We start from the raw sequence: 48,792 nt of genomic DNA, 5'->3' as shown, positions 1-48,792 counted from the left end.
TCAACCTGCTCAACAACAGCAATTTTAAAAGACAAAGGATAGTCGCGTTGTGTGCGTTTAAACTCGGCCATTATCACGTTCTCCGGATTTAAGTCGAAAACGTGTCAACGCTATTCAGGACGGGTCACAGCATAAAAAAAGGTCGCCTCGGCGACCTTTTTGCTTTCCGCGTGGCGTGGTTTACATACGTTCGACGGTTTCGATGCCCAGCGTATCCAGACCGGTTTTCAGCGTTTTAGAGGTCAGCAGTGCCAGCTTCAGGCGGCTCTGACGTGCTTCTTCGCTGTCGGCGTTCAGGATCTGGCAGTGCTCGTAGAAGCCGGAGAACAAGCCGGCCAGATCGTACAGGTAGCTGCACATGACGTGAGGCGTGCCTTCACGCGCGACGGTGGTGAGCACCTCTTCGAACTGCAGCAGGCGGGTGGCCAGCGCAATTTCACGCTCTTCGGTCAGCGTCAGCGGCAGCGTCAGGCTGCTTTCGTCGATGCCGGCGCGTTTGAACACCGACGCTACGCGGGTGTAGGCGTATTGCATATAAGGCGCGGTATTGCCTTCAAAGGCCAGCATGTTATCCCAATCGAAGACATAGTCGGTGGTGCGGCTTTTCGACAGATCGGCGTATTTCACCGCGCCGATGCCGACCACGCGGGCCACGGTTTTCATTTCGTCTTCCGGCATGTCCGGGTTTTTGCCGGCGATCAGCTGTTCGGCGCGTTCGATGGCCTCATCCAGCAGATCGGAGAGCTTCACCGTGCCGCCCGCGCGGGTTTTGAACGGCTTGCCGTCTTTGCCCAGCATCATGCCGAACATGTGGTGCTCCAGCGAAACGGACTCCGGCACGTATCCGGCCTTGCGCACGATGGTCCAGGCCTGCATCAGATGCTGATGCTGACGGGAATCGATGTAATACAGGACGCGGTTGGCACCCAGGGTTTCGTAGCGATACTTGGCGCAGGCGATGTCGGTGGTGGTGTAGAGGTAGCCGCCATCCTTTTTCTGGATGATGACGCCCATCGGATCGCCGTCCTTGTTCTGGTATTCGTCGAGGAACACCACGGTGGCGCCTTCGCTTTCCACCGCCAGCCCTTTGGCTTTCAGATCGGCGACGATGCCCGGCAGCATCGCGTTATACAGGCTTTCGCCCATCACGTCGTCTTCGGTCAGCGTGACGTTCAGGCGGTTATAGGTCAGCTGGTTTTGCGCCATGGTGATGTCGACCAGTTTGCGCCACATCTTCAGGCAGTATTGATCGCCCCCCTGCAGCTTCACGACGTAAGCGCGTGCACGCTCGGCGAACGCGGCGTCTTCGTCGTAATGCTTCTTGGCTTCGCGGTAGAACTGTTCCAGATCGGACAGGCCCATATCGCTGGCGTTTTCATTCTGCATTTTTTCCAGGTAGGCAATCAGCATGCCGAACTGGGTGCCCCAGTCGCCGACGTGGTTGGCGCGGATCACTTTATGGCCCAGAAACTCCTGGGTACGCGCCGCGGCGTCGCCGATGATGGTGGAGCGCAGGTGGCCGACGTGCATCTCTTTTGCCACGTTCGGCGCGGAGTAGTCGATAACGATGGTTTGCGGCTCAACCGGCGCGATGCCCAGTTTCGGCGCGTTCAGCACCCGATCGGCCTGGCGGGCGACCCAGTCGCTGTTCAGGAAAATGTTGATAAAGCCGGGGCCGGCGATTTCCACTTTACCGGCGATGTCGCCAAGATCCAGCAGTTGCACCACTTTTTCCGCCAACTGGCGGGGTGGCATGCCCAGCTTTTTGGCAACGGACATCACGCCGTTGGCCTGGTAATCACCAAACTGTGCCTTGGCGGATGGGCGGACCTGCGCTTCGCAATCGGCTGGCGCACCAGCGGCGATCAGCGCCTGGCTGACTTTATCTGAAAGAAGAACCTGAATATTCACCGGGTTACCTTAATGACGAACGAGGGGCTGAAGCCAACCCCTGCGGGATTCAACGGTGGCAGGCGCCGGCGCACGACGGGCGCGGCGATCGCCACAAAACAGCCTGCAATTGTAACCGATCTGGCGGAGTCCGTCAGCAGTTGGCGCGGCTGCAGCGATGAAACATTGTCGAATGCGGCGTGGTTGATCGCCGGCAGGTAAAAAGCAGAATGACCGAAAGAGAATCTACGGCGAAGAGCGTTAGGCGGCTAACGTTTTTTATTGTGACGTCTGGCATCAAGCGTATTGGTACTGCGCGATTTAAAATGACGGTAGATGGCGTATACGGCGATAATTATCAACACCAAGGATATCGTCAGCAATAACATAATGATTGTCTCGAATTTAAATTTCCCCCAAAGTAGCCGAGTTGTCTTGGTGAATCAATTGCTCAGGTGAAAATTAAGATAATCCTTATTCTTTGTTGATTTTTCTGTGTTTACTTGATTGATTTTTAACTGGTTATCATTGTGGTTTTTTACGGGATTGATAACCTGAGGTGGTGAGAAAAACAAAAAATTTCAATCGGTTCAATCGCACGGTGATGAATGGTTTTTTGAAAAATAACGTAAATCATAACGTCATGATGAAAAGGTATAATCGAGTTGAGAAACATCTTGTTTTTATTCGATTGTTGAGTGCGGAATCTGCCGCTTTAATAGATTCCTGGTTTTTTTATTCTTTATCCACGGTCCCATTTATCCTGAGCTGACGCTGAATAACCTCGCAACCCTGGCGAGCGCCGCCCCCAGCGTGTAAATTACGACGTTTCACTTTGCCTTCCGCTGTTTTGAGGTTTCTATGACCACCATGACCTTGCAGGCGATTGCCGAGCTTGACGACCTGGCGCTCGACCTGCCGCGTTTCGAGCAGGCGTTGCAACAATTTGCCGCCAGATTGCGGCTTGATCTGTCCGCGTTTACGGCCGACCACATTTCGCTGCGCTGCCATCAAAATGCCACCGCCGAACGTTGGCGCCAGGGATTGATGCAGTGCGGGGCACTGCTGTCCGAGTCGATGATAAACGGGCGGCCTATTTGTTTGTTCGATTTGTCGCGCCCCCTGGCCGTAGGCCCCTGGCAGATAGACTGCATCGAGCTGCCGTATCCCGGGGAAAAACGCTACCCGCATGAAGGGTGGGAACATGTCGAACTGGTGCTCTGCGGCGATCCGGCGACGCTGCACGCCCGGGCGCTGAGCCACCTGGCCGATGAGGCATTGCTGGCACCAGGCATCAAGCTGAAGCAAAGCTCGCCGAAAGGCGAAGGCGAGCGGTTGCCGAACCCGACGCTGGCCATCACCGACGGAACGGTGACGATCAAGTTTCATCCTTATTCCATCCGGGACATCGTCGCCAGCGAACAAGGCTAGTAGGGTAGCGTGGCGCAGGCACGTGCCATGCGATCGAGCGCTTCATCGAGCAGCGCCCGCCGGCACCCGAAGTTAAGCCTGACAAAGCGCCGATCGCCGAAATCCAGACCGGCGCTTAACCCTACGCCCGCACGTTCGAAGAACTGTTGCGGGTTGTCCACCGGTAAAGCGCTGCAATCGATCCACGCCAGGTAGGTGGCTTCGATCGGCAGCAGCTTCAGCCCCGGCATGGTGTTGATGCGCTCGGTCAGCCGATCGCGATTGGCGCGCAGATAAATCAACTGCTCATCCAGCCAGGGCTGCCCGTGTTGATAGGCTGCCTGCGCCGCCACCAGCGCCAACAGATTAACCTCCGGTACGATGCCGCTACGCGCGCGTTTCAGCCGTTGTCGCAGCGTCTCGTTGGGGACGATCGCCATCGAGGCGCCCAGGCCGGCGAGATTGAACGTTTTTGACGGCGACATCAGCGTCACGCTGCGCTGGGCCGCGTCTTCGTTGAGGGTGGCGAACGGAATATGCCGCGCGCCGGGTTCAAGCAGCAGTTCGCAGTGGATCTCATCCGAACAGACGATCAAATCGTGCTCGCGGGCGAACCGCTGGTGCTGCAACAGTTCGTCTCGGCGATAAACGGTGCCGCCGGGATTCTGCGGGTTGCACAGCAGCAGCAGCTTCTCGTTGCCGCTGAGCGCGCCATGCATCGCGGAAAAGTCCAGCACCCAACGTTGGCCTACCGTCGTTAGCGGCACCGAGAGGTGTTTACGCCCGGCGAATTTGGCCGCTTTGCGAAACGGCGGATAAATCGGGGAAGGGGCCAGCGTACTCTGATGTTCTTCGGTGCAGGCGCGCACGCACAGGTTCAGGCCACACACCAGGCCAGGCAGGAAAATGATCCATTCAGGCTTGATGTGCCAGCCGTAGCGCTCTACCATGCGGCGGGTAAAAACCTCAATAAGATCAGGGGATGGGTGGGTGTAGCCGAATACGCCGTGCGCCACGCGGCGCTGCAAGGCTTCGATCACCGCCGGCGGCGAGGCGAAATCGCTGTCGGCGATCCACAGCGGAATGATGTCGCGATCGCGATATTTATCCCACTTAACGCTGTCACTGTGACTGCGGTCTACCCATTGATCAAAATTGGATGCCATAGTTACAACCCTGAGCCGGTTTATGCCTAAGCATGAGCCTACGTGAGAAATGAAGAAATGAACAATTGCCGCCGTATGTTGGCCGTTATCTGGGGGTGACAATGATCAAACTGGAAGTTTGTTGCTTTAGCGTCGATTGTGCACTGACGGCCGAACGGGCGGGCGCCGATCGCATCGAGTTGTGCGCCAGCCAGAGCGAGGGCGGATTGACGCCGAGTTATGGCACGCTGCGTCTGGCGCGCGAGCGGATCGCGATCCCGGTACATCCTATCGTGCGACCACGCGGTGGCGATTTCTGCTACGGCGCGGTGGATTTCGAGGTGATCAAGCAGGATATCCGCCAGATCCGCGAGATGGGGTTCCCCGGCGTGGTGGTCGGCATGCTGGACGAAGAAGGGCACATCGATCTGCCGCGCATGCGCGAAGTGATGAGTCTGTGTGAGGGGATGGCGGTCACGTTCCATCGCGCGTTCGACATGTGCCAGAACCCGATGGTGGCGCTGGCGCAACTGACCGAGCTGGGCGTGGCGCGCATTTTGACCTCCGGCCAACAGCAGAGTGCCGAACTGGGCCTGCCGCTGCTGCGCGATTTGCGCCAGGCCAGCCAGGGCCCGGTGATCATGGCGGGGGCCGGTGTGCGTCTCAGCAATCTGCACAAGTTTGTCGATATCGGCCTGCACGAACTGCACAGTTCCTCCGGCCATCTGGTGCCGTCGACCATGCGTTACCGCAAGGCGGGCGTCACCATGTGTTCCGACAATGAGTTTGATGAATTTAGTCATTATTGCGTGGATGGCGACATGGTGGAAGCGATGAAAAACGCGCTGGCCTTGGTTGACCCTCTGGCGCAAAGCGCATAAACACGCTGCTAACTGCGGTTGATAACCGGTTTCCGGGCCGTAAGCCCCCTTGGCGTGTCGCTGAGCCTTCGGCGACTCGCAAGTACCAAGCCCCGGCGTTTTGCCGGGGCTTTTTTTGTGCCCCGTAAACTCTCGCCACGCGGTTCCCCTGGCGGCCACACCCCATCTCTTCTTGCGCTCGTCATGCCCTGCTGATAAGTTTGTGAGTTAAAATCCTTTAAATATCATGATATTAAATGATTTTTTATAATGCATTTTCGTGATGAATGAATTGAGCTATTCCACTCAGCGTCGCGTGTGCACTTTATACCTGTTTACCGCCGGTTTTATGGCCGGAATATCACAGCATCATTGAGGAAAGCCGTCGGCGCAGCCGTAGAACGCGCTAACGGCGGATTTAACAAGGAGATAACGATAATGACCCGAACGGCACACTGTTTGACCGCTGCGCTTTTGCTGACGTTGACCCTGACCGGCTGCCAGACCGCCAAGCGACCTGTTTCAACATTAAGTAAGCCGCCCAGCGCGGAAGAAATTGCAGAGCAAGACAAGCGGCAGCGTGAAGCCGAACGCATGCAGCAGTGCCAGCGCGAACTGGACGCCATGCGCGGCATGGATAACGAAAAATACCAAAAATTCAAACGCGAATTCGATACGTTGATGAGCGGCGCAGCGCAGTACGCCGGGGTGCGCCAGCGGGTCAATACGGGCACGCAGGAAACCGTCGACGCGCTGTATCGTTATCGCACCAGCCGTCTGTGCGCAGACATCAGTTCTGCCATGATGACCGGCCTGGCTGAGCGCGGAGAACGCGCCCAATGACTCCTCGTGCGAGAAAGGCATTGCTGGGCCTGATGATATCGCTGGCGTTTGCGCCAGCGATGGCCGTGGCGGATGACGATGTGCCGGCCTTGTTGCAGTTTGCCGAGCGTTATCAGCGGCAGGACGCACCGGCAGCTGATACCGTGGTTACCCCACCCCAGGAAACTAAAAAGCCGGCGTCCCGGCCGGTTCAAACTCGTGAGACGGCCCTCCAGCGGCAGCAGTTGGCGCAGCTGCAAAAGGCGCTGCGCGAGAAAGAGGCGCGATTGGAGCAGCAGCAGTCTGCTATTCAATCGCTGCAGCAGGAACTGACCGCGTTGCGCGTTGCATCGTCGCTGACGGCTGCCGATAAACCGGTGCTGGCACCCGACCTGAGCGCGTTGAGCGACTTCGCCAGCGGCGTGCGGCAGGCGCTGAACCTGACGCCACAGGAGCGGAAGGCTCAGGCGCAGATCGCCGAAGCGCAGGCAGCGTTAGCGCGGCAAAAACAACAAACCGAGGAGCGCGATCGGCGTATCGCCTTGCTGGAACAGCGGCTGGCGGCGTTGCCTGTACAGTCTGATAACGCGCGGCAACAGGCCTGGCAGGAAAAACTGGCGGCGGCGCAGACTGCCAACGACAACGCGCGCCAGCGTTATGAACAGGATAAAAAGCAGGCCGATGCTGAGCTGGAACAGCAGAAGGCCGAAGCTGCCAAGGCGATGGGCGAGCTGCAACAGCAGCTGGCGCAGCGGCAAAAAGAGCGCGATGGCCAACGCCAACAGGCCGAGCAACAGGAGAAAAGCCTGAAGACGGCGCTGGAGCAGCAAAAGACCGAGGCCGCCAAGGCGATGGGCGAGCTGCAACAGCAGCTGGCGCAGCTACAGGAAAAAAACAAGACGCAAACCGAGCAGGCCAAGGCATTGGAGCAGCGGCTGTCTACGGCGCTGGCGGACAGAGCAAAGTCGGCGCAACAGTTGGAAAAAACGACGGCCCAGGCGGGTAAAACCGCCTGGGCATTAGCAGAAGCCAATCAGGCGCAGCAGGCGTTGCAGGATGAGCTGAATGGGCTGAGATCGCGGGCCAAATGGCTGCCGGATGCGCAGACGCTCAAGAACAAACCGGAGCAACAGAGCTATGCTGCCGGTGTCGCCCTGGGGCGCGATATTCAAACCATGCTGGCGGAGCGTAAAAGCTGGGGTATCAATCCCGATAAAACCGTCCTGCTGGCGGGGGTGATCGATACTTTCAACGGCCATTATCAGCTGAGCGATGCGCAGCTGAGCAGCGCACTGGCGGAGTCGGAAAAAGCGGTGAACGATGCCAGAAGCAAAGCCGCGAAGGCGCAAACCAGCAAAGGCGAAGCGTTCGTCGCGGAGTTCAAAAAGAAGAAGGGCACGCAAAAGTCGCCTTCCGGCTTCTGGTATCGCATCGATTATGCGGGTGATGAAGCTATTCCGGAAAACGCGCGGGTGGACATCGTGGTGAAAGAGAGCCTAACCGACGGCAGCGTGATTCAGGATATGGATCGCAGTGGAAAGGTGATGTCACAGGCGCTCTCCGCCTATCCACCGCTGTTCCGCGAGGCGATCGGCCATCTGAAAAATCATGGCTCGCTGACGATGGTGGTGCCGCCGGAGCTGGCGTACGGTGAAGCGGGTTATGCGCCGCAGATCCCGCCGAACGCGACGATGGTGTATGAGCTGCGGATTGCCGATGCCAAAAAGGGGTAAATTCGGGCCGGCGCAGGCCGGCCCGATTGCGAGCGCTAGGGTTTTTTGGCGGTCAGCACGGCACGCAGCGGTGCCGGATAGCCTTCGATCGTTTTGCTGCGATCGTTCGGATCGAGGAATTCGGCCAGTGACTCGCTGGTCATCCAATCGGTGCGGCGCTGCTCATCGAGGCTGGTGACGCACATATCGGCAATCTTCACGTCGACGAAGCCACACTTCTCCAGCCAGCACTTCAGCGCTTCGGCGGAAGGGATGAAATACACGTTGCGCATTTGCGCATAACGATCGCCAGGCACCAGCACCTGATGGCGATCGCCTTCCACCACCAGCGTTTCCAGCACCAGCTCCCCTTCAGGCACCAGTTGATTCTTCAACTGATACAGGTGATCGAGCGGCGAGCGCCGATGGTACAGCACCCCCATCGAGAAGACGGTGTCGAATGCCGCCAAATCCGGCAATTGCTCGATGCCCAGCGGCAGCAGATGGGCGCGTTGATCGCCGCCCAGCAGTTTGCGCACCGCTTCGAACTGGCACAGGAACAGCTGCATCGGATCGATGCCTACGGCGAGGTGTGCGCCGGCGCCGACCATGCGCCACAGGTGATAACCGCTGCCGCAGCCGACGTCGAGAATGGTGCGGCCGGCGAGCGGAGAAATGTGCGGCAGCACGCGATCCCACTTCCAGTCGGAATGCCATTCGGTATCGATATCGATGCCGTACAGCGAGAACGGCCCTTTACGCCAAGGCATCAGGGTGCGCAGCATTTTCTCCATGCCTTCGAGCTGGCCCGGGGACAGCCCCGGTTCCATTTCGGCGCGCACGCCGTGCAGCAGCTCGAGGCGGGTTGGGGTCAGCGTCGGCAAATACTCGACCGAGTTGAACCACTGTTTGAATTTGCCGTGCAGCGATTCTCGCTGCCAGGCGCTGAGCTGCGCGGGCAGGGTATCCAGCCAGTGGCTGAGGGGGCTCTTGGCGATGCGCTGATAGAAGTCGCCGAACTCGATCATTGCGTATCCCCCGCTTTCAGGGCGATCAGCGAACCGAAGTTGAAGCATTGGAACCACACTTCGGCGTGCTCGAACCCGGCTTGATGCAGGCGCGCCTTATGTGCCTCGACCGAGTCGGTCAGCATCACGTTTTCCAGCATGCTGCGCTTTTGGCTGATTTCCAGCTCGCTGTAGCCGTTGGCGCGTTTGAAGTCGTGGTGCATGTTGAACAGCAACTCGCCGACTTCGGTGTCTTCGAAGCTGAACTTCTCCGACAGCACCAGCGCGCCGCCCGGGCGCAGGCCGCGATAGATTTTCTCCAGCAGGCGCAGGCGATCGGCCGGTTCGAGGAACTGCAGCGTAAAGTTCAGCACCACCATCGAGGCGTTCTCGATGTCGATGTCGCGAATGTCGGCCTCGATGACGTCGACCGGCGTATCGGCGCGGAAGGCGTCGATATGGCGACGGCAGCGTTCCACCATCGCCGGCGAGTTGTCGACGGCGACGATATGGCAGCCGGGCACCTTGATATTCCGCCGCATCGACAGCGTTGCCGCGCCCAGCGAACAGCCCAGGTCATACACCCGGCTGTCGGGTTGCACAAACCGTTCGGCCAGCATGCCGATCATCGAGATGATGTTGGAATAGCCGGGAACGGAGCGTTGGATCATGTCGGGAAACACTTCGGCGACGCGTTCGTCGAAGGTCCAGTCGCCCAGTTTGGCGATGGGGGCGGAGAAAAGGGTATCGCGGTTTGGCATAGCGGAAAGTCGGTTCAGAATTCGAAGCTGCGTAGTCTAACAGAAAAGCGTAAAAAAGCGGAGCGGAAGCAGGCGGCGTGGCCGCCTGGATGATAAAGCGGGATCAATGCAGGCTGAAAATCAGATCCCAGGGCAAATAAAAGATATTTGCCAGAACCATCAACAACAAAGAGATATAGGTCGCGGCCATGCCTGAACGGCGCCAGCGAACCTCACGGTTGCGCAAACCGTAGTAATGCACCAGCCGCCCGGCCATCAGCATCAGGCCGCAGAGGTGGATCATCCAGATTTCCGCGCCGTTCATTTCCATGATCACCAGCAATACGGCAGCGATCGGAATGTATTCAACGGCGTTGCCATGCACGCGGATGGCGGTTTGCAATTCGTAGAAACCGCCGTCGCCGTAGGCTACGCGGTACTGCATCCTTAATCTGACTACGTCATAAGAGAGTTTGATCAACAACAATGCGCCGAGCACTACATAAAGCGCGCTTACCATTTTTAACTCCGTTCCCTAACCAAAACTGGCAGCCAGCATCATAGCCGTCATTGTATTCACTGTCGCGGGGAAATATTTGATGTTATTGGTCAGATTAATAGGTCAAAACAGTGCATCCTGCTCCGGCCAGTCCGGCGGCGCAGGTAAATCGGGGATCGCCAGGCGCAACTGCTGCCAAATTTTTTGCGCCTGCTGGGGAGAATCGCCGTTGTCCGGCGTATGAATAAACAGATAAGGCTGATGCTGTTGCTGCCACAGCGGCTTTTTTTGCTGAGCATCGCGCACGGCGGCGGTATGGGGGACGGCGTGATGCACCGGGCGGCTGTCGAGGATCACCCGATTGATGCCGCGCTGGTGCAACCCCTGATTCAGCGCCCGTTCTGCCTCGCCCTTGGCGAAAAACGCCGGGTGACGCACTTCAACGCCGTAGGTGAACTCCTTCGGCAGGCTTTCGAAGAATTGCCACATGTGCGGCAGCTCATCGGGGCCGAAGGCGGCGGGCAATTGCAGCCACAGCTGGCCGATGCGCTGATGCACCGGGCCCAGGCAGTGGTAAAACGCCTGCAGCTCGGTGGCGCAGTTGCGCAGGGCGGCCTTGTGGCTGATGTCCGACGGGAATTTGAAGCAGAAGCGGAAATCGTCGCCGGTCATGTCGCGCCAGCGCTGCACGATTTCCAGCTTCGGCAGCGCGTAGAAGGTGGTGTTGCCTTCCACGCAGTTGAAGTAGCGGCTGTAATCCGCCAAGTCACGCAGCCCGATGCGGTTCCAGGCTGCATGTTGCCATTGCGGCAGTCCGATGTAGATCACGGCGTCGTCTTCCTTTACTTGACTTATCAGGCTACAACTTAACGTTACCGCTCGAGCGCGGCAAGAATTTCACCGGTGTCGCGCACCCGCGCCAGACGCGGGAAGATGTGCTCGAACGCGAAGCGGTGCATTTCCGCGTTCTGAGCGCTGCAGACGTCTTCGGCGATCACCAGTTCATAGCCGTGTTCCCAGGCGGCGCGGGCGGTGGACTCCACGCCGATATTGGTGGAGATGCCGCCCAACACCACGGATTTGATGCCGCGGCGGCGCAGCTGTAAATCCAGATCGGTGCCGTAGAAGGCGCCCCATTGGCGCTTGGTGACCAGAATATCGTTGTCATTGACCGCCAACTGCGCGGGAAACGCCCACCAATTGGCCGGCAAGCCACCGGCGGCCGCGGGAGCCGGCTTGTCCACCGGCTGTTTCAGCGCCTCGGCGAAGGTGTCTGACCAGCCGACGCGTACCAGCAGCACCGGTGCGCCCAGCAGGCGAAAACGGGCGGCCAGCAGGGCGGCGTTCGCCACCACCTGTTCGGCGCTGTGCGGGCCGCCGGCATAGGGCAGAATGCCGTTTTGCAAATCGATCAGCACCAGAGCGGTGGTTTGGGCGTCAAGTTTCAGCATGGATTTCATCTCGTTGCGAAGTGGATAAAAACTGTTCGGTGCGCCAGGCGAGCAGCGTAAGGCGCAAAAACGGGGGAGAATCAGGCTACGTGAAAAAACTGTCGCAGGTTAATGGGAAATTTGTTAATCGATGTGTTGATTCGAACAAAAACGTGCCATTTAGTGCGGTAACAATGCTGTGTTCGCACTTATCGGGCGGATGAATTTCCTTTATAATGACTCCCTTTTTTCAACACTCTTTAATCCAACGACCTATGCCGATTTATGAATATGCATGTGGTGCTTGCAACCATCGATTAGAGAAATTGCAAAAATTTTCCGATGCGCCGCTGGCAGACTGCCCGGCGTGTGGGCAGCCCGCGTTGACCAAGTTGATCTCGTCTTCCGGTTTCCAGCTTAAGGGTACCGGCTGGTATGCGACGGATTTTAAACCGGGTAACAAGTAGAATTTATCAGATAACAGCCGCGCGACAGGGGCGCAGTAGCCCGGCGCGGCATCGGCTGTGTAAAAGGATAGCGTATGCGTACTGAATATTGCGGGCAGTTGAATCTGTCCCACGTGGGCCAGGAAGTCACTCTGTGTGGTTGGGTCAATCGTCGTCGCGATCTCGGCGGCCTGATCTTTATTGATATGCGCGACCGCGAAGGCATCGTGCAGGTGTTCTTCGATCCGGACCAGAAGGTGGCGTTCGACAAGGCCTACGACCTGCGCAATGAGTTCTGCATCCAGATCGTCGGCACCGTGCGTGCGCGTCCGGACAGCCAGATCAATAAAGATATGGCCACCGGCGAAGTGGAAGTGTTCGCGCACGCGCTGGAAATCATCAACCGCTCCGAGCCGCTGCCGCTGGACTCCAACCAAGTCAACAGCGAAGAAGCGCGCCTGAAATACCGCTACCTGGATCTGCGCCGCCCGGAAATGGCCGAGCGTCTGAAGACCCGCGCCAAAATCACCAGCTTCGTGCGCCGTTTCATGGACAGCCACGGTTTCCTCGATATCGAAACGCCGATGCTGACCAAGGCGACGCCGGAAGGCGCCCGCGATTATTTGGTGCCGAGCCGCGTGCACAAGGGCAAATTCTACGCGCTGCCGCAGTCCCCGCAGCTGTTCAAACAGCTGCTGATGATGTCCGGTTTCGATCGTTACTATCAGATCGTCAAATGCTTCCGCGACGAAGACCTGCGTGCGGACCGTCAGCCTGAATTCACCCAGATCGACGTCGAAACCTCCTTCATGACCGCCGATCAGGTGCGTGAAGTGATGGAGAAACTGGCGCGCGAACTGTGGCTGGACGTGAAGGGCGTGGATCTGGGCGATTTCCCGGTCATGACCTTCGCCGAAGCGATGCGTCGCTTTGGCTCTGACAAGCCGGACCTGCGTAACCCGCTGGAACTGGTGGACGTGGCTGACCTGGTCAAAGACGTCGAGTTTAAAGTGTTCTCCGGCCCGGCCAACGACGCCAAAGGCCGCGTGGCGGCGATCCGCGTACCGGGCGGCGCACAGCTGACCCGCAAGCAGATCGATGAGTACGGCGCTTTCGTCAACATCTACGGCGCCAAAGGCCTGGCGTGGCTGAAGGTCAACGACCGCGCCGCCGGCATGGAAGGCGTGCAGAGCCCGATCGCCAAATTCCTCAGCGCGGACGTGCTGGAAGCCATTCTGGCGCGCACCGATGCGCAGACCGGCGATATCCTGTTCTTCGGCGCCGACAGCGTCAAGATTGTCACCGATGCGATGGGCGCGCTGCGTCTGAAACTGGGGCGCGATCTGGCGCTGACCCAACTCGACAGCTGGGCACCGCTGTGGGTGGTTGACTTCCCGATGTTCGAAGAAGACGAAGAGGGCGGCTTGGCGGCCATGCACCACCCGTTCACCTCGCCGCGCGACATGAGCCCGGAAGAGCTGGCGGCAGCGCCGGTCAACGCCATCGCCAACGCCTATGACATGGTGATCAACGGCTACGAAGTGGGCGGCGGTTCGGTGCGTATCCACCGCAGCGAAATGCAGCAGACGGTGTTCAGCATTCTGGGCATTAACGAACACGAACAGCGCGAGAAGTTCGGCTTCCTGCTGGACGCGCTGAAGTACGGTACGCCGCCGCACGCCGGCCTGGCTTTCGGCCTGGATCGTCTGGTGATGCTGTTGACCGGCACCGACAACATCCGCGACGTCATCGCCTTCCCGAAAACCACCGCGGCGGCCTGTCTGATGACCGACGCACCGAGCTTCGCCAACCCGGCGTCGCTGCAGGAGCTGGCGATCAGCGTGGTAAAGAAAGCCGGTGCGGAACAAGAGAGCGAGTGATGAGTTACAAGCGCCCTGAATCTATCCTGGTAGTGATTTACGCGAAATCCAGTGGTCGGGTGCTGATGTTACAGCGGCGCGACGATACCGAGTTCTGGCAGTCGGTCACCGGCAGCCTGGAACAGGATGAGTCGCCGCCGCATGCCGCGCAGCGTGAAGTCATGGAAGAAGTCGGCATCGATATCGAAGCAGAGCACCTGCCGTTGTTCGATTGCCAGCGCTGCGTGGAGTTTGAACTCTTTGTCCATTTGCGACATCGCTATGCGCCGGGAACCACGCGCAATAAAGAGCACTGGTTCTGTCTGGCGTTGCCCGAGGAGCGCGATCCGGTGATTACCGAGCATCACGCTTACCAATGGCTTGAGGCGGCCGAGGCCGTGAAGTTAACCAAGTCATGGAGCAATCAGCAGGCGATTGAAGAGTTCGTGATCAATTCAGTCCAGTAGTTTTTTTCGGAGATTTTTTTATGGCAGGTCATAGTAAGTGGGCCAACACAAAGCACCGTAAAGCGGCGCAGGACGCCAAGCGCGGTAAAATTTTCACCAAGATTATTCGTGAGCTGGTCACGGCCGCCAAGCTGGGCGGCGGCGATCCGGACTCCAACCCGCGTCTGCGCGCGGCGATGGACAAGGCGCTGTCGAACAACATGACGCGCGACACCATGAACCGTGCCATCGCGCGCGGCGTGGGCGGCGATGATGATACCAACATGGAAACCATCATCTATGAAGGTTACGGCCCTGGCGGCACCGCCGTGATGATCGAATGCCTGAGCGACAACCGCAACCGCACCGTGGCGGAAGTGCGCCACGCCTTCACCAAATGCGGCGGCAACCTCGGCACCGACGGTTCCGTGGCTTACCTGTTCACCAAGAAGGGCGTGATCACCTACGCACCGGGCCTGGATGAAGACACCGTGATGGAAGCGGCGCTGGAAGCCGGTGCGGAAGACATCGTGACCTATGACGATGGCGCCATCGACGTGTTCACCGCCTGGGAAAGCCTGGGTGCGGTGAAAGACGCGCTGACCGCGGCGGGCTTCGAAGCCGAAGCGGCGGAAGTGTCGATGATCCCATCGACCAAGGCCGACATGGACGCGGAAACCGCGCCTAAGCTGTTGCGCCTGATCGATATGCTGGAAGACTGCGACGACGTGCAGGAAGTTTACCATAACGGTGAAATCTCCGACGAAGTGGCGGCGACGCTGTAATCCGGTAAAACGGGCGCCGCCGTTCGGTGGCGCCGTGCATGCAAGGTGGATGTAGATATGGCGATCATACTCGGTATCGATCCCGGCTCACGCGTCACCGGCTATGGCCTGATCCGCCAGCAGGGGCGTCAGTTGAGCTATATCGCCAGCGGCTGCATCCGCACGGTGGTGGACGACATGCCGACGCGGCTGAAGCTGATTTACGCCGGCGTCAGCGAGATCATCACCCAGTTTCAGCCCGATTTCTTCGCCATCGAACAGGTGTTTATGGCCAAGAACCCTGATTCGGCGCTCAAGCTCGGCCAGGCGCGCGGCGTCGCGATCGTCGCGGCGGTGAATCAGAATCTGGAAGTGTTCGAGTATGCGGCGCGGCAGGTCAAACAGACCGTGGTCGGCACCGGCGCGGCCGAAAAGGCGCAGGTACAGCACATGGTGCGCTCGCTGCTCAAACTCTCGGCCAATCCGCAGGCGGACGCCGCCGATGCCCTGGCCATCGCCATCACCCACTGCCACCTCAGCCAGAACGTGCTGCGGATGAGCGAAGGGCGGTTGAACCTGGCGCGCGGGCGTTTGCGCTGACGCTAAGCGATGATTGCACAGGCTGGATATTCATCCAGCCTTTTTTATGTTATAAGCTTTACCAGCAACGGCATGGCAGGGCGCCATGCCCGGTCATTCTGCAGGAGGGTAAATGATAGGTCGTCTCAGAGGAATTATTCTGGAAAAGCAGCCGCCGCTGGTGTTACTGGAGGCGAACGGCGTGGGCTATGAGGTACACATGCCGATGACCTGCTTTTACGAGCTGCCGGAACTGGGGCAAGAGGCCATCGTGTTTACCCACTTCGTGGTGCGTGAAGATGCGCAGCTGCTGTACGGTTTCAACGATAAGCAGGAGCGCGCGCTGTTCCGCGAGCTGATCAAGGTCAACGGCGTCGGGCCGAAGCTGGCGCTGGCGATCCTGTCGGGTATGTCCGCGCAGCAGTTCGTCAGCGCGGTGGAGCGTGAAGAGATCACCGCACTGGTCAAGCTGCCGGGCGTGGGCAAAAAAACCGCCGAGCGCCTGGTGGTGGAGATGAAAGACCGTTTCAAAGGGCTTAACGGCGACCTGTTCAACAGCAGCAGCGAGATCAGCCTGCCGTCTGCCACTGACCAAGCGCCGGATGTGGACGCGGAAGCCGAGGCCGTTTCGGCGCTGGTGGCGCTGGGCTATAAGCCGCAGGAAGCCAGCCGCATGGTCAGCAAGATTGCCAAGCCGGGCGCCGACTGCGAAACCCTGATCCGCGACGCGCTGCGCGCCGCCCTGTAAGGCCGAAAAGGGGTAGATAATGATTGAAGCCGATCGCCTGATTTCCGCCGAACCGATCAACGAAGAAGAGATCCTCGATCGCGCCATTCGTCCCAAGCTGCTGACCGAATACGTCGGCCAGCCGCACGTGCGCGAGCAGATGGAGATCTTCATCCAGGCGGCCAAGCAGCGCGGCGACGCGCTCGACCATTTACTGATCTTTGGCCCACCGGGGCTGGGGAAAACCACCCTGGCCAACATCGTGGCCAACGAAATGGGCGTGAATTTGCGCACCACCTCCGGCCCGGTGCTGGAGAAGGCGGGCGATCTGGCGGCGATGCTGACCAACCTCGAACCGCACGACGTCTTGTTCATCGACGAAATCCACCGTTTGTCGCCGGTGGTGGAAGAAGTGCTGTATCCGGCGATGGAAGACTACCAGCTGGATATCATGATCGGTGAAGGGCCGGCGGCGCGTTCGATCAAGCTCGATCTGCCGCCGTTCACGTTGGTAGGTGCCACCACCCGCGCCGGCTCGCTGACCTCGCCGCTGCGCGATCGCTTCGGCATTGTCCAGCGGCTGGAGTTTTATCAGGTGGCGGATCTGCAGCACATCGTTTCGCGCAGCGCCGGCTGCCTGGGGCTGGAGCTGTCCGACGAGGGCGCCCATGAAGTAGCCCGCCGCGCGCGGGGGACGCCACGTATCGCCAACCGTCTGTTGCGCCGGGTGCGCGACTTCGCCGAAGTGCGCGCCAACGGCGTGATCAGCGGTTCGGTGGCGGCGCAGGCGCTCGATATGCTCAACGTTGATGCCGAAGGCTTCGACTATATGGATCGCAAACTGCTGCTGGCGATTATCGACAAGTTTACCGGTGGCCCGGTCGGGCTGGATAACCTGGCGGCAGCGATCGGCGAAGAGCGTGAAACCATTGAGGACGTGATCGAGCCGTTCCTGATCCAGCAGGGCTTTATCCAGCGCACGCCGCGCGGCCGCCTGGCGACGCAGCATGCCTACCGGCACTTCGGGCTCGAGCGCGAAGCATAAGTTTGCCATCCGCCATCAAGAAGGGCCGCATCTGCGGCCCTTGACGTTAATATTGAACTTGATGATGTTACCGGATTAATAGAAGGCGCATATAAAAAATAAGGAAAATCAATTTATTGATTTTCGGCTGCTCACCACAGAGGAGGAAAAACCGCGTTTTTTCCTCCTCTGTCAGCAGTAGAAAGGGCCGCATCTGCGGCCCTTGTCATATTCTGGTTCTGGCTTTAGTCAAGCCTGCTGTTTTTTGAACAGGCTCAGCGTGAACAGCACGGCGGCGCTCAGCACCACCGAAGGGCCGGCCGGCGTATCGTAAAACGCCGAGAAGGTCAGGCCGCCGGTGACGGCCACCATGCCGAGCAGCACCGCGACGCCGGCCATCTGCTCCGGCGTGCGCGCGAAGCGGCGAGCGGTGGCGGCAGGAATGATCAGCAGCGAGGTGATGATCAACGCGCCGACGAATTTCATCGCCAGACCGATGGTCAAGGCGGTAACCAGCATCAACACGGTGCGTGCGCGCACCAGGTTAACGCCGTCGACGTGCGCCAGCTCCGGGCTGATGGTCATCGACAGCAGATCGCGCCACTGCCACCACAGCACCAACAGCACCACGGCGACGCCGCCGGCGATCATCAGGATATCGCTCAGCGTGACCGACAGCAGATCGCCGAACAGGTAGGCCATCAGATCGACCCGCACGTTGGACATCAGCGCCACCACCACCAGCCCGAGCGACAGGGCACTGTGGGCCAGAATACCGAGCAGGGTATCCACCGAAAGCTGCGGGCGGCGTTCCAGCCACACCAGGGCCAGAGCCAGCAGCAGCGTAATGGCGATCACCGCATAGAAGGGATTGATGTCCAGCAGCAGACCAAAGGCGACGCCGAGCAGCGAGGCGTGCGCCAGGGTGTCGCCAAAGTAGGACATGCGGCGCCAGACCACGAAGGAACCCAGCGGCCCGGCGGCGCCGGCCAACAACACGCCGGCCAGCCAGCCGGGAAGTAACAGTTCAATCATGCTTCGCGGCTCCCGGTTTTCTTCAACACAATTCTTCCCTGCAGGTCGTGACGGTGGTTGTGATGGTGGCGATACACCGCCAGTTGCTCTGCGCCACGGTTGCCGAACATGGCGATGAATTCGGGATGCATCGACACCACCTCCGGCGCGCCGGAGCAGCAGATGTGCTGATTGAGGCACAGTACCTCGTCGGTTTTCGCCATCACCAGATGCAGATCGTGCGAGACCATCAGCACGGCGCAGCCCAGCTCTTTACGCAACTGATCGATGAGATCGTACAGCGCCAGCTGGCCGTTGACGTCCACCCCCTGCGTGGGTTCGTCCAGTACCAGCAGCTGCGGTTTATTCAGCAGCGCTCGCGCCAGCAGCACGCGTTGGTTTTCGCCGCCGGAGAGCTTTTGCATCGGCTGGTCGAGCAGGTGGGCGGCGTGCACGCGCTTGAGCGCCGGCAGAATGTCGGCTTTCTTTACGCCGGGCTTGAGGCGCATAAAGCGGCTGACGGTCAGCGGCAGGGTGGCGTCGAGGTGCAGTTTTTGCGGCACGTAGCCGATGCGCAGATCGGGCTCACGCTCCAGCGTGCCGGCGGTCGGTTTGACCAATCCCAGCACCACGCGCACCAGCGTAGACTTGCCCGCGCCGTTCGGGCCCAGCAGCGTGAGAATACGGCCGGGTTGCAGGCTGAGGGAAATGTTCGACAGCACCTTGCGGCTGCCGAAGGCGACGGAGATATTTTTTAGCGTTATCAGTGTAGACATCTCGAGATTACAGGTTGCAGAACGAAGCGAATGTTATAATATCACGCCTTGTTGATGAAAACGATGGGATTACTGATGATGGCACAGAAAAATACATGGCTGCAGCGCACGCTGTTGGCCAGCGCACTGTTGATAGCCGGCCCGTTGAGCAGCGCTTCCGCTGCGGTGGTGACCTCGATTCGTCCGTTAGGCTTTATCGCATCGGCGATCGCCGACGGCGTGACGCCGACCGAGGTGCTGCTGCCGGACGGCGCTTCACCGCACGATTTTGCGCTGCGCCCGTCCGATATCCAGCGTTTGCGCTCTGCGGACCTGGTGCTGTGGGTCGGGCCGGACATGGAAGCGTTCCTTAACAAGGCGCTGGTGCCGATCTCGGCAACCCGCAAGCTGGCCATCAGCGAACTGCCGGCGGTGAAGCCGCTGCTGATGAAAGGCGAAGATGACGACGATCATGATCATGCAGGCGAAGCGCATAACCATGCCGATGACGATCATGGGCATCATCACGGCGAGTACAATATGCACGTTTGGCTGTCGCCGGAGATAGCAAAAGTGACCGCGATCGCGATTCACGACAGATTATTGGAACTTATGCCGCAAAATAAGGACAAATTAGACGCAAACCTGCGCCAGTTCGAGAATCTGCTGACGCAAACTGACAAAAATGTTGGTAACATGCTTACGCCTGTGCAAGGTAAGGGTTATTTTGTTTTTCATGATGCTTACGGCTACTTTGAGAAACACTACGGTTTGAGTCCGCTGGGCCATTTCACCGTCAATCCCGAAATTCAGCCTGGAGCACAGCGCCTACACCAAATTCGAACACAGTTGGTTGAGCAGAAAGCGGTATGCGTTTTTGCTGAGCCACAATTCAGGCCGGCCGTAATCAATGCCGTCGCCAAGGGTACCAAAGTGCGTTCCGGAACGCTGGACCCGCTGGGCATCGGCATCGCGCTGGGGAAGGACAGCTACGGGAAATTCCTGACTCAGCTGTCAAACCAGTACGTGAGCTGCCTGAAGTAAAGCTTATGAGGATAATATCGAGTGCAGCAGATAGTCCGAACTATCGCTCTGGCGTATAACAACCTGCCACGGCCCCACCGCGTCATGCTGGGGTCGCTGACAGTCGTCACATTGGCCGTCGCTGTTTGGCGGCCTTTTGTTTACCACCCAGAACACAATCCCATTGCCAAGAGCGTCGAGTTAGAATCCAGCCAGATGCGGTCATTGCTCCCCGAAGCCAGTGAACCGATAGATGCCGACCAACCCACCCCCGATGACGAAATCCCGCAGGATGAGCTGGATCAGAAAGATGCCGGCGACGATGGCGTGCATGAATATGTAGTTTCCACCGGTGACACCCTCGGCAGTATTCTGACGCAGTACGGCATCGATATGTCGGATGTCACCTTGCTGGCGTCGCAAAACCGCGATTTGCGTAATCTGAAGATCGGCCAACAGCTGTCGTGGACCGTCAATGATGCGGGCGATCTGCAGCAGTTGACCTGGGAAGTTTCCCGCCGCGAAACCCGCACCTATGACCGCGTCGGCAATAGCTTCAAAGAGTCGAAAGAGGCGCAGCAGGGCGAATGGCGCAACAATGTGGTCAGCGGCCGGGTCAACGGCAGCTTCGTCAGCAGCGCCGGCGACGCCGGGCTGAGCCGTAACGAAATCAATGCGGTGATCAAGGCGCTGCAGTGGCAGCTCGACTTCCGCAAGCTGCGCAAAGGCGACCAGTTCTCCGTGCTGATGTCGCGCGAGCATTTCGACGGTAAGAAATCGCAAAGCCAGCTGTTGGGCGTGCGTCTGCGCACCGGCGGCAAAGATTACTATGCGATCCGCGCCGAAGACGGCAAATTCTACGATCGCCAGGGCTCTGGCCTGGCGCGCGGCTTCATGCGTTTTCCGACCATGAAACAGTTCCGCATCTCCTCCAACTTCAACCCGCGTCGCGTGAACCCGGTGACCGGCCGCGTGGCGCCGCACAAGGGCGTCGATTTCGCCATGCCGGTCGGCACGCCGGTGCTGGCGGTTGGCGACGGTGAGGTGGTGATCGCCAAACGCAGCGGCGCAGCGGGTAACTATGTGGCGATCCGCCACGGTCGCCAGTACACCACGCGCTATATGCACCTGAAAAAACTGCTGGTGAAACCGGGCCAAAAGGTGAAACGTGGCGATCGCATTGCGCTTTCCGGCAACACCGGCCGCTCCACCGGCCCGCACCTGCACTTTGAACTGTGGACCGGCCAACAGGCGGTGAACCCGCTGACGGCCAAGCTGCCGCGCTCCGAAGGGCTGAGCGGCAAAGATCGCAGCGATTATCTGGCGCAGGTGAAGGAAGTGGTTCCGCAGCTACAGTTGGATTAATACCCCCTTTTTCCGGCGCTTCGGCGCCGCTAATTTCATCGGCCTGATTGCGGGCCGATGCTGTTTTATCTGGGCGGTTCGCGGTAGTTAATTGCAAAATCGGTGATGGCAATTATGATTAGCCGAATCGCTAAGCGAAGAGCATGTGCATGCAAAACGAGAAGAAATCGAACATAGAGTTCATCCCGCAGTTTCAGAAAGCCTTTTTATATCCGCGCTACTGGGGCGTGTGGCTGGGAACCGGCCTGATGGCCGGCATTTCGCTGGTGCCTGCGCGCCTGCGCGATCCGGTGCTGGGGGCGGTCGGCAAGCTGGCCGGCAAGCTGGCGAAGGGCGCGCGCCGTCGTGCCCGCATCAATTTGCTGTATTGCTTGCCGGAGCTGCCGGAAAGCGAACGCGAGCACATCATCGACCAGATGTTTGCCTGCGCGCCGCAGTCGATGGTGCTGATGGCGGAACTGGCCTGCACCAGGCCGGAGAAAGTGCTCAAGCGCGTGCGTTGGCACGGTGAAGAGGTGCTGGACAAGATCCGGTCGGAAGGGCGCAACGTCATTTTCCTGGTGCCTCACGGCTGGGCGGTGGATGTGCCGGCGATGCTGATGGCCGCGCGCGGCCAACCGATGGCCGCGATGTTCCACAACCAGCGTAATCAGCTGATCGACTACCTGTGGAATGCCGTGCGGCGTAAATTCGGCGGCCGCATGCACGCGCGCAACGACGGCATCAAACCGTTTATCAGTTCGGTGCGGCAGGGGTATTGGGGCTACTATCTGCCCGATCAGGATCACGGCGCCGAGCACAGCGAGTTCGTCGACTTCTTCGCGACCTATAAGGCAACGCTGCCGGCGGTGGGGCGGTTGATGAAGGTGTGTCGTGCGGCGATCGTGCCTTTATTCCCGGTGTACGACGGCAAAACCAGCATGCTGGATATCTATATTCGCGAGCCGATGGATGACCTGGCCGAAGCCGACGATCCGCGCATTGCCCGCCGCATGAACGAAGAGGTGGAAAATCTGGTGGGCCCGAACCCGGAGCAGTATACCTGGATCCTCAAACTGCTGAAGACGCGCAAGGAAGGGGAGATTGAACCTTACTCGCGCGACGATCTGTACCGTTAATCCTTTCTATCGCCGACGCCGGCCGGGCCACAACCCGGCCGGCGTCGCTTCAGATGTGCACCATACAGCCGCGAGCCCGCAGGATGTCGACGACTTTAGGCGTGCGGGTGAAATCATTCCAGCGCAGGTCCAGCTTGCGCAGGCGGCTCAGTTCGCCAAGGCTTTCTGGCAGGTCGCTCAGGCTATTGGCACGCAGGTCCAGACTTCTTAACGTCGTCAGCTCACCGATATTTTCCGGCAGGCGCGTCAGCTGATTGAAACGCAGGTTCAGCTCGCTCAATCGCGGCAGCCGGCAAAAGGCTTGCGGCAGTTCGGTAATGGCATTGTCAGCCGCGTCGAGTATCTCCAGCTCTGTGAGTTGGGCGAGCTCCGCCGGCAGCGTGGTCAGGGTATTTTTCATGATATGCAGTTCGCGCAGCGCACGCAGTTGCCCGATTTCGGCGGGCAGGCTGCCGATGCGGTTGTTGTATAAACGCAGCTCTTGCAATGCAACAAGCCTCGGTATTGCCTGTGGTAAAGCGGTTAAATGGTTGTCGGTCGCGTTGAGGTAAACCAACTGCTGCAGCTGCGCCAGCGAGCGCGGCAGCTCGCTAAAGCCGTTATCGCTCAGATAGAGGTATTTCAACCGATGCAGCTGCCCCAGTTCTTCGGGGAGTTCGCTTGCGCGATTGTGGCCAAAATCGAACATCTCGAGCTGTTGCAACTGGCCAATCTCCGGCGGTAGGCGGTCGAGCTGATTACAGGAGATATTCAGCACCCGCAGATTTCGGTGCCGGAAGATCGCGGCGGGGAGGGCCGTCAGCTGATTGTCGTACAGGCTGACCTTGCGCAGCGCGTGGCCGACTAACGGCGACTCGTTGAGCTGCGTCAGGCCGTGGCCGTCGAGATCGAGCTCATCACCGCTCGCTGCGGGAGTGTGTTGGTGGAGCATGGCGTTCTCCGTCGTTGATGGCGGTGTCAGGGCAAAAAAAAATGCCGGCCAACGTGAGCCGGCCGGCATTTCGTCTGCGGCGTGGATTACTCGACGCGCAGGATACGGCTGGTATTGGTGGTGCCGACGGTTTCCATCACGTCGCCCTGGGTGACGATCACCAGATCGCCGGAGACCAGGAAGCCTTTGTCGCGCAGGCGATTGACGGCTTCATTGGCGGCGATCACGCCGTCTTTGTGGCTGTCGAAATACACCGGCGTTACGCCGCGATACAGCGCGGTCAGGTTCAGCGTATGCTCATGACGCGACATGGCGAAGATCGGCAGGCCGGAGCTGATGCGTGACATCATCAGCGCGGTGCGGCCGGATTCGGTCATGGCGATCAGTGCGGTAACGCCTTTCAGGTGGTTGGCGGCATACATCGAAGACATGGCAATCGCCTCTTCGATGTTGTCGAACTGCACGTCCAGGCGGTGTTTGGAAACGTTGATGCTCGGGATCTTCTCGGCGCCCAGGCAAACGCGCGCCATCGCCGCCACGGTTTCCGCCGGGTATTGGCCGGCGGCGGTTTCCGCCGACAGCATAACGGCGTCGGTGCCGTCCAGCACGGCGTTGGCCACGTCCATGACTTCGGCGCGGGTTGGCATCGGGTTGGTGATCATCGACTCCATCATCTGGGTCGCGGTGATCACCGCGCGGTTCAGGGTGCGGGCGCGGCGGATCAGTTTCTTCTGAATACCGACCAGCTCCGGATCGCCGATTTCGACGCCGAGGTCGCCACGGGCAACCATCACCACGTCGGAGGCCAGAATGATGTCGTCCATCGCTTCGTCGCTGCAGACCGCTTCGGCGCGCTCAACCTTGGACACGATCTTGGCGTTGCAGCCGGCGTCGCGCGCCAGGCGGCGAGCATAGTTCAGGTCTTCACCGGTACGCGGGAAGGAGACCGCGAGGTAATCGACGCCAATCTTGGCGGCGGTCACAATGTCCGCCTTGTCTTTTTCGGTCAGCGCTTCGGCCGACAGGCCACCGCCGAGTTTGTTGATGCCCTTGTTGTTGGACAGCGGGCCGCCGACGGTCACTTCGGTAAACACTTTCATGCCCTGAACTTCGAGCACTTTCAGTTGAACGCGGCCGTCGTCGAGCAACAAGACATCGCCCGGCACCACGTCGGCAGGCAGGCCTTTATAGTCGATACCGACTTTTTCTTTGTCGCCTTCGCCTTTCGACAGGTTGGCGTCCAGCAGGAATTTATCGCCCACGTTGAGGAAGATTTTACCTTCCTTGAAGGTGGATACGCGGATTTTCGGCCCTTGCAGATCGCCAAGGATAGCGACGTGACGTCCCAGCTTAGCGGCGATTTCGCGCACTTTATCAGCACGAGCCTGGTGATCTTCCGGGCTGCCGTGGGAGAAGTTAAGCCGAACTACGTTGGCACCGGCGGCAATGATCTTTTCCAGATTATTGTCGCGGTCTGTAGCCGGACCCAGGGTGGTAACGATTTTGGTTCTTCTGAGCCGTCTGGACATGTATTACTCCGTTGACTGGTGAAGCAAATATTGGTGTTGCGATAACGTCGGATAACGAAACCTGGCGTGAAATGTAATTTTACAACACTGCTATTTCACCCGGGTTACCCGCATGAGCATATTAACAGGGTACAGCCTCTGATGCCGTCATTCAAATGCCTGTTGAACGGCGATTTTTTCTTCGTCAGGTTACGAATCAAAACTGTTGGGAATGACCACGCCTTTATCAAAGCGCGATTCTTTGAGCGCTTCTTTGACCCGCTTCAAGTTATCTCTGAATTTAGCCCCTCTGCGCAAGGTAAATCCGGTGGCAAGCACGTCAATGAGCGTTAATTGCGCGATCCGCGACACCATCGGCATGTAAACGTCGGTGTCTTCGGGCACGTCGAGCAGCAAAGCGAGGGTCGCCGCCTGAGCGAGCGGGGTGTCGCGCGAGGTGATAGCCAGTACCGTGGCGTCGTTTTCGCGCGCCAGGTGGGCCATCTCCACCAGATTCTTGGTGCGGCCGGTGTGTGAAATCAACACCACCACGTCGCCTTCGCCGGAGTTCATGCAGCTCATGCGCTGCATGACGATGTCATCGAAGTAGACCACCGGGATGTTGAAGCGGAAAAATTTGTTCATTGCGTCGTGCGCCACCGCTGCGGAGGCGCCCAGGCCGAAGAAAGAGATCTTTTTTGCCTGGGTGAGCAGGTCAACCGCACGATTGATTGCGGCAATATCCAAATTTGCCTTTACTGTATCCAGGCTGGCCATCACCGATTCGAAGATCTTGCTGGTATAGGAATCGACGCTGTCATCTTCCTCGACGTTACGGTTTACGTAGGGCGTGCCGTTAGCCAGGCTTTGCGCGAGATGCAGTTTGAAATCGGGAAAGCCTTTGGTATCAAGGCGGCGGCAAAAACGGTTGACGGTAGGTTCGCTGACGTCGGCCATGCGTGCCAGCGTGGCGATGCTGGAGTGAATGGCGGTCTGTGGGGAGGCCAGGATCACCTCGGCGACTTTCCTTTCAGATTTGCTCAGGAGTTCCAGATGGCTCTGGATTTTGTCCAGCGTATTCATATAACGAGAGTCACTCATGGTTTTATCCCTGTGGCTTCAAGCAACAGCGTCGAATTTCGCCCGTGTTGGCCGCGCACGCAGACGCCAAACGAGCGGCTGTAACCTGGAATCGATAGGGTATGTCGATTTCAAACAAAGGAGAAATCAATGCCGGTTTAGTGAAAATATACTACGTGCTGGTAACCGTTGGCAGTCTCGACAGGGCGTATGCAGGCTTTTTTCACCAGAATATGACCTGTGTCTAACTTTCATAATGGTAACAGAGCGTCAAAAAAGACGAAAAATTACAGTTTTGCCCGCCTGTACGGGCTCTGGCGCGCATCGGCGCTACCGCTGGAATCTTGAGGTCTTTTTTCCTGCTTCTGCGCCGGGTTTGCTGGCCGTAGTCAAACAGAGTACATTAGTAATGTAAGAAAATTACAAATATCCTGCAACGAGGAGATGAACATGGCGGTAACCTCTACAGCCCAGGCGTGCGACCTGGTTATTTTCGGCGCGAAAGGTGATTTGGCGCGCCGTAAGCTGCTGCCTTCCCTGTACCAGTTAGAGAAAGCCGGACACATCCACCCGGATACGCGGATCATCGGCGTCGGCCGCGCGGAGTGGGATAAACAAGCGTATACCGAAGTGGTCAAGGAAGCGCTTGGCACCTTCATGAAGGAAAAACTGGATGACGAACTCTGGGCCACGCTGAGCGCGCGTCTGGACTTCTGCAACCTGGACGTCAACGACAGCAAGAACTTTACCAAACTGGGTAAAATGCTGGATCAGAAACACCGCACCACCATCAACTATTTCGCCATGCCGCCAAGCACCTTCGGCGCCATCTGCAAAGGGTTGGGCGAGGCCAAGCTGAACCATGAGCCGGCGCGCGTGGTGATGGAGAAACCGCTGGGCACCGATCTGGCGTCCTCCCGCGTGATCAACGATCAGGTGGCGGAGTACTTCAACGAGTCCCAGGTTTACCGTATCGACCACTATCTCGGCAAAGAGACGGTGCTGAACCTGTTGGCGCTGCGTTTCGCCAACTCGCTGTTCGCTTCAAACTGGGACAACCGCACCATCGATTCGGTGCAGATCACCGTGGCGGAAGAGGTGGGCATCGAAGGGCGCTGGGGTTACTTCGACCAGGCCGGCCAGATGCGCGACATGATCCAGAACCACCTGCTGCAGATCTTGACCATGATCGCCATGTCGCCGCCGGCGGATCTGACCACCGACCGCATCCGCGACGAGAAGGTGAAGGTACTGCGCTCGCTGCGCCGTATCGATCAGACCAATGTGCGGGAAACTACCGTGCGCGGTCAGTACACCGCCGGTTTCGTCCAGGGCAAGAAAGTGCCGGGCTATCTGGAAGAGGAAGGGGCAAACAAGAGCAGCAGCACCGAAACCTTCGTCTCCATCCGCGTGGATATCGACAACTGGCAGTGGGCCGGGGTGCCGTTCTACCTGCGTACCGGTAAACGTCTGCCGACCAAATGCTCGGAAGTGGTGGTGTACTTCAAAAACCCGCCGCTTAACCTGTTCAGCGATTCTTACCAGCAGCTGCCGCAGAACAAGCTGACCATCCGTCTGCAGCCGGACGAAGGCATCGAAATTCAGGTGCTGAACAAGGTGCCGGGGCTGGATCACAAGCACCGTCTGCAGACCACCAAGCTGGATCTGAGCTTCTCGGAAACCTTCAACCAAGAGCACGTGGCGGACGCCTACGAGCGCCTGCTGCTGGAGACCATGCGCGGCATTCAGGCGCTGTTCGTGCGCCGCGATGAAGTGGAAGAGGCCTGGAAGTGGGTCGACTCCATCATGGACGCATGGAAAGCCGACAACGAGGCGCCGAAACCTTATCAGGCGGGCACCTGGGGGCCGGTGGCCTCGGTGGCGATGATCACCCGCGACGGCCGTTCCTGGAACGAGTTCGAGTAATGCGCAATGCCGGCAGCCCGTCTGCCGGCTTTTTTTTTGCCTGCGATCTGCGCGTGGGCCACATCACTTACGGTACGGCCGGACGTCCACGCATTTGCGCGGAGCCCTGTGGCAGGGGCGTGCCATTGTTAACCGCGAGTAATGGAGAAAGAACGATGAAAAACTGGAAAACCAGCGCCGAGCAGATCCTGACGGCGGGGCCGGTGGTGCCTGTTATCGTGATCAACAAGCTGGAGCAGGCGGTGCCGCTGGCGAAAGCGCTGGTGGCCGGCGGCGTACGGGTGCTGGAGGTGACGCTGCGCACCGCCTGCGCGCTGGAGGCTATCCGCGCTATCGCCCAAGAGGTACCGGAGGCGATCATCGGCGCCGGTACGGTGATCAATCCGCAGCAGCTGCGGGAGGTGACCGAGGCGGGGGCGCAGTTCGCCATCAGCCCGGGGCTGACCGAAGCCTTGCTGCAGGGGGCGACGGCGGGGCCAATTCCGCTGATCCCGGGCATCAGCACCGTCTCCGAGCTGATGCAGGGCATGGATCACGGCCTGCGAGAATTCAAATTCTTCCCGGCGGAAGCCAACGGCGGCGTGAAGGCGCTGCAGGCGATCGGCGGCCCGTTCCCGCAGGTGCGTTTTTGCCCGACCGGCGGTATTACCCCGAACAACTACCGTGATTATCTGGCGCTGAAAAGTGTGCTTTGCATCGGCGGTTCCTGGCTGGTGCCGGCGGACGCGCTCGAAAGCGGCGACTACGCGCGCATCACCGAACTGGCACGCAACGCCGTCAGCGGCGCCGCGTTGTAACCCGCACCGTGCCTGAGGTTGGCGCTTATTTGCGCGCCCGCGAATATCGCAAGGCTCAACGTTCTGTTGGGCCTTTTTTAATTTTTATGGTGATTAACTTTCTTATTTTTAACCCGTTTTTTTCTGCTTTTTTATGAAAACGGCAGTTTGCTTTCTTATTTTGGCTGTGGTAAAAATATCTCAGTTGAAAATTTTACTTTTATGAGGATATTGGGCAAATCGCACGGTGTGCGGCTGATAATAGAGAACTATTATGATGACTATTAACGGAACTACCCTCAGAACCTCTACTTGCCAACTCTTCCTGTCTGCGATCCTTGCCAGTGAGCATCACTGGTGCAGCGAGCTATAGCGTCTTTCTCCCTTAACCGGTGCGGGTGGCGGGCTTAGGCCTACGCGCTACCGTTCAGCCGGGCAAACATTCTTTTTGCGTTTGGGTCAGTTTATCCCCAGGGATCTCTGCGTCTTGCGCGCCGCACTACGGCCGTTCGACGAGATAAATCGGGATAAATATGCCTTGGCGCGCGTTATTCGCCGTTTGGGAGAAAAATTATGATTTATTGGATCTTTTTAGGTTTGGCCATCATGACCGAAATCATCGGCACCTTGTCGATGAAATACGCCAGCGTCAACGGCGGCATGATCGGGCACATCGTGATGTACGTGATGATCACCGCGTCTTATGTGCTGCTGTCGGTGGCGGTAAAACGCGTGGCGCTGGGCGTGGCCTATGCGCTGTGGGAAGGCATCGGCATTCTGTTCATTACCCTGTTCAGCGTGCTGTGGTTCGACGAGCCGATCTCGGCGCTGAAGGTGCTGGGCCTGGCTACGCTGATCGCCGGCATCATGCTGGTGAAATCCGGTACCCGCAAAGAGCGAAAACAGGTCAGCCCGCGAGGTGACAACCATGCAACAGTTTGAGTTGTACCACATTGGGTTCCTGGGACTGGCGATTGTGCTGGAAATCATCGCCAACATCTTCCTGAAGATGTCGGACGGCTTCCGTAAAATTTGGCTGGGGCTGTTGTCGCTGCTGTCGGTACTCGGCGCGTTCAGCGCCCTGGCGCAGGCGGTGAAGGGCATCGATCTGTCGATCGCCTATGCGCTGTGGGGCGGTTTCGGTATCGCCGCCACCATCGCCGCCGGCTGGATCATGTTCGGCCAGCGGTTGAACGCCAAAGGCTGGATTGGCCTGGCGCTGCTGCTGACGGGGATGGTGATCCTCAAACTGTCCTGATAGCCGGCAATAAAAAAACCGCAGGCGTAGCCGTCTGCGGTTTTTTTTCGTCTGCGCTCAGGCTTACAGCGCGGCGATGATTTTGATTTCCACTTTGTACTTCGGATTCATCAGCTGCGCCTGCACGGTGCAGCGCACCGGCGCGCTGCCGGCGACCACCCAGGCGTCCCAGGCGGCGTTCATCGCGGCGAAGTCGGCGGCGTCGGCCAGGAAGATGGTGGCATCCAGAATACGGCTTTTGTCCGAACCGACGCGCGCCAGCAGCACGTCGATGGCGGCGAGGGCGTTGGCGGTCTGGGCGGTGGCGTCATCGTCCAGGTTTTCCGGCACGCTGGTGTAGTAAACGGTCTCGTTGTGCACCACGGCTTCGGACCAGCGCTGATCGGGATCAATTCTTTCGATATTCATTTGCTTATCTCCATATCTTAGTCCCGCTAAGGGTAGCACAGCCGGTGATGAAAAAGCGCGGCGATAAAGTGGGTGGTAGCCGGGCGGCAGGCTTGGCATAATCAGCGCTGAATGACACCGGCAGAGAGACAGCGTGACAGACGATTTTGCAACAGACGGCGCCTTGGCGCAGGCTATCAAGGGATTCAAACCGCGTGAGCCGCAGCGGCAGATGGCGCAGGCCGTTACCGAGGCGATCAATTTCAAGCAGGAACTGGTGGTGGAAGCCGGCACCGGTACCGGCAAGACCTTCGCTTATTTGGCGCCGGCGCTGCGCGCCGATCGCAAAGTGATCATCTCTACCGGTTCGAAAGCATTGCAGGATCAGCTGTATGCGCGCGATCTGCCCACCGTCGCCAAGGCGTTGAAGTACAAAGGCAAGCTGGCGCTGCTGAAGGGGCGCTCCAACTACCTGTGCCTGGAGCGGCTGGAGCAGCAGTCGATGGCCGGCGGCGAACTGGCGGGGCAGACGCTGATCGATCTGGTGCAGCTGCGCAAGTGGTCGTCGCAGACCAAAGAGGGCGACATCAGCACCTGCAGCGAAGTGGCGGAAGACAGCTTTGTCTGGCCATTGGTGACCAGCACCAATGACAACTGCCTCGGCAGCGACTGCCCGTTGTATCAGGATTGCTTCGTGGTCAAGGCGCGCCGCCGCGCGATGGATGCGGATGTGGTGGTGGTGAACCATCATCTGTTCCTGGCGGATATGGTGGTGAAAGAGGGCGGTTTCGCCGAGCTGATCCCGGAAGCCGAGGTGATGATTTTTGATGAGGCACACCAGATCCCCGACATCGCCAGCCAGTATTTCGGCCAGCAGCTCACCAGCCGCCAACTGTTGGATCTGGCGAAGGACATCACCATCGCCTACCGCACCGAGGTGCGCGACGCCGCCCAACTGCAAAAAAGCGCCGACCGTCTCAGCCTGAGTACGCAAGATTTTCGCCTGAATCTGGGCGAGCCGGGTTTTCGCGGCAATTTGCGCGACGTGCTCGGCGAACCGAACGTGCAGCGCGCTCTGTTGCTGCTCGATGATGCGCTGGAGCTGTGTTATGACGTGATGAAGCTGTCGCTGGGGCGTTCGGCGCTGCTGGACGCCGCCTTTGAACGCGCCACGCTGTACCGCGCGCGCCTCAAGCGGCTGAAGGCGGTGACGGAGCCGGGCTACAGCTATTGGTATGAATGCAACTCGCGCCACTTCGTGCTGGCGCTGACGCCGCTGACGGTGGCCGATCGGTTCCGCGAAATGCTGGACGAGAAGCCGGGCAGCTGGATCTTTACCTCGGCCACGCTGTCGGTCAATGACCAACTGGGCCATTTTACCGAGCGCCTTGGGCTGAGCAAGGCCAAAACGCTGCTGCTGCCGAGCCCGTTCGACTATGCCAAACAGGCGTTGCTGTGCGTGCCGCGCTTTTTGCCTTCGCCGAATCAGCCCGGCGGGGCGCGCCAGCTGGCGCGCATGCTGCGGCCATTAATTGAAGCCAACAACGGCCGCTGCTTCTTTTTATGCACCTCGCACCAGATGATGCGCGAGCTGGCGGAAGAGTTCCGCGCCACGATGACGCTGCCGGTGCTGTTGCAAGGGGAAACCAGCAAAGGGCAGCTGCTCGCGCAGTTCGTCGCCGCCGGTAACGCGCTGCTGGTGGCGACCAGCAGCTTCTGGGAAGGGGTGGACGTGCGCGGCGATGCGCTGTCCTGCGTGATCATCGATAAACTGCCGTTTACTTCACCGGACGATCCGCTGCTGAAGGCGCGCATTGAAGATTGCCGCCTGCGCGGCGGCGATCCGTTCAATGACGTGCAGTTACCGGATGCGGTCATCACCCTGAAACAGGGCGTCGGCCGCTTGATCCGCGACACCGACGATCGCGGCGTGCTGGTGATTTGCGATAACCGTCTGGTGATGCGCCCTTACGGCGAGGTGTTCCTCAATAGCCTGCCGCCCACGCCGCGTACCCGCGATCTGAAGCAGGCGATCGCCTTCCTGCAGGCCGCTGATACGTCGGCTACGTGAAAGATGAAGGGCTTACGGGGCTGTGCTACAATGCGCGCCCTGTATGAAAAACCCAGTTTTATTCCCGCCAGAGGTTGGCATGTCCACGCGAATTTTAGCGATCGATACCGCGACGGAAGCCTGTTCCGTCGCCGTCTGGAATCAAGGCGAAGTCCACGCCCTGTTTGAGCTGTGCCCACGCGAGCATACGCAACGTATTTTACCTATGGTGCAGCAGGTGCTGGCGGAATCCGGCCTGGCGCTCAACCAGCTCGATGCGCTGGCCTTTGGCCGCGGCCCCGGCAGCTTTACCGGGGTGCGCATCGGCATCGGCATCGCGCAAGGCCTGGCGCTGGGCGCCAATCTGCCGATGCTCGGCATTTCCACGCTGCAAACCATGGCGCAGGGCGCCTGGCGCGTCAGCGGCGCGGAGCGCGTGCTGGCGGCGATCGATGCGCGCATGGGCGAGGTCTACTGGGGGCAGTTCGAACGCCTGGCGGACGGCAGCTGGCAGGAAAGCGAAGGTGAGGCGGTGCTGTCGCCGGTGCAGGCGCTGGAACGCGCGCAGCGCCTGCAGGGCGAATGGGCCCACGTGGGCACCGGCTGGCAAACCTATCCCGATCTGGTCAACGGTTCCGCGCTGAGCGTGCGTGACGGCCAGATGCTGTTACCGCAGGCGGAAGACATGTTGCCGTTGGCGCTGCACGCCTGGCAACAGGGGCTGGCGGTGGCGGTGGAAAACGCCGAGCCGACCTACCTGCGTAATGAAGTCACCTGGAAAAAATTGCCGGGCCGCGAGTAATCGCGGCTTATTGTGCTGTTGTTGATATCGGGCGATGACGGCCTGCAACTTGAACGATGAAACGCGGTCAAAGTTACAGACATTTCAGGAGATTGCGATCATGTTAATCCGCACTGCAAGTAAAAAGCTGTCGCTGCTGGCCGTCGCCTGCGGCGCGCTGGTTCTGACCGGGTGTGTCACCGTACCTGATGCGATCAAAGGCTCCAGCCCTTCGCCGGTGACTCAGCTTTCCTCGGTACAAAATGCACCGAACCTGTTTACCGGCGCGGAAGCCCGCTTCGGCGGCACCGTGGTGAACGTCGCCAACGAACAAGGGCGCACGGTGCTGGAGATTGCGGCGGTGCCGCTCGACAGCGGGGCACGGCCAATATTGGGTGAACCGTCGCGCGGCCGCTTGCTGGCCACGGTAAACGGTTTCCTCGAACCGGTCGATTTCAAAGGCCAGTTGGTGACCGTCGTCGGCCCGATTACCGGTTTGAAAGAGGGGCGGATCGGCATGACGCCGTATCGCTTCGTGACCATGAACGTCACCGGTTTCAAACGCTGGCATCTGGTGCAGCAGGTAGTGATGCCGCCGGCGCCGATGGGCCCCTGGGGCTGGCGCGGTGGTCCGTGGGGACCCGGTTGGGGCGCAGGCTATGGCTGGTACAACCCCGGCCCGGCAGAGGTGCAAACCATCGTAACCGAGTAGCATACGCTTGATGTGAACAAATTTGACAGGGCGGCTCCGGCCGCCCTTTTGCTTTTTTGGATAAGGAATATCCGACAATTAGTGACGTACATCGCAACCTGAATAATGTTTAAAACCCGAACTGGTCTGCTGAGTTAAAATATTGTTATGGTTGGGCTGCGAGTTTGAGGGCTGCGATGATAATTAGTAATGATTTCAGGAGTAATACCTTGGATAAGGTCTGGTTAAAACGGTATCCGGCAGATGTGCCCGCAGAGATTGATGCCGATCGCTATTCGTCGTTGATCGAAATGTTTGAGCATGCCGTACAGCGCTATGCCGATCAGCCTGCCTTTATCAATATGGGCGAGGTGATGACCTTCCGCAAACTGGAAGAACGCAGCCGGGCTTTCGCGGCTTACCTGCAAAATGAACTGGGCCTGAAGAAGGGCGATCGCGTCGCGTTGATGATGCCCAACCTGTTGCAATACCCTATCGCCCTGTTCGGCATTCTGCGTGCCGGTATGGTGGTGGTCAACGTCAACCCGCTGTATACCCCGCGAGAACTGGAGCACCAGTTGAACGACAGCGGTGCCAGCGCCATCGTCATCGTCTCCAACTTTGCCCATACGCTGGAAAAAGTGGTGTTCAACACCCAGGTCAAGCACGTGATCCTGACGCGTATGGGCGATCAACTTTCGGCCGCCAAAGGCACGCTGGTCAACTTCGTGGTCAAGTACGTCAAGCGTCTGGTGCCGAAATACAACCTGCCGGACGCCATTTCATTCCGCAGCGCGCTCCAGCGCGGGCGGCGCATGCAATATGTGAAACCGGACATCATTAATGCCGATCTGGCCTTCCTGCAATACACCGGCGGCACCACTGGGGTGGCGAAGGGCGCGATGCTGACGCACCGCAACATGCAGGCCAACCTCGAGCAGGCCAAAGCCGCCTATTCGCCGTTGTTCCGCGAGGGGCAGGAATTGGTGGTAACGGCGTTGCCGCTGTACCACATTTTCGCGCTGACGGTGAACTGCCTGCTGTTTATCGATCTGGGCGGGCGCAATCTGCTGATCACCAACCCGCGTGATATTCCAGGGTTGGTGAAGGAGCTGGGTAAATATCCGTTCACCGCCATGAGCGGGGTGAATACCTTGTTCAACGCGTTGCTGAACAACGAAGAGTTCCACAAGCTCGACTTCTCTACGTTGCGTTTCTCGGTCGGCGGCGGCATGTCGGTGCAAAAAGCGGTGGCCGAGAAGTGGGAAAAAACCACCGGCAAACACCTGCTGGAAGGCTATGGCCTGACCGAGTGCGCACCGCTGGTGGCCGGCAACCCTTACGATCTGAAACACTACAGCGGCAGCATCGGGCTGCCGGTGCCGTCGACGGACATTCGGCTGGTGGACGACAATGGCCACGACGTGCCGCCGGGCGAACCGGGCGAACTGTGGGTCAAAGGGCCGCAAGTTATGTTAGGCTATTGGCAGCGCCCGGAAGCCACCGACGAAGTGCTGAAAGGTGGCTGGCTGGCGACCGGTGATGTGGTGACCGTGGACGATCAGGGGTTTGTGCGCATCGTCGACCGCAAGAAAGACATGATCCTGGTCTCCGGTTTCAACGTGTATCCGAATGAGATCGAGGACGTGGTCAGCCAGCATCCGAAAGTGCTGGAATGTGCGGCGATCGGCGTGCCCAGCGAGGCCTCCGGCGAAACGGTGAAGATCTGCGTGGTGAAGAAAGACGCCTCGCTGACCAAGGAAGAGCTGTTGACCCATTGCCGTCGCCACCTGACCGGGTATAAAGTGCCTAAAATTGTTGAGTTCCGCGATGAACTGCCGAAGTCGAACGTCGGCAAGATTTTGCGGCGAGAACTGCGCGAGGAGCAAAAAACGCCGAAGCCGGCGGATGCCGCCTAGGTGTCGCTCTCGCGCCTGACTATCAACAACGCCGGTGAATGCCGGCGTTGTTGTGTTTGAATCCTACAAGAGAATGATGTTTTGAATTATCAGTTGATCACTACCGATGCCGGATTGCAGCAGGTCTGCGAGCAGGCGAGAAAGCATGCCCAGATTGCGCTGGACACCGAGTTTGTCAGAACGCGCACCTACTATCCGCAGCTGGGCCTGATCCAGCTCTACGACGGTGAACAACTCTCCCTTATCGACCCTCTGCCGATCAAGCAATGGCAGCCGTTTGTCGAGCTGCTGGCCGACACCGCCGTGGTGAAGTTCCTGCATGCCGGCAGCGAAGATCTCGAAGTGTTTCTCAACGCCTTTAAAACGCTGCCGACGCCGATGGTCGATACCCAGATCCTGGCGGCCTTTACCGGGCGGCCGCTCTCCTGTGGCTTCGCGACGTTGGTAGCGGAGTACATGAAGGTTGAGCTGGACAAGAGCGAATCGCGCACCGACTGGCTGGCGCGTCCGCTGACCGAAAGGCAGTGCGTGTACGCGGCCGCCGACGTGTTCTACCTGCTGCCGATGGCCAAACAGCTGGTGCAGGAGACCGAAGCGGCCGGTTGGACCGCAGCGGCCAATAACGAATGCCTGCTGCTGTGCCAACGCCGCAGCGAGACGCTGGCACCGGAATTGGCCTACCGCGAAATCAGCAATGCCTGGCAGCTGCGCCCGCGTCAGTTGGGCTGCCTGCAGAAGTTGGCGGAATGGCGGCTGCGCCAGGCGCGCGAGCGCGATCTGGCGGTGAACTTCGTGGTGCGTGAGGAGAATCTGTGGCAGGTGGCGCGCTATATGCCGTCTTCGCTGGGAGAGCTGGATTCGCTGGGGCTGAGCGGGCCGGAGATCCGATATCACGGTAAAATGCTGCTGGCGCTGGTGGCGGAGGCCGAAGCGCTGGAGGAGTCCGAGTTGCCGGCGCCGTTGGCTAACCTTATCGATCAACCGGGCTACAAGAAGGTGTTCAAAGACATCAAGGCGGCGATCGCCACCGTCAGCGAGCAAAGCGGGCTGAGCAGCGAGCTGCTGGCATCCCGTCGCCAAATTAACCAATTGCTGAACTGGCATTGGAAACTGAAGGACGGCGAGAGCCGCCCCGAATTAATCAACGGCTGGCGTGGCGATCTATTAATGGCGCCGCTGCAGGACATCTTGAAAGATTATTAATCGCTGATTATCACCAGGGCAGGGTAGGGAAACTCTGCTCGGGTGAATATAGGCAGGAAATAATGCGTTGAAGGTAAATCTGGCCAAAATTTACTTTAAACGAGGTGGCGGCAAAGTTAATTGGGAATAGTCCCAAAGGGGAAAATCGCTTTTTGCTACCGATAACGCTTAATAACTGGATGCGCATACAGTTACCCCCTGCATAAAATATACAGGGGGTAATTAATGCTTCGCAATCATTTAGCTGCTTCTTCCGATTCCGGCAATGTCACGTTAAGTTCAAGTACCGAAATATCGTCCCCTTTCTGCTCGAACTGCACGTGCAGCATTTCAGGATCGATCTGAATGTATTTGCAAATAACCGCCAGAATATCGCGTTTCAGATCAGGCAGATACGGGGGCTCACTGTCCCCGCGACGACGCTCTGCGACGATAATCTGCAGCCGTTCCTTGGCTATATTGGCTGTCTGTTTTTTGCGGGACAGAAAGAAGTCTAATAAGGCCATGGTTTATCCCCCAAAAAGGCGTTTCAGGAAACCCTTCTTCTCTTCTTCAATGAAGCGGAATGGGCGTTCTTCCCCCAACAAGCGGCAAACGGTATCGTCATACGCCTTACCGGCGTCTGACTCGGCATCCAGAATGACAGGCTCACCCTGGTTGGAAGCGCGCAGCACGGACTGGTCTTCCGGAATGACACCCACCAGCGGAATGCGCAGGATTTCCAGCACGTCTTCCATGCTCAGCATGTCGCCACGGCTGACTCGCCCCGGGTTGTAACGGGTCAGCAGCAGGTGTTCCTTGATCGGCGATTCGCCTTTCTCGGCGCGGCGCGATTTGGAAGAGAGGATGCCCAGGATACGGTCGGAGTCACGTACCGAAGAGACTTCCGGGTTGGTGGTGATGATAGCTTCATCGGCGAAATACAGTGCCATCAGCGCACCGGTTTCGATACCGGCCGGTGAGTCGCACACCACGAAGTCAAAATCCATCTCGCCGAGATCGTTGAGGACTTTTTCAACGCCTTCGCGGGTCAGCGCGTCTTTGTCGCGCGTCTGCGAAGCCGGCAGGATATAGAGGTTTTCAGTGCGTTTGTCTTTGATCAACGCCTGATTCAGCGTGGCGTCGCCCTGAATCACGTTCACGAAATCATACACTACCCGACGTTCGCAGCCCATGATCAGGTCAAGATTACGCAGGCCGATATCGAAATCGATCACGACGGTTTTCTTGCCTTTTTGGGCCAGGCCGGTAGCGATGGCCGCGCTCGAAGTGGTCTTGCCAACGCCCCCTTTACCCGATGTAACAACAATAATGCGTGCCATGAAATGGATTCCTTGTCAAAAGGGCTTAATTTAAAGGTTGTATGGTTAAAGCGTTATCCAACAGGCTGAGTCGTACGGCCTGCCCGACGTAATCGGACGGGATTTGGTCGCTCAACCAGTACTGCCCTGCGATAGAGACTAGCTCAGCCGCCAGGTGGGTGCAAAAAATCTGACATTGCGTGTCGCCTGACGCGCCTGCCAGTGCGCGGCCGCGCATCATGCCGTAAACATGAATGTTGCCGTCGGCAATCAGTTCGGCGCCGGCGCTGACGCTGTTGGTCACGATGAGATCGCAGTTGCGGGCGTAAATCTGTTGGCCGGAACGGACAGGCGTGCTGATGATGCGCGTTTTGGCGGGAGCGTTGTCCGCCACCACGGGCGCCGGCGCAGGCTCCGGTGCCGCCATTTTCTGGCCTTTGCCTTCGCTCAGCAGCGGCAGCCCGGCACGGGCTATCGCGCGTTTTTGACGCTCATCTCTGCAACCGCTGATCCCCACAACGCGCAGACCTGCTGCCGCGACAGCCTGTTGAAGTTCTTTCCAGTTCGCATCGCCTTCCAGCGTTGCAACGTTGATAACAACAGGGGCGTTTTTCAGAAAAGCGGGCGCTTGCTCCACTTTTTCCTGCAACGCCTGACGTATTACCTCTGGCTGCGAATTATGCAAATGAACAACCGATAGGGTAAAACTGCTGCCTTTTAGCTCAATTGGCGATTGTGACATCTATCCTGACTCAGTCTCAGCAACTTTAAATCCCCGGAATACCACTCGGGGTGCGATATTCCGATGTACTATAAGCATGTTATAGTCAGAGTTATATCCAGGCAAGACGCTCCCTCAATTAAATAGAGTTAAAAAAATGCTTTGTGTGATCTATAGAAGCCCGAAACGCGATCAAACTTATCTTTATGTCGAAAAAAAAGACGATTTCTCTCGTGTGCCGGAAGAACTGATGAAAAGTTTCGGCGTGCCGCAATTCGCCATGATGCTTTCGCTCGATGAGCGCAAGAAATTGGCCTCGGCGGATATCGAAAAGGTGAAGCAGGCGTTGAAAGACGAGGGTTATTACCTGCAGTTCCCGCCGCCGGTAGAAAACCTGCTCAACCAGCATCTGGCGGGCGACAAGGCCTGAAAAAGCGGCCACGGCCAGGGGAGGCGGGATGAGACGCTCGGCGAGAAGAACCGCATTGGCCGCCTGGCTGGCGCTGGGCGGGGTGCTGCTACCGGGCGTACCGCCGGCGGCGCAAGAGACGACGCTGGCGGCGAGCGGCCGCGATCCGGCGCAGTTTCCGGCGTATGTCGATCAGCTCAAGCGCCGGGCGCAGGAACAGGGCATCAGCCAGGCCACTCTTGACCGTGCTTTTGCACAAATACATTTCGTCGATCGGGTGATCAAGGCCGATCGCAATCAGCCGGAGCAGAAGGTCACCCTGGACGACTACCTGCGGCGGGTGATGTCGCCCGTCAAGGTGCGTCAGGGGCGCGAGCTGTATCGGCAGCGCCAGGCGCAATGGATGCGCGCCAGCGAGCGCTATCGGGTGCCGGGGCGCTATATCATCGCACTGTGGGGCATGGAGAGCGCCTACGGCAAGATTCAGGGTCGGGAAGACGTGGTGTCTGCGCTGGCGACGCTGGCGTTTGAAGGGCGCCGCGAGGCCTTTTTCAGCCAGGAGCTGATGGCGGCGCTGCGAATAGTCGAGCAGGGGCACGTCGGCGATACGCCGCTGAAAGGCTCCTGGGCCGGCGCCATGGGGCAATGCCAGTTTATGCCGAGCTCCTTCCTGCGTTATGCGGTGGACGGCGACGGTGACGGGCGCATCGATATCTGGAACAACATTGATGATGTCTTCGCATCTACGGCCAGCTATTTGTCCAAAGAGGGCTGGCAGCCCGGCATCGGCTGGGGGCGCGAGGTCAGACTGCCCGCCGGTTTCAATCGGGCCGAGCTGGGGTTGAAAGACGCGCAGGCGCGCAGCGTCAACGCCTGGCAACAACGCGGGGTGCGGCGTGCGGATGGCAGTGCGCTGCCGCAGGCCGTTCAGCGTGGCTGGATCATCGCGCCGGATGATCTGCAGGGGCGGACGTTCCTGGTCTATGATAATTTCCGCACCCTGATGCACTGGAATCGCTCTTACTATTTCGCCATCGCCGTGGGTATGATGGCGGACGCGATCGGGCATTGATCCGGCACACCAATAATCGGCTTGGCGCGCCAAGCCTCCACAGTTTGGGAGAAGCGGTATGTATCAACATAGAGACTGGCAGGGTTCGCTGCTCGATTTCCCGGTGAACAAGGTGGTCTGCGTCGGCAGCAACTACGCCGATCACATCAAGGAAATGGGCAGCGTGGTTTCCGTCGAGCCGGTGGTGTTTATCAAACCGGAAACGGCGCTGTGCGATATTCGTCAGCCGGTGGCCATCCCCAAGGAGTTCGGCTCGGTGCATCATGAGGTCGAGCTGGCGGTGCTGATCGGCACGCCGTTGAAACAGGCCAACGAAGACCGCGTTGCGCGAGCGATCGCCGGTTACGGCGTGGCGCTCGATCTGACGCTGCGCGATCTGCAGGCGGGCTTTAAAAAAGCCGGTCAGCCGTGGGAAAAGGCCAAGGCCTTCGACGGTTCCTGCCCGATGTCGGGGTTTATTCCGGTGGCGGAATTCGGCGATGCGCAAAACGCCGAGCTGTCGTTGACCGTCAACGATCAACTGCGCCAGCAGGGCAATACGCGCGACATGATCACGCCGATCCTGCCGCTGATCAGCTACATGAGCCGTTTCTTCACGCTGCGCGCCGGTGACATCATCCTGACCGGCACGCCGCAGGGCGTGGGCCCGATGGCCTCCGGCGACATGCTGAAAATCAGCCTGAACGGCAAAACGCTCAGCACCCGCGTGATCTGATCTCACTTGCCGCCGGCATCGTCGGCGGCAAAGCTTGCATCTTGTGGCTAATATGTCTATATAGTCCCCCCTCGAACCTGTGCGCAGGTGACTTATCCATTTACCGAAACCGGACGCTAACATGTCACAACTCGCTTTTTGGCAACAGAAAACGCTGGCGGAAATGTCAGAACAAGAGTGGGAATCGCTGTGCGACGGGTGCGGGCAATGCTGTTTGAATAAGCTGATCGACGAAGATACCGACGAGATTTATTTTACCAACGTAGCCTGCAACCAGCTCAACATCAAATCCTGCCAATGCCGCAACTACGAGCGGCGCTTCGAGCTGGAAGAAGACTGCATCAAACTGACGCGCGAAAATCTCACCACCTTCGATTGGTTGCCGCCGACCTGCGCCTATCGTCTGATTGGTGAAGGCAAACCGCTGTTCCCCTGGCACCCGCTGCTGAGCGGCTCCAAGGCGGCGATGCACGGTGAGCGCATCACGGTGCGGCATATCGCGGTGCGCGAGAGCGAAGTGGTGGATTGGCAGGATCATATCCTCAACAAGCCGGACTGGGCCAGATAAAGCCGCCCGCTTTTTGTCGGATGCCCTGGGGGGGGAAGGCCAGACGGGGCATTTCCCCTTGAGCGACTTTACCTGCGAGAGTGATGCGGATAGCCCAACCCGTTGTTTCACTTCCGTTTGTCACGGCGGTGCCAGCGAGCCAGATTTTTCAGCGGCTGCTTCACATACGGGCTGGCTTTGATCAGGCTGAACAGCAGCTTATTCACCGCCGTCCCCACCTTGTCCATCGGCCGGTCGATATCGAGAAACAGCACTGCACGCAGCTCGTCGGTATCATTGCGCACCTCGTGCTCGTAGGAATCATCAAACAGGATCACCTTGCCTTCATTCCAGTGCAGGATCTGATCGTCAACGCGGATCCATAGCTTTTCCCGATCCTTTGGCACGATCAATCCCAGATGTGCACGCACCACGGCGCGGGTCGGGCCCTTGTGGGGCACGATGTGATAGTGCGGTTTCAGGATCGAAAACATCGCGGTGCGCATGCCGGGGATCTCGCTGACCGCTTGTGCGGTGCGTGGGCAAATGGCGCAGTTCTCATCGATCCGTTGTCCGTAGACGAACAGCCCGAAGGTTTTCCAGTTATCCCCTTTAGAGATGCGTTTCTGATCCGGAGATATTTGGTGGAACGCGGGAATATCTTCCGGGTGTTCCAGCAGGCGATCCAACTCCTCGCGTATTACCGGCCACTGGGCTTCCAACGCTGCCACCCAATTAAATTCATGATTACCGATCTGCGGCGTAGTCGAGATTAGCGAATGGCGGGTCTGAAACTCGCCGTTCCAGCGCAGGAATCTTTTTCCTGCCTTGAGCAGCATACGGCGCAGAAAGGGGCGTTGAGGTGACGGGGGCAATGCGGTATCCGGCATAAAACGTGTCCTTAGGCTGGGCCTGGCTCACCAGAGGTAAGGGGGAGAATCAGAGCGTCATTCAGCATAAGGAAAGTATCGCGAATGATTTTAATCATTAGTGCGCGAACGGTGAGCGGTTGCTCAAGATAAAGGGGAATTTTCGCCACTCAGGGGGAGGGGAAAAAAGCCCCTGCAAAGATGAGGGGCAAGACACACAACAACACCAGGGAAATCGGTAATACTCACTTTGCCGATACTATAAGGATTTTACGGGCAAACTTCACCAAAATATTGTGCTCTGAATGTGACAAAGGCGCATTCGCTCATAAGCGACGGTAATTTATTCATGCCGTCAGACGCTGGGAAAAACGTCGGCGCGGCCTGTTTTTTGCCGGCGGGCATCGCAGAAGTTTAATGTTATGTAAATTACGTGCTTAATCGAAGCGGAATGCTTCTTTTTAAACGATAAGTTGGGTAATTTGGCCGCTCTCCCGCAAGTTCGAGAGTATAACAATGAAAATGGTCCGTCTGTTTGCCGTGGCTGGAGCGCTGATCGTGCTCGTTTACTTCCTTACACATACCTGAGGTGGGGCTATCTCGGAATGTGGCAGCAATACCCTAAAAAAACGGCGCCTTTTGGCGCCGTTTTTTGTTTGTTCGCCGATCAGCGGCCGAACAGATCGCGGCGACGTGGGCGAACAAATTGTGCGATCAGCACAATCAGCGCCACCAGCAGATAGGCACCGAAGATGCCAACCAGCCACTGGGGCATTTCCAGCGTCAGGAACTGCCATTGGCGCACGGAACAGTCGCCGGAGGCGTGGAACACCGCCGGCAGCCATTTGTCCAGCGGCAGCCAGGACGGGAAGCTGACGAAGAAATCGCAGGTATTGAACGGCGAAGGGTGCAGTTGGATCATGGTGTGCTTCCACGCCAGCTGTACGCCTTCCCAGGCGCTGTAGATCCACAGCAAGATCGCCGCATAGCGCAGCGGAGTTTTCGGCGCGATGGCGCCCACCAGCGAGGCGCCGAGGATGCCGAACAGCGCGCAACGCTCGTAAATGCACATGACGCAGGGCTGCAGCAGCATAACGTGCTGGAAATAGAGCGCCACCAGTTCCAACACCAACGCTGTCAGGGCCATCAGCAGCCAGGCGCCGCGTCCTTGTGAACAGCGGTTAAAGAATTGCAACATATCTAGATTCTTCCATGCAGTAAGCAATTGAACCGGCAGTGTAAACCAATTCCCCCTCGCTGCCAGCCACCTGGGCCGGATTCCGCGTAAAAATAGTCGGTTCCCACTGCCGGCGTCACATCAGTGGCCGACGGCGTCGATGGGCGGCAGCGCCAGCCAATGCCACTGCGTCAACAGCTCGGTTGCCGGTTCCAGCGTGAACTGGACGCACAGCAGACCGACCACCGTCAGCACTACCGTATAAGGCAGGGCCATCCACACCATGCGGCCATACGACAGACGCACCAGCGGCGCCAATGCCGACGTCAGCAAGAACAGGAACGCCGCCTGGCCGTTAGGGGTGGCGACCGAAGGCAGGTTGGTGCCGGTATTGATGGCGACCGCCAGCAGTTCGAACTGTTTCAATGCGATAGCGCCGGTCTCGAGCGCGCTGCGCGCCTCGTTGATGTAGACCGTGCCGACGAACACGTTGTCGGAAACCGACGACAGCAGGCCATTGAACAGATAGAACAGCGAAAGCTGAGAGGCGGGCTCGGCGCGCAACACAAACTGGATCACCGGGCTGAACAGGTGCTGTTCGATGATTACTGCCACCACGGTGAAAAATACCGTCAGCAGCGCAGTGAACGGCAGCGCTTCCTGGAACGCTTTGCCGATGGCGTGCTCATCGTTCACGCCGCACAAGGACGTGGCGAGGATGATCACCGAGAGGCCGATCAGCCCGACTTCCGCCAGGTGGAAGGCCAGCGCCAGCACCAGCCAAACGCCGATCAGCGCCTGCATCACCAGCTTGAGCCGTTCTTGTTTGCTGCGGCCGGCGGTAGCCTTGCGGTCATACTCCTTCAGCACGTCACGCACCGCTTCCGGCAGCTGTGTGCCGTAGCCAAACAGGCGAAAACGCTCGACCAGCCAACAAACCAGCAGGCCGCAAACCAGCACCGGCAATGTGACCGGCGCCATCCGCAGGAAGAAATCGATAAAGCCCCAGCCTGCGCTTTTGGCGATGATCAGGTTCTGTGGTTCGCCCACCATGGTCATGACGCCGCCGAGCGCGGTGCCGACGCCGGCGTGCATCAGCAGGCTGCGCAGAAAGGCGCGGAATTGCTCCAGCGTCTGTTTGCGCTCTTCACCGGTGAAATCGCTGTCATCGCCGATGTCGCCGTCGGGGCGATTCGAGGTCACGTTGTGGTAGATGGAGTAGAATCCCGTGGCCACGCTGATCACTACCGCCACCACCGTCAGCGCGTCGAGGAAAGCGGAAAGGAAGGCGGCGGCCAGACAGAACGCCAGCGACAGCAGCGTTTTCGAACGGATGTTGAGCAGCAGCTTGGTGAACACGAACAGCAACAGCTGCTTCATGAAGTAGATGCCGGCCACCATAAAGACCAACAGCAACAGCACTTCCAGGTTATGTTCGATCTCCTGCGAGACCTGCGCCGGGCTGGTCATGCCGATGGCCACCGCCTCCAGCGCCAGCAGGCCGCCCGGCAGCAGCGGGTAGCATTTCAACGCCATCGCCAGGGTAAAGATGAACTCGACCACCAGCAGCCAACCCGCGATAAACGGGCTGGCGAAAAAGAACACCAAGGGGTTGATCGCCAGAAAAATGATGATGGTCAGTTTGTACCAGTCGGGAGATTGCCCCAGGAAATTTTTGAGCAGGGCGCTGCGCAGGGTGGTTTCCATTGTCCTCTATGCATCCTTAAATCAGTCGTAGCACGTACCCTAACAATGCGGCGGGGGCGGGTGCAACAGGAGCTTGTTTTACGATGGTAAATTTCTGCCGGCCGGTGTTTTTGCCCGTTTTTTGCCACTTTATGCACACTTTCGTTTATTGTTTTTCGCTCACGCTATGTCATGTCGGTGCGATCTGGTATGATGAGCTGATTACTTTTACTGATTTTATCGTCGCAACGGAACGTCAAACACATGGTCATAAAGGCGCAGAGTCCTGCCGGTTTCGCGGAAGAGTACATTATTGAGAGTATTTGGAATAATCGCTTCCCCCCTGGCTCTATTTTGCCCGCGGAGCGTGAGCTTTCGGAGTTGATTGGCGTCACGCGCACCACGTTACGTGAAGTGTTGCAACGTCTGGCTCGCGATGGTTGGTTGACCATTCAGCATGGCAAACCGACCAAAGTGAACAATTTCTGGGAAACGTCCGGCCTCAATATCCTCGAGACCGTGGCCCGTCTCGATCACAAGAGCGTCCCGCAGCTGATCGATAACCTGCTGTCGGTGCGCACCAATATCGCGTCGATCTTTATTCGCGCCGCGGTGCGCAATCATCCGGAGCAGGCTCAGCAAGTGCTGGCGAAAGCCGCCGAGGTAGAAGATCAGGCGGACGCTTTCAATCTGCTCGATTACGAGATCTTCCGCGGCCTGGCGTTCGCTTCCGGCAACCCGATCTACGGCCTGATTTTCAACGGCCTGAAAGGGCTGTACACCCGCGTGGGCCGCTACTACTTCTCCAACCCGGAAGCGCGCAAGCTGGCGCTGACCTTCTACAGCAAGCTGTCTACGCTGTGCCATGAGAAGCTCTATGATCAGGTCATGGATACCGTGCGCAACTACGGTAAAGACAGCGGGGCGATTTGGCAGAGCATGCAGGGCACCATGCCGAGCGATCTGACAGAAGCGCGCCGTTAAACAGCGCGTTTGCCAACGGTATTCGGAACGCGTTCCAAATGGGCGTCTGCGGTTCAGATTTAAATCGCAGACGCTTTTTGCATCAGGCCGTTACTAAGCTATTGCTTGATTTATTGGCGACGGACGTTGTCACCCGTGGCGTCGGCCGGCTATATCGTTAAATCCCTCAAAGCAATCATGCCGCCAATATAAGTCATATGTTGGTTGTCATAGTACAGCAGCCTGCCGTTTTCCTTGAATTGACATCCATTTTCATTACATAAGCTTTTTGCCGGTGGGACAATGTCTAATAATAGTCTGTCCTTGTAAGGCGTCATCAAACGCTCTAAGTTTACTGTCGGCATCGAGTATTTTTTCGTGTAATCATCGGTATGATACTCAACGGCAGTAGCGGGGGGGCTGAAAATTGTCGCCACCAGTTTTCTTAATGGGATTTTTTCATTGTCGAGCGCTTTAACGGTATTGAACTTAATATAGGGGACGTCTTCAACTAAGATGACGTTTTTTCCGGCGCCATTCAATTTTTCGACAACATTCTTAAGCCCGAGGGCAAGCGCCTCGACTTTTGGGATTTTCTTCCCTGAAACAGAATAACCTTCATTGCCATTGATTATTCCTGAATCCCATGAGGCGGCAATGATGACATTTTTTATCTTGGGGTTGTTAATAACGAAGTCAAGCGCTTTGGCGTTATATTCTGCGCACTCTGCTGCATGCGAAGGATAGGCTTTCATGGTTCTGAACACCCCGATCAGCATTGGGCAGGTTGCTTTTGTCAGCTGATAAACAGACAGTTGGTGCTGCTTCGCATAATGGTCGACACCCCCGCGGAGCGAGGCGGCGTGGCTGTCTCCCAACAGGGCGATACCGGCGTTTTTGCTGCTATCCAGACAAACGCTCTCGGTAGAATATGAAGTGTTGCCCTGACCGATCAGACACTTGTCGGCAACTCGTTCAAGTTTGTCGGCTTCCGCTTGAGTGACGGCCGCAGAGACGGGCTGTGTGGCGCCTTCAGTCAAATAAAAAATGGAGGTGGGCAGCATAAGGATGGCAATCAAGGATAAGTAACCGCCAATGACTTTATTCTCTTGATATCGCCAACCTTGGCGAAATGGGGTTTCGATAAAACGGTAAGAGATATAGGCAATGGCCAGGGCGACAGTGGAGATCGCTAGCGTCGCGCCGAGTGACAGGGGCTGATTCGCCGCTAGCCTGGCAAACGAGAGCAGAGGCCAGTGCCATAAATACCACGAATAAGACACCAGACCGATAAATACCATGAGTGGATTGCCCAGCAGCCAGCCGCTGAGGCGGCCGTTGCCAAGAATGAGGAGTAACGTTCCCAGCGTGGGCAAAAGCGCAGCAGCACCCGGAAAAGCCGTCTCGCTGCTGAAGTATGATGCCGAGAGGATAATTAAAATCGACCCAAGGATAAACTGCAGCTCTTTTAGCCAAGCCGGTTGGGCAGGAAGCCGATGCTGTTGTTGCGCTATCGCCAACCAGACACCCATGCCCAATTCCCAGGCTCGCGTTGGCAGCATGAAGAATGCAAACAGTGGGTTAGCCTGGGTGACAAAAATACATGTTATAAAAGATAATAGGGTGATTGCGGCGATCCAGAATAGCACGTTGAGTTTCTTTCTAAACAGGAAACCCAACAGCAAGGGGAGGAAGATATAAAATTGTTCTTCTACGCCTAATGACCACGTCATCAATAGCGGATTTAGCTCAGCATTGGGTGAAAAGTAGTTGGTTTTGTGCCAAAGAATAATATTCGGCACTGATAGTATTGTTGCGCCGGAAAATAATGAGAAGTCCTTCATTTCCAGTGGGGATAAATAGAGTGTCGCTATCACGGAGATGACGGTTAACATGAAGAGCAACGCCGGCGCTATTCGCTTTATTCGTCTGCTGTAGAAGTTTAGGTAAGAAAACTGCCCTTGCGAATGTTCGCGATGAAGAATTCCACCGATGAGGAATCCCGAGATGACAAAAAATATATCAACGCCGATGAATCCGCCGCTTATCTGTTTTACGCCAGTATGATAAAGAACAACCAGAAGGATGGCGATGGCGCGCAAACCGTCAATGTCCTTGCGATAACGGTGAACCGTGCCCTGTAGGGGTTTCTTCATGTTATATGATTGCTAATTATTAAATTTGTAT

The 48,792-nt window shown here is 58.1% G+C and carries 48 protein-coding genes; 28 read left to right on the top strand and 20 right to left on the bottom strand.

Annotated elements, in window-relative coordinates; all coding sequences use genetic code 11:
- Window positions 1-180 precede the first annotated feature (180 nt).
- Window positions 181-1,911, bottom strand: coding sequence for an arginine--tRNA ligase (gene argS, locus M6G53_RS13765; RefSeq protein ID WP_253332204.1), 1,731 nt, complete (start codon window positions 1,909-1,911; stop codon window positions 181-183).
- Window positions 1,912-2,760: 849 nt separating this feature from the next.
- Between argS and M6G53_RS13760 the strand changes: the two genes are divergently transcribed.
- A complete protein-coding gene (locus M6G53_RS13760; RefSeq protein WP_253332213.1) occupies window positions 2,761-3,321 on the top strand; it encodes a VOC family protein in 561 nt (186 codons plus the stop codon).
- Here the strand turns inward: M6G53_RS13760 and M6G53_RS13755 are convergent.
- Window positions 3,318-4,466, bottom strand: a complete 1,149-nt coding sequence (locus M6G53_RS13755) for a MalY/PatB family protein (protein WP_253332202.1) — start codon at window positions 4,464-4,466, stop codon at window positions 3,318-3,320. The genes M6G53_RS13760 and M6G53_RS13755 overlap by 4 nt on opposite strands.
- A 101-nt stretch (window positions 4,467-4,567) precedes the next feature.
- On the opposite strand from M6G53_RS13755, the gene cutC reads away from it, so the two are divergent.
- From cutC to M6G53_RS13740, 3 genes are all read left to right on the top strand, one after another.
- Window positions 4,568-5,326, top strand: a complete 759-nt coding sequence (gene cutC / locus M6G53_RS13750) for a copper homeostasis protein CutC (protein WP_253332200.1) — start codon at window positions 4,568-4,570, stop codon at window positions 5,324-5,326.
- A 417-nt stretch (window positions 5,327-5,743) separates the two neighbouring features.
- Complete coding sequence (locus M6G53_RS13745; protein WP_253332198.1) at window positions 5,744-6,148, top strand: YuaE family lipoprotein; 405 nt, start codon at window positions 5,744-5,746, stop codon at window positions 6,146-6,148.
- Window positions 6,145-7,860, top strand: a complete 1,716-nt coding sequence (locus M6G53_RS13740; protein WP_253332196.1) for an FKBP-type peptidyl-prolyl cis-trans isomerase N-terminal domain-containing protein — start codon at window positions 6,145-6,147, stop codon at window positions 7,858-7,860. The genes M6G53_RS13745 and M6G53_RS13740 overlap by 4 nt, the downstream gene beginning before the upstream one ends.
- Window positions 7,861-7,895: 35 nt before the next feature.
- Here the strand turns inward: M6G53_RS13740 and cmoB are convergent, their stop codons facing one another.
- The 5 genes from cmoB to M6G53_RS13715 form a co-directional block, all read right to left on the bottom strand.
- Entirely contained in the window at window positions 7,896-8,867 is a 972-nt protein-coding gene (cmoB, locus tag M6G53_RS13735) for a tRNA 5-methoxyuridine(34)/uridine 5-oxyacetic acid(34) synthase CmoB (protein WP_253332195.1), read from the bottom strand.
- Window positions 8,864-9,607, bottom strand: coding sequence for a carboxy-S-adenosyl-L-methionine synthase CmoA (gene cmoA, locus M6G53_RS13730; RefSeq protein ID WP_253332193.1), 744 nt, complete (start codon window positions 9,605-9,607; stop codon window positions 8,864-8,866). Before cmoA ends, cmoB begins: the two co-directional genes overlap by 4 nt.
- 103 nt (window positions 9,608-9,710) lie before the next feature.
- The gene (locus M6G53_RS13725; RefSeq protein WP_004932387.1) at window positions 9,711-10,106 is read right to left on the bottom strand and encodes an MAPEG family protein; all 396 of its coding nucleotides are present in this window, start codon (window positions 10,104-10,106) and stop codon (window positions 9,711-9,713) included.
- Between the two features lie 102 nt (window positions 10,107-10,208).
- Window positions 10,209-10,910 (bottom strand): DUF72 domain-containing protein, encoded by a 702-nt coding sequence (locus tag M6G53_RS13720; RefSeq protein WP_253332210.1) that lies wholly within the window; start codon window positions 10,908-10,910, stop codon window positions 10,209-10,211.
- Window positions 10,911-10,957: 47 nt separating this feature from the next.
- A complete protein-coding gene (locus M6G53_RS13715; RefSeq protein WP_253332191.1) occupies window positions 10,958-11,536 on the bottom strand; it encodes a hydrolase in 579 nt (192 codons plus the stop codon).
- Window positions 11,537-11,751: 215 nt separating this feature from the next.
- Here M6G53_RS13715 and M6G53_RS13710 point away from each other — a divergent pair, with 215 nt between their 5' ends.
- The 7 genes from M6G53_RS13710 (at window position 11,752) to ruvB (ending at window position 17,381) form a co-directional block, all read left to right on the top strand.
- Window positions 11,752-11,982: an FmdB family zinc ribbon protein gene (locus M6G53_RS13710; RefSeq protein WP_320204121.1), complete on the top strand. Its 231-nt coding sequence runs from the start codon at window positions 11,752-11,754 to the stop codon at window positions 11,980-11,982.
- Window positions 11,983-12,056: 74 nt separating this feature from the next.
- Window positions 12,057-13,841, top strand: coding sequence for an aspartate--tRNA ligase (aspS, locus tag M6G53_RS13705; protein WP_253332190.1), 1,785 nt, complete (start codon window positions 12,057-12,059; stop codon window positions 13,839-13,841).
- Window positions 13,841-14,287 carry a dihydroneopterin triphosphate diphosphatase gene (gene nudB / locus M6G53_RS13700; protein WP_019452808.1) on the top strand — a complete coding sequence of 149 codons (447 nt, stop codon included), beginning with the start codon at window positions 13,841-13,843 and terminating at the stop codon, window positions 14,285-14,287. The genes aspS and nudB overlap by 1 nt, the downstream gene beginning before the upstream one ends.
- A 20-nt stretch (window positions 14,288-14,307) precedes the next feature.
- Window positions 14,308-15,051 carry a YebC/PmpR family DNA-binding transcriptional regulator gene (locus M6G53_RS13695; protein WP_033647638.1) on the top strand — a complete coding sequence of 248 codons (744 nt, stop codon included), beginning with the start codon at window positions 14,308-14,310 and terminating at the stop codon, window positions 15,049-15,051.
- Window positions 15,052-15,108: 57 nt separating this feature from the next.
- Window positions 15,109-15,630, top strand: a complete 522-nt coding sequence (gene ruvC, locus M6G53_RS13690; protein ID WP_004932367.1) for a crossover junction endodeoxyribonuclease RuvC — start codon at window positions 15,109-15,111, stop codon at window positions 15,628-15,630.
- Between the two features lie 112 nt (window positions 15,631-15,742).
- A complete protein-coding gene (gene ruvA / locus M6G53_RS13685; protein ID WP_253332187.1) occupies window positions 15,743-16,357 on the top strand; it encodes a Holliday junction branch migration protein RuvA in 615 nt (204 codons plus the stop codon).
- Window positions 16,358-16,376: 19 nt separating this feature from the next.
- On the top strand, window positions 16,377-17,381 hold the full coding sequence (ruvB, locus tag M6G53_RS13680) for a Holliday junction branch migration DNA helicase RuvB (RefSeq protein WP_038877130.1): 1,005 nt from the start codon (window positions 16,377-16,379) through the stop codon (window positions 17,379-17,381).
- 228 nt (window positions 17,382-17,609) lie between these two features.
- Here the strand turns inward: ruvB and znuB are convergent, their stop codons facing one another.
- Together znuB and znuC are read right to left on the bottom strand one after the other, a co-directional pair.
- Window positions 17,610-18,395 (bottom strand): zinc ABC transporter permease subunit ZnuB, encoded by a 786-nt coding sequence (gene znuB / locus M6G53_RS13675; protein ID WP_219227607.1) that lies wholly within the window; start codon window positions 18,393-18,395, stop codon window positions 17,610-17,612.
- A complete protein-coding gene (gene znuC, locus M6G53_RS13670; protein ID WP_004932357.1) occupies window positions 18,392-19,150 on the bottom strand; it encodes a zinc ABC transporter ATP-binding protein ZnuC in 759 nt (252 codons plus the stop codon). Before znuC ends, znuB begins: the two co-directional genes overlap by 4 nt.
- A gap of 78 nt (window positions 19,151-19,228) precedes the next feature.
- Between znuC and znuA the strand changes: the two genes are divergently transcribed.
- From znuA to lpxM, 3 genes are all read left to right on the top strand, one after another.
- Window positions 19,229-20,173 (top strand): zinc ABC transporter substrate-binding protein ZnuA, encoded by a 945-nt coding sequence (gene znuA, locus M6G53_RS13665; RefSeq protein ID WP_253332208.1) that lies wholly within the window; start codon window positions 19,229-19,231, stop codon window positions 20,171-20,173.
- A 21-nt stretch (window positions 20,174-20,194) separates the two neighbouring features.
- Window positions 20,195-21,517, top strand: a complete 1,323-nt coding sequence (mepM, locus tag M6G53_RS13660; RefSeq protein ID WP_253332185.1) for a murein DD-endopeptidase MepM — start codon at window positions 20,195-20,197, stop codon at window positions 21,515-21,517.
- 149 nt (window positions 21,518-21,666) lie between these two features.
- Window positions 21,667-22,635, top strand: coding sequence for a lauroyl-Kdo(2)-lipid IV(A) myristoyltransferase (gene lpxM / locus M6G53_RS13655; RefSeq protein ID WP_253332183.1), 969 nt, complete (start codon window positions 21,667-21,669; stop codon window positions 22,633-22,635).
- A 49-nt stretch (window positions 22,636-22,684) separates the two neighbouring features.
- On the opposite strand, the gene M6G53_RS13650 is transcribed toward lpxM, so the two are convergent.
- The 3 genes from M6G53_RS13650 to M6G53_RS13640 form a co-directional block, all read right to left on the bottom strand.
- Window positions 22,685-23,566 (bottom strand): leucine-rich repeat domain-containing protein, encoded by an 882-nt coding sequence (locus M6G53_RS13650; RefSeq protein WP_253332181.1) that lies wholly within the window; start codon window positions 23,564-23,566, stop codon window positions 22,685-22,687.
- A gap of 86 nt (window positions 23,567-23,652) precedes the next feature.
- Window positions 23,653-25,095 (bottom strand): pyruvate kinase, encoded by a 1,443-nt coding sequence (gene pyk, locus M6G53_RS13645; protein WP_019452801.1) that lies wholly within the window; start codon window positions 25,093-25,095, stop codon window positions 23,653-23,655.
- Window positions 25,096-25,284: 189 nt separating this feature from the next.
- Entirely contained in the window at window positions 25,285-26,157 is an 873-nt protein-coding gene (locus M6G53_RS13640) for a MurR/RpiR family transcriptional regulator (protein ID WP_033643347.1), read from the bottom strand.
- A 447-nt stretch (window positions 26,158-26,604) separates the two neighbouring features.
- Between M6G53_RS13640 and zwf the strand changes: the two genes are divergently transcribed.
- The 4 genes from zwf (at window position 26,605) to mdtI (ending at window position 30,114) form a co-directional block, all read left to right on the top strand.
- Window positions 26,605-28,080, top strand: coding sequence for a glucose-6-phosphate dehydrogenase (zwf, locus tag M6G53_RS13635; protein WP_004932333.1), 1,476 nt, complete (start codon window positions 26,605-26,607; stop codon window positions 28,078-28,080).
- 155 nt (window positions 28,081-28,235) lie between these two features.
- Window positions 28,236-28,877: a bifunctional 4-hydroxy-2-oxoglutarate aldolase/2-dehydro-3-deoxy-phosphogluconate aldolase gene (locus M6G53_RS13630; RefSeq protein WP_253332179.1), complete on the top strand. Its 642-nt coding sequence runs from the start codon at window positions 28,236-28,238 to the stop codon at window positions 28,875-28,877.
- Between the two features lie 552 nt (window positions 28,878-29,429).
- Window positions 29,430-29,798 (top strand): multidrug/spermidine efflux SMR transporter subunit MdtJ, encoded by a 369-nt coding sequence (gene mdtJ / locus M6G53_RS13625; RefSeq protein ID WP_004932327.1) that lies wholly within the window; start codon window positions 29,430-29,432, stop codon window positions 29,796-29,798.
- The gene (mdtI, locus tag M6G53_RS13620; RefSeq protein ID WP_016927446.1) at window positions 29,785-30,114 is read left to right on the top strand and encodes a multidrug/spermidine efflux SMR transporter subunit MdtI; all 330 of its coding nucleotides are present in this window, start codon (window positions 29,785-29,787) and stop codon (window positions 30,112-30,114) included. The genes mdtJ and mdtI overlap by 14 nt, the downstream gene beginning before the upstream one ends.
- Window positions 30,115-30,177: 63 nt before the next feature.
- Here mdtI and M6G53_RS13615 read toward each other — a convergent pair whose 3' ends face one another.
- Window positions 30,178-30,522: a RidA family protein gene (locus M6G53_RS13615; RefSeq protein WP_253332177.1), complete on the bottom strand. Its 345-nt coding sequence runs from the start codon at window positions 30,520-30,522 to the stop codon at window positions 30,178-30,180.
- Window positions 30,523-30,655: 133 nt separating this feature from the next.
- Here M6G53_RS13615 and yoaA point away from each other — a divergent pair, with 133 nt between their 5' ends.
- From yoaA to rnd, 5 genes are all read left to right on the top strand, one after another.
- Window positions 30,656-32,572 carry a DNA repair helicase YoaA gene (gene yoaA, locus M6G53_RS13610; RefSeq protein ID WP_253332175.1) on the top strand — a complete coding sequence of 639 codons (1,917 nt, stop codon included), beginning with the start codon at window positions 30,656-30,658 and terminating at the stop codon, window positions 32,570-32,572.
- A gap of 79 nt (window positions 32,573-32,651) precedes the next feature.
- Entirely contained in the window at window positions 32,652-33,353 is a 702-nt protein-coding gene (gene tsaB / locus M6G53_RS13605) for a tRNA (adenosine(37)-N6)-threonylcarbamoyltransferase complex dimerization subunit type 1 TsaB (RefSeq protein ID WP_253332173.1), read from the top strand.
- 100 nt (window positions 33,354-33,453) lie between these two features.
- The gene (locus tag M6G53_RS13600) at window positions 33,454-34,044 is read left to right on the top strand and encodes a Slp family lipoprotein (RefSeq protein WP_253332171.1); all 591 of its coding nucleotides are present in this window, start codon (window positions 33,454-33,456) and stop codon (window positions 34,042-34,044) included.
- 209 nt (window positions 34,045-34,253) lie between these two features.
- Window positions 34,254-35,942, top strand: coding sequence for a long-chain-fatty-acid--CoA ligase FadD (gene fadD / locus M6G53_RS13595; protein WP_253332168.1), 1,689 nt, complete (start codon window positions 34,254-34,256; stop codon window positions 35,940-35,942).
- A gap of 81 nt (window positions 35,943-36,023) precedes the next feature.
- Entirely contained in the window at window positions 36,024-37,145 is a 1,122-nt protein-coding gene (gene rnd, locus M6G53_RS13590) for a ribonuclease D (RefSeq protein ID WP_253332166.1), read from the top strand.
- A gap of 236 nt (window positions 37,146-37,381) precedes the next feature.
- On the opposite strand, the gene minE is transcribed toward rnd, so the two are convergent.
- From minE to minC, 3 genes are read right to left on the bottom strand one after another with little or no spacing between them, the layout of a single operon-like run.
- Complete coding sequence (minE, locus tag M6G53_RS13585) at window positions 37,382-37,651, bottom strand: cell division topological specificity factor MinE (protein ID WP_004932303.1); 270 nt, start codon at window positions 37,649-37,651, stop codon at window positions 37,382-37,384.
- A gap of 3 nt (window positions 37,652-37,654) precedes the next feature.
- Window positions 37,655-38,467, bottom strand: coding sequence for a septum site-determining protein MinD (minD, locus tag M6G53_RS13580; protein WP_004932300.1), 813 nt, complete (start codon window positions 38,465-38,467; stop codon window positions 37,655-37,657).
- Window positions 38,468-38,492: 25 nt separating this feature from the next.
- Entirely contained in the window at window positions 38,493-39,188 is a 696-nt protein-coding gene (minC, locus tag M6G53_RS13575) for a septum site-determining protein MinC (RefSeq protein ID WP_253332164.1), read from the bottom strand.
- A 136-nt stretch (window positions 39,189-39,324) separates the two neighbouring features.
- Here minC and M6G53_RS13570 point away from each other — a divergent pair, with 136 nt between their 5' ends.
- The 4 genes from M6G53_RS13570 (at window position 39,325) to ycgN (ending at window position 41,931) form a co-directional block, all read left to right on the top strand.
- Window positions 39,325-39,597: a YcgL domain-containing protein gene (locus M6G53_RS13570; protein ID WP_004932294.1), complete on the top strand. Its 273-nt coding sequence runs from the start codon at window positions 39,325-39,327 to the stop codon at window positions 39,595-39,597.
- Window positions 39,598-39,625: 28 nt separating this feature from the next.
- Entirely contained in the window at window positions 39,626-40,648 is a 1,023-nt protein-coding gene (locus M6G53_RS13565) for a lytic murein transglycosylase (protein ID WP_253332163.1), read from the top strand.
- A 58-nt stretch (window positions 40,649-40,706) separates the two neighbouring features.
- The gene (locus M6G53_RS13560; RefSeq protein WP_253332160.1) at window positions 40,707-41,363 is read left to right on the top strand and encodes a fumarylacetoacetate hydrolase family protein; all 657 of its coding nucleotides are present in this window, start codon (window positions 40,707-40,709) and stop codon (window positions 41,361-41,363) included.
- A gap of 121 nt (window positions 41,364-41,484) precedes the next feature.
- Window positions 41,485-41,931, top strand: coding sequence for a cysteine cluster protein YcgN (gene ycgN / locus M6G53_RS13555; RefSeq protein ID WP_025159803.1), 447 nt, complete (start codon window positions 41,485-41,487; stop codon window positions 41,929-41,931).
- Between the two features lie 107 nt (window positions 41,932-42,038).
- On the opposite strand, the gene M6G53_RS13550 is transcribed toward ycgN, so the two are convergent.
- The 3 genes from M6G53_RS13550 to nhaB form a co-directional block, all read right to left on the bottom strand.
- Window positions 42,039-42,800 (bottom strand): aspartyl/asparaginyl beta-hydroxylase domain-containing protein, encoded by a 762-nt coding sequence (locus M6G53_RS13550; RefSeq protein ID WP_253332159.1) that lies wholly within the window; start codon window positions 42,798-42,800, stop codon window positions 42,039-42,041.
- Between the two features lie 646 nt (window positions 42,801-43,446).
- A complete protein-coding gene (dsbB, locus tag M6G53_RS13545; protein WP_004932277.1) occupies window positions 43,447-43,977 on the bottom strand; it encodes a disulfide bond formation protein DsbB in 531 nt (176 codons plus the stop codon).
- A gap of 120 nt (window positions 43,978-44,097) precedes the next feature.
- Window positions 44,098-45,663 (bottom strand): sodium/proton antiporter NhaB, encoded by a 1,566-nt coding sequence (gene nhaB, locus M6G53_RS13540; RefSeq protein WP_253332157.1) that lies wholly within the window; start codon window positions 45,661-45,663, stop codon window positions 44,098-44,100.
- A 243-nt stretch (window positions 45,664-45,906) separates the two neighbouring features.
- Between nhaB and fadR the strand changes: the two genes are divergently transcribed.
- A complete protein-coding gene (gene fadR, locus M6G53_RS13535) occupies window positions 45,907-46,626 on the top strand; it encodes a fatty acid metabolism transcriptional regulator FadR (RefSeq protein WP_253332154.1) in 720 nt (239 codons plus the stop codon).
- Between the two features lie 149 nt (window positions 46,627-46,775).
- On the opposite strand, the gene M6G53_RS13530 is transcribed toward fadR, so the two are convergent.
- Entirely contained in the window at window positions 46,776-48,761 is a 1,986-nt protein-coding gene (locus tag M6G53_RS13530; protein ID WP_253332152.1) for an acyltransferase family protein, read from the bottom strand.
- Window positions 48,762-48,792: the final 31 nt, after the last annotated feature.

Source organism: Serratia nevei (assembly GCF_024160145.1).
GTDB lineage: Bacteria > Pseudomonadota > Gammaproteobacteria > Enterobacterales > Enterobacteriaceae > Serratia > Serratia nevei_A.
The sequence above is the reverse complement of the archived record's forward strand: the minus strand, read 5'-3'. Positions and strand labels throughout refer to the sequence as shown.

What these genes read in the sequence shown, in the direction of transcription:
- M6G53_RS13530 (WP_253332152.1), bottom strand. Translation starts at nt 48,761, where the DNA reads ATGAAGAAACCCCTACAGGGCACGGTTCACCGTTATCGCAAGGACATT.
- minE (WP_004932303.1), bottom strand. Translation starts at nt 37,651, where the DNA reads ATGGCCTTATTAGACTTCTTTCTGTCCCGCAAAAAACAGACAGCCAAT.
- M6G53_RS13740 (WP_253332196.1), top strand. Translation starts at nt 6,145, where the DNA reads ATGACTCCTCGTGCGAGAAAGGCATTGCTGGGCCTGATGATATCGCTG.
- cutC (WP_253332200.1), top strand. Translation starts at nt 4,568, where the DNA reads ATGATCAAACTGGAAGTTTGTTGCTTTAGCGTCGATTGTGCACTGACG.
- mdtI (WP_016927446.1), top strand. Translation starts at nt 29,785, where the DNA reads ATGCAACAGTTTGAGTTGTACCACATTGGGTTCCTGGGACTGGCGATT.
- M6G53_RS13640 (WP_033643347.1), bottom strand. Translation starts at nt 26,157, where the DNA reads ATGAATACGCTGGACAAAATCCAGAGCCATCTGGAACTCCTGAGCAAA.
- minD (WP_004932300.1), bottom strand. Translation starts at nt 38,467, where the DNA reads ATGGCACGCATTATTGTTGTTACATCGGGTAAAGGGGGCGTTGGCAAG.
- M6G53_RS13570 (WP_004932294.1), top strand. Translation starts at nt 39,325, where the DNA reads ATGCTTTGTGTGATCTATAGAAGCCCGAAACGCGATCAAACTTATCTT.
- nudB (WP_019452808.1), top strand. Translation starts at nt 13,841, where the DNA reads ATGAGTTACAAGCGCCCTGAATCTATCCTGGTAGTGATTTACGCGAAA.
- lpxM (WP_253332183.1), top strand. Translation starts at nt 21,667, where the DNA reads ATGCAAAACGAGAAGAAATCGAACATAGAGTTCATCCCGCAGTTTCAG.
- aspS (WP_253332190.1), top strand. Translation starts at nt 12,057, where the DNA reads ATGCGTACTGAATATTGCGGGCAGTTGAATCTGTCCCACGTGGGCCAG.
- zwf (WP_004932333.1), top strand. Translation starts at nt 26,605, where the DNA reads ATGGCGGTAACCTCTACAGCCCAGGCGTGCGACCTGGTTATTTTCGGC.
- ruvA (WP_253332187.1), top strand. Translation starts at nt 15,743, where the DNA reads ATGATAGGTCGTCTCAGAGGAATTATTCTGGAAAAGCAGCCGCCGCTG.
- znuA (WP_253332208.1), top strand. Translation starts at nt 19,229, where the DNA reads ATGGCACAGAAAAATACATGGCTGCAGCGCACGCTGTTGGCCAGCGCA.
- znuB (WP_219227607.1), bottom strand. Translation starts at nt 18,395, where the DNA reads ATGATTGAACTGTTACTTCCCGGCTGGCTGGCCGGCGTGTTGTTGGCC.
- M6G53_RS13565 (WP_253332163.1), top strand. Translation starts at nt 39,626, where the DNA reads ATGAGACGCTCGGCGAGAAGAACCGCATTGGCCGCCTGGCTGGCGCTG.
- mdtJ (WP_004932327.1), top strand. Translation starts at nt 29,430, where the DNA reads ATGATTTATTGGATCTTTTTAGGTTTGGCCATCATGACCGAAATCATC.
- tsaB (WP_253332173.1), top strand. Translation starts at nt 32,652, where the DNA reads ATGTCCACGCGAATTTTAGCGATCGATACCGCGACGGAAGCCTGTTCC.
- pyk (WP_019452801.1), bottom strand. Translation starts at nt 25,095, where the DNA reads ATGTCCAGACGGCTCAGAAGAACCAAAATCGTTACCACCCTGGGTCCG.
- cmoB (WP_253332195.1), bottom strand. Translation starts at nt 8,867, where the DNA reads ATGATCGAGTTCGGCGACTTCTATCAGCGCATCGCCAAGAGCCCCCTC.
- M6G53_RS13615 (WP_253332177.1), bottom strand. Translation starts at nt 30,522, where the DNA reads ATGAATATCGAAAGAATTGATCCCGATCAGCGCTGGTCCGAAGCCGTG.
- M6G53_RS13600 (WP_253332171.1), top strand. Translation starts at nt 33,454, where the DNA reads ATGTTAATCCGCACTGCAAGTAAAAAGCTGTCGCTGCTGGCCGTCGCC.
- M6G53_RS13650 (WP_253332181.1), bottom strand. Translation starts at nt 23,566, where the DNA reads ATGCTCCACCAACACACTCCCGCAGCGAGCGGTGATGAGCTCGATCTC.
- M6G53_RS13550 (WP_253332159.1), bottom strand. Translation starts at nt 42,800, where the DNA reads ATGCCGGATACCGCATTGCCCCCGTCACCTCAACGCCCCTTTCTGCGC.
- dsbB (WP_004932277.1), bottom strand. Translation starts at nt 43,977, where the DNA reads ATGTTGCAATTCTTTAACCGCTGTTCACAAGGACGCGGCGCCTGGCTG.
- minC (WP_253332164.1), bottom strand. Translation starts at nt 39,188, where the DNA reads ATGTCACAATCGCCAATTGAGCTAAAAGGCAGCAGTTTTACCCTATCG.
- ycgN (WP_025159803.1), top strand. Translation starts at nt 41,485, where the DNA reads ATGTCACAACTCGCTTTTTGGCAACAGAAAACGCTGGCGGAAATGTCA.
- M6G53_RS13755 (WP_253332202.1), bottom strand. Translation starts at nt 4,466, where the DNA reads ATGGCATCCAATTTTGATCAATGGGTAGACCGCAGTCACAGTGACAGC.
- fadR (WP_253332154.1), top strand. Translation starts at nt 45,907, where the DNA reads ATGGTCATAAAGGCGCAGAGTCCTGCCGGTTTCGCGGAAGAGTACATT.
- M6G53_RS13760 (WP_253332213.1), top strand. Translation starts at nt 2,761, where the DNA reads ATGACCTTGCAGGCGATTGCCGAGCTTGACGACCTGGCGCTCGACCTG.
- znuC (WP_004932357.1), bottom strand. Translation starts at nt 19,150, where the DNA reads ATGTCTACACTGATAACGCTAAAAAATATCTCCGTCGCCTTCGGCAGC.
- M6G53_RS13560 (WP_253332160.1), top strand. Translation starts at nt 40,707, where the DNA reads ATGTATCAACATAGAGACTGGCAGGGTTCGCTGCTCGATTTCCCGGTG.
- ruvC (WP_004932367.1), top strand. Translation starts at nt 15,109, where the DNA reads ATGGCGATCATACTCGGTATCGATCCCGGCTCACGCGTCACCGGCTAT.
- M6G53_RS13630 (WP_253332179.1), top strand. Translation starts at nt 28,236, where the DNA reads ATGAAAAACTGGAAAACCAGCGCCGAGCAGATCCTGACGGCGGGGCCG.
- cmoA (WP_253332193.1), bottom strand. Translation starts at nt 9,607, where the DNA reads ATGCCAAACCGCGATACCCTTTTCTCCGCCCCCATCGCCAAACTGGGC.
- ruvB (WP_038877130.1), top strand. Translation starts at nt 16,377, where the DNA reads ATGATTGAAGCCGATCGCCTGATTTCCGCCGAACCGATCAACGAAGAA.
- M6G53_RS13725 (WP_004932387.1), bottom strand. Translation starts at nt 10,106, where the DNA reads ATGGTAAGCGCGCTTTATGTAGTGCTCGGCGCATTGTTGTTGATCAAA.
- M6G53_RS13745 (WP_253332198.1), top strand. Translation starts at nt 5,744, where the DNA reads ATGACCCGAACGGCACACTGTTTGACCGCTGCGCTTTTGCTGACGTTG.
- M6G53_RS13695 (WP_033647638.1), top strand. Translation starts at nt 14,308, where the DNA reads ATGGCAGGTCATAGTAAGTGGGCCAACACAAAGCACCGTAAAGCGGCG.
- nhaB (WP_253332157.1), bottom strand. Translation starts at nt 45,663, where the DNA reads ATGGAAACCACCCTGCGCAGCGCCCTGCTCAAAAATTTCCTGGGGCAA.
- M6G53_RS13710 (WP_320204121.1), top strand. Translation starts at nt 11,752, where the DNA reads ATGACTCCCTTTTTTCAACACTCTTTAATCCAACGACCTATGCCGATT.
- M6G53_RS13715 (WP_253332191.1), bottom strand. Translation starts at nt 11,536, where the DNA reads ATGCTGAAACTTGACGCCCAAACCACCGCTCTGGTGCTGATCGATTTG.